This window comes from Micromonospora mangrovicola, from assembly GCF_047200535.1.
Lineage (GTDB): Bacteria > Actinomycetota > Actinomycetes > Mycobacteriales > Micromonosporaceae > Micromonospora.
Window position 1 is genome coordinate 55,439 of sequence record NZ_JBJZOG010000011.1, and the last position, 50,185, is coordinate 105,623.

Annotated in this window: 46 protein-coding genes, 1 pseudogene and 1 riboswitch (1 of these 48 only partly in view); of the genes and pseudogenes, 25 read left to right on the plus strand and 22 right to left on the minus strand. The window is 74.0% G+C overall.

From position 1 onward, the window contains the following. The 5 genes from ACL02O_RS07280 to eccB all read right to left on the minus strand — a co-directional run. Positions 1–198: the start of an ABC transporter ATP-binding protein gene (locus ACL02O_RS07280; RefSeq protein WP_412817195.1), read on the minus strand. 486 nt of this gene lie to the left of the window's left edge; only the first 198 of its 684 coding nucleotides appear in the window; it begins with the start codon at positions 196–198; its stop codon lies off the left edge, out of view. Continuing rightward, entirely contained in the window at positions 195–719 is a 525-nt protein-coding gene (locus ACL02O_RS07285; RefSeq protein ID WP_412817196.1) for a PadR family transcriptional regulator, read from the minus strand. The genes ACL02O_RS07280 and ACL02O_RS07285 overlap by 4 nt, the downstream gene beginning before the upstream one ends. 111 nt (positions 720–830) lie before the next feature. Then, positions 831–2,063: a WXG100 family type VII secretion target gene (locus ACL02O_RS07290; RefSeq protein WP_412817197.1), complete on the minus strand. Its 1,233-nt coding sequence runs from the start codon at positions 2,061–2,063 to the stop codon at positions 831–833. Continuing rightward, positions 2,056–2,430 carry a hypothetical protein gene (locus ACL02O_RS07295; RefSeq protein WP_412817198.1) on the minus strand — a complete coding sequence of 125 codons (375 nt, stop codon included), beginning with the start codon at positions 2,428–2,430 and terminating at the stop codon, positions 2,056–2,058. The genes ACL02O_RS07290 and ACL02O_RS07295 overlap by 8 nt, the downstream gene beginning before the upstream one ends. Before the next feature lie 115 nt (positions 2,431–2,545). Beyond that, positions 2,546–4,036, minus strand: a complete 1,491-nt coding sequence (eccB, locus tag ACL02O_RS07300) for a type VII secretion protein EccB (RefSeq protein ID WP_412817199.1) — start codon at positions 4,034–4,036, stop codon at positions 2,546–2,548. A 163-nt stretch (positions 4,037–4,199) separates the two neighbouring features. Here eccB and ACL02O_RS07305 point away from each other — a divergent pair, with 163 nt between their 5' ends. After that, positions 4,200–5,372 (plus strand): type VII secretion protein EccE, encoded by a 1,173-nt coding sequence (locus ACL02O_RS07305; protein WP_412817200.1) that lies wholly within the window; start codon positions 4,200–4,202, stop codon positions 5,370–5,372. Here the strand turns inward: ACL02O_RS07305 and eccD are convergent. Continuing rightward, on the minus strand, positions 5,356–6,753 hold the full coding sequence (gene eccD, locus ACL02O_RS07310; protein WP_412817201.1) for a type VII secretion integral membrane protein EccD: 1,398 nt from the start codon (positions 6,751–6,753) through the stop codon (positions 5,356–5,358). The genes ACL02O_RS07305 and eccD overlap by 17 nt on opposite strands. Before the next feature lie 172 nt (positions 6,754–6,925). Here eccD and eccCa point away from each other — a divergent pair, with 172 nt between their 5' ends. The 3 genes from eccCa to ACL02O_RS07325 all read left to right on the plus strand — a co-directional run bounded on the left by eccCa (position 6,926) and on the right by ACL02O_RS07325 (position 11,809). Next, complete coding sequence (gene eccCa / locus ACL02O_RS07315) at positions 6,926–10,891, plus strand: type VII secretion protein EccCa (protein WP_412817202.1); 3,966 nt, start codon at positions 6,926–6,928, stop codon at positions 10,889–10,891. A gap of 299 nt (positions 10,892–11,190) precedes the next feature. Beyond that, on the plus strand, positions 11,191–11,499 hold the full coding sequence (locus ACL02O_RS07320) for a WXG100 family type VII secretion target (protein WP_412817203.1): 309 nt from the start codon (positions 11,191–11,193) through the stop codon (positions 11,497–11,499). A gap of 28 nt (positions 11,500–11,527) precedes the next feature. Next, positions 11,528–11,809, plus strand: coding sequence for a WXG100 family type VII secretion target (locus ACL02O_RS07325; RefSeq protein WP_412817204.1), 282 nt, complete (start codon positions 11,528–11,530; stop codon positions 11,807–11,809). Positions 11,810–12,077: 268 nt separating this feature from the next. Here the strand turns inward: ACL02O_RS07325 and mycP are convergent, their stop codons facing one another. Further along, a complete protein-coding gene (gene mycP, locus ACL02O_RS07330; protein WP_412817205.1) occupies positions 12,078–13,316 on the minus strand; it encodes a type VII secretion-associated serine protease mycosin in 1,239 nt (412 codons plus the stop codon). 57 nt (positions 13,317–13,373) lie between these two features. Continuing rightward, positions 13,374–13,712, minus strand: coding sequence for a helix-turn-helix transcriptional regulator (locus ACL02O_RS07335; protein WP_412817206.1), 339 nt, complete (start codon positions 13,710–13,712; stop codon positions 13,374–13,376). A gap of 283 nt (positions 13,713–13,995) precedes the next feature. Here ACL02O_RS07335 and ACL02O_RS07340 point away from each other — a divergent pair, with 283 nt between their 5' ends. Further along, positions 13,996–14,679 carry a carbonic anhydrase gene (locus tag ACL02O_RS07340; protein ID WP_412817207.1) on the plus strand — a complete coding sequence of 228 codons (684 nt, stop codon included), beginning with the start codon at positions 13,996–13,998 and terminating at the stop codon, positions 14,677–14,679. A gap of 66 nt (positions 14,680–14,745) precedes the next feature. On the opposite strand, the gene ACL02O_RS07345 is transcribed toward ACL02O_RS07340, so the two are convergent. From ACL02O_RS07345 to ACL02O_RS07355, 3 genes are all read right to left on the minus strand, one after another. Continuing rightward, positions 14,746–15,762: a coiled-coil domain-containing protein gene (locus ACL02O_RS07345; RefSeq protein ID WP_412817208.1), complete on the minus strand. Its 1,017-nt coding sequence runs from the start codon at positions 15,760–15,762 to the stop codon at positions 14,746–14,748. 4 nt (positions 15,763–15,766) lie between these two features. After that, positions 15,767–15,897: riboswitch (cyclic di-AMP (ydaO/yuaA leader) on the minus strand. Between the two features lie 291 nt (positions 15,898–16,188). Beyond that, positions 16,189–16,476 carry an SHOCT domain-containing protein gene (locus ACL02O_RS07350; RefSeq protein ID WP_412817209.1) on the minus strand — a complete coding sequence of 96 codons (288 nt, stop codon included), beginning with the start codon at positions 16,474–16,476 and terminating at the stop codon, positions 16,189–16,191. A gap of 74 nt (positions 16,477–16,550) precedes the next feature. Next, positions 16,551–16,850 carry a metal-sensitive transcriptional regulator gene (locus ACL02O_RS07355; protein WP_412817210.1) on the minus strand — a complete coding sequence of 100 codons (300 nt, stop codon included), beginning with the start codon at positions 16,848–16,850 and terminating at the stop codon, positions 16,551–16,553. A 153-nt stretch (positions 16,851–17,003) separates the two neighbouring features. Between ACL02O_RS07355 and ACL02O_RS07360 the strand changes: the two genes are divergently transcribed. The 5 genes from ACL02O_RS07360 to ACL02O_RS07380 all read left to right on the plus strand — a co-directional run bounded on the left by ACL02O_RS07360 (position 17,004) and on the right by ACL02O_RS07380 (position 21,439). Beyond that, a complete protein-coding gene (locus ACL02O_RS07360) occupies positions 17,004–17,213 on the plus strand; it encodes a heavy-metal-associated domain-containing protein (RefSeq protein ID WP_412817211.1) in 210 nt (69 codons plus the stop codon). A 35-nt stretch (positions 17,214–17,248) separates the two neighbouring features. Then, positions 17,249–18,208, plus strand: a complete 960-nt coding sequence (locus tag ACL02O_RS07365; protein ID WP_412817212.1) for a hypothetical protein — start codon at positions 17,249–17,251, stop codon at positions 18,206–18,208. 14 nt (positions 18,209–18,222) lie between these two features. Next, positions 18,223–20,478 carry a heavy metal translocating P-type ATPase gene (locus ACL02O_RS07370; protein WP_412817213.1) on the plus strand — a complete coding sequence of 752 codons (2,256 nt, stop codon included), beginning with the start codon at positions 18,223–18,225 and terminating at the stop codon, positions 20,476–20,478. Positions 20,479–20,576: 98 nt separating this feature from the next. Beyond that, positions 20,577–20,750: a CsbD family protein gene (locus ACL02O_RS07375; protein ID WP_412817214.1), complete on the plus strand. Its 174-nt coding sequence runs from the start codon at positions 20,577–20,579 to the stop codon at positions 20,748–20,750. A gap of 203 nt (positions 20,751–20,953) precedes the next feature. Beyond that, on the plus strand, positions 20,954–21,439 hold the full coding sequence (locus ACL02O_RS07380) for a hypothetical protein (RefSeq protein WP_412817215.1): 486 nt from the start codon (positions 20,954–20,956) through the stop codon (positions 21,437–21,439). Between the two features lie 171 nt (positions 21,440–21,610). On the opposite strand, the gene ACL02O_RS07385 is transcribed toward ACL02O_RS07380, so the two are convergent. The 3 genes from ACL02O_RS07385 to ACL02O_RS07395 form a co-directional block, all read right to left on the minus strand. Further along, the gene (locus tag ACL02O_RS07385; RefSeq protein ID WP_412817216.1) at positions 21,611–22,855 is read right to left on the minus strand and encodes an RNA polymerase sigma factor; all 1,245 of its coding nucleotides are present in this window, start codon (positions 22,853–22,855) and stop codon (positions 21,611–21,613) included. Continuing rightward, positions 22,852–23,211, minus strand: coding sequence for a YciI family protein (locus ACL02O_RS07390; RefSeq protein ID WP_412817242.1), 360 nt, complete (start codon positions 23,209–23,211; stop codon positions 22,852–22,854). The genes ACL02O_RS07385 and ACL02O_RS07390 overlap by 4 nt, the downstream gene beginning before the upstream one ends. Before the next feature lie 102 nt (positions 23,212–23,313). Then, a complete protein-coding gene (locus ACL02O_RS07395) occupies positions 23,314–24,519 on the minus strand; it encodes a DUF2786 domain-containing protein (RefSeq protein ID WP_412817217.1) in 1,206 nt (401 codons plus the stop codon). Positions 24,520–24,870: 351 nt separating this feature from the next. On the opposite strand from ACL02O_RS07395, the gene ACL02O_RS07400 reads away from it, so the two are divergent. The 4 genes from ACL02O_RS07400 to ACL02O_RS07415 all read left to right on the plus strand — a co-directional run bounded on the left by ACL02O_RS07400 (position 24,871) and on the right by ACL02O_RS07415 (position 28,406). Further along, positions 24,871–25,536, plus strand: a complete 666-nt coding sequence (locus tag ACL02O_RS07400; protein WP_412817218.1) for a response regulator transcription factor — start codon at positions 24,871–24,873, stop codon at positions 25,534–25,536. A 13-nt stretch (positions 25,537–25,549) separates the two neighbouring features. Next, the gene (locus ACL02O_RS07405; RefSeq protein ID WP_412817219.1) at positions 25,550–26,740 is read left to right on the plus strand and encodes a sensor histidine kinase; all 1,191 of its coding nucleotides are present in this window, start codon (positions 25,550–25,552) and stop codon (positions 26,738–26,740) included. A gap of 90 nt (positions 26,741–26,830) precedes the next feature. After that, on the plus strand, positions 26,831–27,349 hold the full coding sequence (locus ACL02O_RS07410) for a DUF2231 domain-containing protein (RefSeq protein ID WP_412817220.1): 519 nt from the start codon (positions 26,831–26,833) through the stop codon (positions 27,347–27,349). A gap of 79 nt (positions 27,350–27,428) precedes the next feature. Continuing rightward, entirely contained in the window at positions 27,429–28,406 is a 978-nt protein-coding gene (locus tag ACL02O_RS07415) for an aldo/keto reductase (protein WP_412817221.1), read from the plus strand. Positions 28,407–28,417: 11 nt separating this feature from the next. On the opposite strand, the gene ACL02O_RS07420 is transcribed toward ACL02O_RS07415, so the two are convergent. The 3 genes from ACL02O_RS07420 to ACL02O_RS07430 all read right to left on the minus strand — a co-directional run bounded on the left by ACL02O_RS07420 (position 28,418) and on the right by ACL02O_RS07430 (position 31,034). Then, positions 28,418–29,653 (minus strand): PP2C family protein-serine/threonine phosphatase, encoded by a 1,236-nt coding sequence (locus ACL02O_RS07420; RefSeq protein ID WP_412817222.1) that lies wholly within the window; start codon positions 29,651–29,653, stop codon positions 28,418–28,420. A gap of 98 nt (positions 29,654–29,751) precedes the next feature. Further along, the gene (locus ACL02O_RS07425; RefSeq protein ID WP_412817223.1) at positions 29,752–30,177 is read right to left on the minus strand and encodes an ATP-binding protein; all 426 of its coding nucleotides are present in this window, start codon (positions 30,175–30,177) and stop codon (positions 29,752–29,754) included. Positions 30,178–30,278: 101 nt separating this feature from the next. Then, positions 30,279–31,034, minus strand: coding sequence for an SAM-dependent methyltransferase (locus ACL02O_RS07430; protein ID WP_412817224.1), 756 nt, complete (start codon positions 31,032–31,034; stop codon positions 30,279–30,281). A 330-nt stretch (positions 31,035–31,364) separates the two neighbouring features. Between ACL02O_RS07430 and ACL02O_RS07435 the strand changes: the two genes are divergently transcribed. Both ACL02O_RS07435 and ACL02O_RS07440 read left to right on the plus strand, forming a co-directional pair. After that, positions 31,365–31,619, plus strand: coding sequence for a hypothetical protein (locus ACL02O_RS07435; protein ID WP_412817225.1), 255 nt, complete (start codon positions 31,365–31,367; stop codon positions 31,617–31,619). Continuing rightward, positions 31,619–33,814, plus strand: coding sequence for a bifunctional polysaccharide deacetylase/glycosyltransferase family 2 protein (locus ACL02O_RS07440; protein WP_412817226.1), 2,196 nt, complete (start codon positions 31,619–31,621; stop codon positions 33,812–33,814). Before ACL02O_RS07435 ends, ACL02O_RS07440 begins: the two co-directional genes overlap by 1 nt. Here the strand turns inward: ACL02O_RS07440 and ACL02O_RS07445 are convergent. Then, a complete protein-coding gene (locus ACL02O_RS07445; protein WP_412817227.1) occupies positions 33,807–34,787 on the minus strand; it encodes a glycoside hydrolase family 6 protein in 981 nt (326 codons plus the stop codon). The two genes, ACL02O_RS07440 and ACL02O_RS07445, sit on opposite strands and share 8 nt — an antisense overlap. An 87-nt stretch (positions 34,788–34,874) precedes the next feature. On the opposite strand from ACL02O_RS07445, the gene ACL02O_RS07450 reads away from it, so the two are divergent. Together ACL02O_RS07450 and ACL02O_RS07455 are read left to right on the plus strand one after the other, a co-directional pair. Further along, positions 34,875–35,483: an FIMAH domain-containing protein gene (locus ACL02O_RS07450; RefSeq protein WP_412817228.1), complete on the plus strand. Its 609-nt coding sequence runs from the start codon at positions 34,875–34,877 to the stop codon at positions 35,481–35,483. 157 nt (positions 35,484–35,640) lie between these two features. Then, positions 35,641–36,675, plus strand: coding sequence for an extracellular catalytic domain type 2 short-chain-length polyhydroxyalkanoate depolymerase (locus ACL02O_RS07455; protein WP_412817229.1), 1,035 nt, complete (start codon positions 35,641–35,643; stop codon positions 36,673–36,675). Between the two features lie 91 nt (positions 36,676–36,766). Here the strand turns inward: ACL02O_RS07455 and ACL02O_RS07460 are convergent, their stop codons facing one another. Further along, complete coding sequence (locus ACL02O_RS07460; RefSeq protein ID WP_412817230.1) at positions 36,767–37,984, minus strand: MFS transporter; 1,218 nt, start codon at positions 37,982–37,984, stop codon at positions 36,767–36,769. 315 nt (positions 37,985–38,299) lie between these two features. Between ACL02O_RS07460 and ACL02O_RS07465 the strand changes: the two genes are divergently transcribed. From ACL02O_RS07465 to ACL02O_RS07485, 5 genes are all read left to right on the plus strand, one after another. Further along, positions 38,300–40,984 (plus strand): cation-translocating P-type ATPase, encoded by a 2,685-nt coding sequence (locus tag ACL02O_RS07465; RefSeq protein ID WP_412817231.1) that lies wholly within the window; start codon positions 38,300–38,302, stop codon positions 40,982–40,984. A 72-nt stretch (positions 40,985–41,056) separates the two neighbouring features. Next, entirely contained in the window at positions 41,057–41,488 is a 432-nt protein-coding gene (locus ACL02O_RS07470) for a MauE/DoxX family redox-associated membrane protein (protein ID WP_412817232.1), read from the plus strand. Between the two features lie 67 nt (positions 41,489–41,555). Then, a complete protein-coding gene (locus ACL02O_RS07475; protein WP_412817233.1) occupies positions 41,556–43,184 on the plus strand; it encodes a radical SAM protein in 1,629 nt (542 codons plus the stop codon). Beyond that, positions 43,181–43,987 carry a class I SAM-dependent methyltransferase gene (locus ACL02O_RS07480; RefSeq protein ID WP_412817234.1) on the plus strand — a complete coding sequence of 269 codons (807 nt, stop codon included), beginning with the start codon at positions 43,181–43,183 and terminating at the stop codon, positions 43,985–43,987. The genes ACL02O_RS07475 and ACL02O_RS07480 overlap by 4 nt, the downstream gene beginning before the upstream one ends. Then, positions 43,984–45,354 (plus strand): dihydrolipoyl dehydrogenase family protein, encoded by a 1,371-nt coding sequence (locus tag ACL02O_RS07485; protein ID WP_412817235.1) that lies wholly within the window; start codon positions 43,984–43,986, stop codon positions 45,352–45,354. The genes ACL02O_RS07480 and ACL02O_RS07485 overlap by 4 nt, the downstream gene beginning before the upstream one ends. 24 nt (positions 45,355–45,378) lie before the next feature. Here ACL02O_RS07485 and ACL02O_RS07490 read toward each other — a convergent pair whose 3' ends face one another. The 3 genes and pseudogenes from ACL02O_RS07490 to ACL02O_RS07500 all read right to left on the minus strand — a co-directional run bounded on the left by ACL02O_RS07490 (position 45,379) and on the right by ACL02O_RS07500 (position 48,242). Further along, entirely contained in the window at positions 45,379–46,560 is a 1,182-nt protein-coding gene (locus ACL02O_RS07490; protein WP_412817243.1) for a phytoene desaturase family protein, read from the minus strand. 83 nt (positions 46,561–46,643) lie between these two features. Further along, positions 46,644–47,015: pseudogene (locus ACL02O_RS07495) on the minus strand (FAD-dependent oxidoreductase); the annotation flags it as partial. A 141-nt stretch (positions 47,016–47,156) separates the two neighbouring features. After that, on the minus strand, positions 47,157–48,242 hold the full coding sequence (locus ACL02O_RS07500) for an FUSC family protein (RefSeq protein ID WP_412817236.1): 1,086 nt from the start codon (positions 48,240–48,242) through the stop codon (positions 47,157–47,159). Positions 48,243–48,444: 202 nt separating this feature from the next. On the opposite strand from ACL02O_RS07500, the gene ACL02O_RS07505 reads away from it, so the two are divergent. Together ACL02O_RS07505 and ACL02O_RS07510 are read left to right on the plus strand one after the other, a co-directional pair. Then, positions 48,445–49,002, plus strand: a complete 558-nt coding sequence (locus ACL02O_RS07505) for an RNA polymerase sigma factor (protein WP_412817237.1) — start codon at positions 48,445–48,447, stop codon at positions 49,000–49,002. Continuing rightward, entirely contained in the window at positions 48,999–50,174 is a 1,176-nt protein-coding gene (locus ACL02O_RS07510) for a CU044_5270 family protein (RefSeq protein WP_412817238.1), read from the plus strand. The genes ACL02O_RS07505 and ACL02O_RS07510 overlap by 4 nt, the downstream gene beginning before the upstream one ends. Positions 50,175–50,185: the final 11 nt, after the last annotated feature.

Below are 50,185 nucleotides of genomic sequence, written 5' to 3' on the forward strand. Positions count from 1 at the left end.
CCGGTAGCGGACCCGGCCCTGGTCGGGGCGGACGATGCCGGCCAGGCAGTGCAGCAGGGTGGACTTGCCCGACCCGGACGGGCCCATCACCGCGACCACCTCACCGGCCCGTACGGAGACCGAGGCCCCGGCGAGCGCCGGGGTGGGGCCGAAGGAGCGGTGCAGCTCCTCGCCGACCAGCAGCGGCTCGGCGCTCATCGCCGCACCTCCTTGGCCAGCTCGTCGAGGCGGGCCGCGGTGAGTTCCAGCCAGCGCAGGTCCGCCTCGAGGTGGAAGAGCGCGTGGTCGCAGATGAGCTGCTCGGCGAGGTCGCCGTAGGTCTTGCGGCGGGTCAGCTCGCGCATCAGCCGCAGGTGCTCGGCGCGCTGGGTGTCCAGCAGGTCGGCGGCGGGCCGGCCGGTGAGCAGAGCGAGCACCACCTTGGTGTAGAGGACGCTCTGCAGGTACGGCTCCGGCTTCTCCGGCTGGGACAGCCAGCGCTGGACGTCGGTCACCCCCGCCTCGGTGATCGCGTACCGCTTGCGCTCGGGACCCTCACCGGGTTCGACCGAGTCCACCGCGACCAGGTTGTTGCGCAGCAGCCGGGACAGGGTGGAGTAGACCTGGCCGAAGTGGAGCGGCCGGGTGTGCCCGAACCGCTCGTCGTACGCCCGCTTGAGGTCGTAGCCGTGCCGGGGGCTGGACTCCAGCAACCCGAGGAACGTGTGACCGATCGACATGGCGCGACTATACACATCAGGTATACGTCGTAGGTATACCTGGCCGGCCGAAACGACGAACGGCGCGGCAACCCCGTCGAAGGGGCTGCCGCGCCGTCGGTCAGCGTGCGATCAGTCGGTGCCGAGGACCGAGGGCGGGGCCGACCGGCCGTCGCCCCAGACCATCTCGTCCTCGGTCAACCACGTGAGGTGCTCGTCCGACTCGTCCTCGTCGGGCCGGCCGTTCCTGCCCAGCACGCCGTTGCGCCCGGGCATCGCGGAACGGGCACCGGCGCCCTTGCCGCCGCTGGAGCGGCCCTCGGCGTCGACCACGGCGCCCCGGCCACCGGCGAGTCGACCGGTGCCGGCCGCCGACCGGCTCGCCAGCCCGCCCGGACGACCGGTCACCCCGCCGGTGGAGCCGGCCAGCGAGCCGGTACCGACGCCGGGCATCCCGAAGAGCCCGCCGCCGCCCCCGCCGGTCGGGACGGTGGACGTGGCGCCCGCGATCCCGGTGCTGGTGAGGCCGGTCATCGGGCCGGTGCCGGTGAGCGGGGCCGCGCCGGCGAGCGAGGTGCCGGCCGGGTCGGTGACACCGACCGAGCCGCCGGTGCCCGGGTGGCCCGTGCCGGGGGCGCCGGCGTCGGCACCCGCCGGGCCGCTGGTCGGCCCAACGTGGTGGACGCCGGAGGTGGTCGCGGTGGCGCCGGTGGTCTGGCCGAACGTGCCGGAGGCCGGCCCGGCGGAGGGCGTGCCGACCGAGGGGCCGCTGCCCAGCGTCGGACCGGACGTGTCGGTGTGGCCGGGCAGGCGATTGTCGGGCTCCTCCGGCACGACGATCCGCCCGTACGCGGAGAAGTCGTACCCCTCGGCGAGGTTGGCGACGACCTGCACCATCCGCTGGTGCGCCTTCTCCTGCTCGGCCTCGTCCTGCTGGTGCCCGACGAACCCGCCGATCACCGCGCCGGCCGCGCCGCCCATCAGGAAGCCCTTGACCGCCCCGTCGACCAGCTTGTCGTTGTCGTCGGTCTCCTCCGGGCTCTCCGCCTTCGACTGGGCGGTACGCAGCTCGGTGGCCATCATGCCGAGCGCCTGCTTGATGCCGGCCATGCCCTCCGCCAGGTTGCCGGAGTAGTCGACGACCAGGTTCAGCCGCTGGTGGAACTCGCGGGCCGCGTCGCCCGTCCAGGTCTTGGCGAGCGCGTCCAGATCCTTGGTGAGGTCCCGGCCGAGGCCCTCCAGGGTGTCCTTCAGCGAACTCCACTGGGCGCTGAGCCCGTCGATCTGCTTCGGGTCGCCCGCGGTGACGCCCTGGTAGAGCTCCTTGTGGCTGACGTGCTCGTAGCGCTGGGTGTACTCAGACACGCGGATCATCTCCCCTCGCCGGCTTCATCGCCTCGGTGACCGCGGAGAGGGCGGCGATGATGTCGGCCGCGGCGGCCGCGTTGCGCGCCTCGGCGGTCCGATAGTTGGTCATGATCGTTTTGGTCGCCTGCTGGGCGGCCACGATCGCCCGGCGCAGCTGTTCGGCGTGGTTGACAAAGCTCGCGTGTGTCTCGGAGTAGCGGCGGGCGTTGTCGGTCGCGTCGGTGAAGGTGCCCAGCGCCGGCGGGTGGCACTGCATCTCGGTGTTGAGTTTCTTCAGCACCGACTCGGCCTCGCTCAGCCGCTGCTCGAGCAGTTGGTGGAAGTCCTCCAAGGACAGTACGTCCACTGTCGTGCGCCCGGTCATGGCTGCATCCCCGTAGTCATCGTCGAGAGCCGTTGGCCACGCTCAGGTTAGTCGACCCGGGCCAGCCGGGGCGACCCACGTATCGGCCCCTTCCACATCGGACCGACGGGCCGGATCAGCCGCCCGGTGCCGCGGACGACCCGGACGACGTGGCGCTGTCCGGCTGGTCCGGCTTGTCCGCCGCGGTGGTGCGCGGCCGGGCCCCGGGGTCGAAGTAGCTCATCGCGTCCTGCCGCTCCAACGCTGGCCCGGTCGGTACCAGGGCCAGCAGCGACGCGGGCACCGCCAGCGGCGTCACGCCGCCATACCCGAGGGCGGCCCGGGCGTCCCCGGAGGCGGTGCCGAGCGGGTAGCGGACCCCCTGAGCGGTGATCAGGTAGACCGTGGACCCGGCCGCCGCCTTGCCGGTGTCTCCGGCCGCGGCCTGCACCAGCACGCCCTTGCCCCCGGGCAGCAGCACGCTCTCGGCGGTCCGCACCGCGTCCCGGGCGGTCTGCCGGGTGGCGACCCCGGTCGCCGCGGTCAGCTCGGCCGGAGGCTGGTCGAAGACCTCCAGCGTGGTGGTGGGCGGCTGGCCCGGTCCGGCGGAGCGGTAGCTGGCGCAGAGCACCGTGCGTCCGGCCCGGACCTCGTGCAGCGCGGGCAGCTTCTGCGGCAGGCCCTCGGCGTCCAGCCGCTGGTCGGTGAGGAGCTCGCCGGCCTGGGACGGGGTGATGTCGGTGACCTGACCGCCGTCCCCGAGCAGCAGCAGCGCGGTCATCTCCGTGACCGCCACCAGCCCCTGCCGGGTGAGCACGTAGTACTGGCCGGCGGCCCGGTACACCTGGCCGATCCGGGCCGGCCGGTCGGCCACCGCCACGCCGCTGGAGCCGCCGTACCCGTCGATGTTCGGCTTGCGCAGCGCCGGCCCGACCGGCACCGCGTTGAGCAGCTGCTGCCCGACGGTGAGGGTGGGCGCACCGGCCATCTTCAGCGCGACCAGGGCCTGCTCGTCACCGACCACGCGCAGCTGCGCGCCCCCGGTGAGCAGGTACCGCGACCCGTCCACCCGGACCAGCACCGCCTGGTCGGTGAGCGGGGTGCCGCCCGGCAGTGGCCGGTCGATCACCAGCCGGATGGTCGAGCGCTGCGGGTCGACCGGGTCGGGCACGTCGCAGACCGACCAGGGGAGCCCGACCAGCGACTTCGGATCCGGCAGGGCGCCCGGCGCGCCCACGATGCCGGCGGTCCGGCCGCGCGGACGGTCCTTGATGGAGGCCCGCGACATGGTGCGCACCGACGGGTCCGCCTCGTTGAGGATGAGCCGGGCGGAGGCGTAGTTGAGCGTCGGGTGCAGCAGCCCGTCGTCGGTGAAGACGTAGGTGGCCCCGGTCTCCCGCTCGATGACCAGCGTGTTCGGCTCCAACGGCGCGGCGTTGCCGGTGAACTGGCCGTACGCGCCCGCGCCGCCGAGCACGACGGCGGCGGCGATGACGCTGCCGAACACCGCCATGCCGAGCCGTCGCATCGGCAGGTCGTTGGTCTCCGGGTCGCCGGAGAGCAGTGCGGAGACGATGCGGCGGGTGACGAAGCGGTACGCCTGCACCTGATCGCGGCGGGTCCGCATGACTAACCTCCGGCGGGGGTGGATCCCACGGCGATCAGGTCCGAACTCCGCCGCGGGCTTCCCTACGATAAGGGGCCGTCGGGGGTCCACCGGGACCCCGCCCGTCCCCCGGCACCGCACCGGTCCGGCGGATGCCCAGGATGTCCAGAAGGGACGCTCACCGATGACGCAGGTCCAGGCGCCACCCGGTCATACGGCCACCGCCCCCGCCGCCCCGGACGACCGTACGGTCACCCCGGCCGACCGGCGCCGGCGCGGCCGGCTCGGTCCGGTGGTCGTGGGTCAGCTGGTGGTGTTGGAGTGCGCCGCGCTCGCCGTGTGGTTCGCCACCGGTGGACCCGCCTGGCTGCTGCCGGTCGTCGGCGCGCTGGCGCTGCTTGCGGTGGTGGCCGCCTTCGCCCGGCGCGGCGGCCGCTGGTGGTACGAGGACCTGATGCTCCGCCGCCGGCTGCTGCGCCGCCGGGACCGGGCGAAGCGGGCGGTGCCCGCCGGCGACCCGCGGCTGGTCGCCCTCGCCCCGGAGCTGACCGTCGTCGAGCTGACCGACCGCGGCACCCGGATCGGCGTCGGGCAGGACGAGCGGGGCTGGTTCGCGGCGGTCGCGCTGACCGGCCGGCCGGGCACGCCCGCCGGCTCCATCGAGGCGGCCGTGGTGGACCGGGCGCTCGCGGTGCTCGCCGACTTCGCCGGCCCGATCACCCAGACCCAGGTCGTGTCGCACACCCTGGTCTGGTACCCGGCGCCGGGCGCGCCGCCGGCGGCGCACCGGACGGTCTGGGTGGCGCTGCGCCTCTCCGTCGCCGACGCCCGCGCCGAGACGGTGAGCCGGGGCGGCGGCATGCGCGGCGTGCACCGTACCGTCGCCGCCGGCGTGGGCCGGCTCGGCAAGGCGCTGAACGCCGCCGGCCTCGGCCACCGGGTCCTCGGCCGGGACGAACTGCACGCGGCGGTGGTCTCCGGCGCCGGGCTCGACCTGGCGCCGCAGGCGCCGGTGGAGAGCTGGACCAGCCTGAGCGGCGGCGGCTGGACGCAGCGCTGCCTGGCCCTGCGGGTCCGCCCCAACGGTTCGTTGGGGGCGCTGGTGAACGCGGTGACCGCGACCTCCGCGCCGTCGCACACGGTCGCCGCGGTGGTGCTCCCCGGCGGTCGCCGGGTGCCCCCGCTGCTGCGGGTGGCGGCGATGGACGGGCACGCCGCCGCGTTGGTGAAGGTCGTCCGGGACGTGGCGAAGCGCTCCGGGGTGCCGGCCCGCCCGCTGGACGGGCAGCACGGCCCCGGCGTCTACGCCACCGCGCCGGTGGCCACCGTGATGGGCACGGTCACGGTCGAAGGTTGACGATCCAGCCGTAGAGACCGCAGACCCAGACGGCCAGCGGCACCAGGGCGACGATCAGCAGGATCTCGACGATGTCCAGGGTGCGTCCCCAGACCGGCGAGATCCGCTTCCCGGCCACGGTCAGCCCGTAGATCAGGCTGATCAGCGCGGCGAGCAGCAGGCCGCCCAGGATCAGCCCGAGCCGGACCGGGAGCGAGCCGGCGCCGAAGGTCGCCGCCGCGGCCAGCCCCAGACCGACGGTGCCGGTCAGCAGGACCGGGGTGCGCTGGGCACGGCCGATGAACGGGCGGGCCCGCAGCAGCGAGAGCAGGGCAAGGACCAGACAGAGCAGCACCGACGGCAGCCGGCCGTTGCCGGCGAGTACGAGCTGGCCGCCGAGGACCAGCACCGAGACCGTCCACAGCAGACCGGTCAGGAACGCGTCGGCGCGCTCGCTGTTGCGCAGCACCTGCGGGCCGTCCACCGACTCGGTGTCGCTCTTCAGGTCGTCCGGCCCGGTCGGGATCGACGGCACCGGCAGCCGGGCCAGCCGGTAGGAGATCATCGGCAGCGCCGGCAGGGCACCGAACGCGATCGTCGCGACCACCGCCGCGGCGGCCGCCGCGCCGATCCCGAAGGCCAGGCAGAGCAGCGCGCCGACACCGACGGCCACCCCCACCGCGACCGCGCCCAGGAAGAGCGGCAGCCGGTCGCCGACGGCGAGCGCGGCCACCGCGCCGAAGAGCACCACCGCGGTCGCGGCCATCAGCAGGTGCGGACTGGCCAGGTCGGCCACCTTCCGGTCCCCGGCGAGCACCAGCAGTCCGCCGATCGCCGCGTAGCCGAGACCGGCCACGGCCAGCACCGCACCGGTGCGGCTGTCGCCGGCCGCCCGCGACAGCACCGCGGCGGTCACCAGCAGGGCGAGGGCGACCACCAGCGCGGCCAGCGCGCCCGGCAGTTGCGGCGGGCCGGCGAAGAGCGCCGCCACTGCGCCGGCCGCGAGCGCCGCTCCGGCGAAGAGCACCGCGAACGAGCGGGTCGTGCCGACCTGCCAGGTGCCGGGGCGCTGATGGGTGGCGGTGGCGACGGCGTCTACCACGTCGTCGAAGACGATCTCGGGCGCGGCCGAGGCCCGGGGGTTGAAGTAGAGCACCTCGCCGTCGCGGACGCCGAGCTGCGCGGCGGTACGGCCGCCGTCCAGCGGCGGCCCGCCGAGCCGCGACAGGCTCCACCCGCCGTGCCGCACGCCCTCGTCGGCGAGATCCTCGCCGGCGTAGCGCAGCAGGGTGGGCAGCAGATCGGCCAGTGGAACATCCGACGGCAACGCCAGATCCATCCTGGTCCGGGGCGCCACGATGGTGATCCGGCTCAGCCCGCCGGTCGCCGTCTTCGTCGCCACAGTGGCCTCCTCGTGCTCGCCTACGATCCACCTCGGCCGGTGGCGTCGCCCCCCGTGGGTCCACGACGCCTCCGGGAGATTACCTACGATGGCGGTCGCACAGGTTGCCCACCCGACGTCTCGGGGGAGTTGGCAGACCACGATCAGGGCAGCTTCTGGGAAGGAGACAGCCGTGAGCACGGTGGTGTTCCGTCGGCTTCCGCGTCAACCGGGGCCCGCGCTGCCGCGCGGCGAGGTGTTGCTGGAGTCTCCGCCCGAGCTGCCCGAGCAGCAGCCCCGGGGCATGGGCCAGGTGTTGATGATCCTGCCGATGCTCTGCGGTGTCGGCGCGATGGCCTTCCTCTACGCCGGCCGTGGTGGCGGCATGATGACGTACGTCGCCGGTGGCCTGTTCGGCGTGTCGATGCTCGGCATGGCGATCGGCACCCTGGGCAACGGCGGCAACGACAAGGCCGAGCTGAACGCCCAGCGGCGCGACTACATGCGCTACCTGGCCCAGATGCGCAAGCGCACCCGGCGGGCCGCCGAGCAGCAGCGCGCGGCGATGACCTGGCGCCACCCGGAGCCGGACGCGCTCTGGTCGATCGCCGCCTCCCGCCGGCTCTGGGAACGGCGGATCACCGAGGACGACTTCGGCGAGACCCGGATCGCACTCGGCCCGCAGCGGCTGGCCGTGGAGATCGTGCCGCCGGAGACCAAGCCGGTGGACGACCTGGAGCCGATGAGCGCGATCGCGCTGCGCCGGTTCGTCCGGGCGCACTCCAGCGTGCCGGATCTGCCCACCGCGCTGTCGCTGCGCGCGTTCAGTCGGATCGCGCTGCGCGGCGAGCGGGAGGCCGTGCTCGACCTGGCCCGGGCCGCGGTGGGTCAGCTGGTCACCTTCCACGCCCCGGACGACCTGATCGTCGCGGTGGTGGCCGCCCACGACCGGCAGCCGGTGTGGGACTGGGTGAAGTGGCTGCCGCACGCCCAGCACCCGGGGCGTACGGACGCCGCGGGCGCCCGCCGGATGGTCTTCGCCAGCCTCGCCGAGGCCGAGACGGCGCTCGCCAACGAGCTGGGCGGCCGCCCGCGGTTCGCCCCGGAGGCGAAGCCGCTCACCACCGCCCCGCACCTGGTGGTGGTGCTCGACGGCGGGGAGGTCTCGCCGACCTGCGCGCTGATGGGGCCGGGCCTGCTCGGCGCCACGGTCATCGACCTCTCCGGCACGGTGCCCCGGGACGCGGGCCGCTGGCTGCTCTGCCTGGACGCCGGCGACGGCACCGGGCTGGACCTGGTCCGTGGCACGACCGCGTCCCGGCTCGGCAGGCCGGACCGGCTCAGCCTGGCGGGCGCCGAGGGCCTGGCCCGGCAGATCGCCCCGTACCGGCTCTCCCAGCAGCAGGGCGCCAGCACCGAGGAGCCGCTGGCCCGCAGCATGGAGCTGCCGGACCTGCTCGGCGTCGGGGACGCCGCCACCGTGGACACCCGGCAGACCTGGCGGCCGCGCAGCCAGCGCGACCGGCTGCGCATCCCGCTCGGCCTGGGGCCGGACGGCAACGTGGTCGAGCTGGACTTCAAGGAGTCCGCGCACGAGGGCATGGGCCCGCACGGCCTGGTCATCGGCGCGACCGGCTCCGGGAAGAGCGAGCTGCTGCGGACGGTGGTGGCGGCGCTGGCCGTGACCCACTCGTCCGAGGAGCTCAACTTCGTCCTGGTCGACTTCAAGGGCGGCGCCACCTTCGCCTCGCTGGACGCGCTGCCGCACACCAGCGCCGTGATCACCAACCTCTCCGACGAGCTGCCGCTGGTCGACCGGATGCGCGACGCCCTGGCCGGCGAGATGAACCGTCGCCAGGAGGTGCTGCGGGCGGCCGGCAACTACGTCTCCCGGTACGACTACGAGAAGGCCCGGGCGGCCGGCGAGCCGCTCGAGCCGATGCCCAGCCTGCTCATCATCTGTGACGAGTTCAGCGAGCTGCTCGCGGCCAAGCCGGACTTCATCGACCTCTTCGTCATGATCGGCCGGCTCGGCCGGTCGCTCGGCGTGCACCTGCTGCTGGCCTCCCAGCGGCTCGAGGAGGGCAAGCTGCGCGGCCTGGACACCCACCTGTCGTACCGGATCGGTCTGCGGACGTTCTCGGCGGTGGAGAGCCGGATCGTGCTGGGCGTGCCCGACGCGTACGAGCTGCCGAGCGCGCCCGGCCATGGATATCTCAAGACCGACACCAGCACGATGCTCCGGTTCCGGGCGGCGTACGTCTCCGGGCCGTACCGGGCGCCGGGGCAGGTGCAGCGGTCCACCCGGGCGCAGGTGCAGCGCCGGATCGTCCCCTACGGCATCGACTACGTGCCGGTGCCGGCCGCGCCGGCCCCGGTGGAGACCGCGCCCGAGCCGGAGCAGACCGGCGACGGCAAGGCCGTGGCGATGCTGGACGTGCTGATCGACCGGCTCAAGGGGCAGGGGCACCCGGCACACCAGGTCTGGCTGCCGCCGCTGGCCGACCCGCCGGGTCTGGGCGAGCTGCTGCCGCCGTTGAAGGTGCATCCGACGTACGGCCTGACCACCGCCGACTGGCCCGGCCGCGGCCGGCTCACCGTGCCGGTCGGCATCGTCGACCGCCCGTACGAGCAGCGGCGCGACCCGATGATGGTCGACCTGTCCGGCGCGGGCGGCAACGTGGTCATCGTCGGCGCCTCGCTCAGCGGCAAGAGCACCATGCTGCGCTCGATGCTCGCCTCGCTGGCGCTCACCCACACCCCGCGCGAGGTGCAGTTCTTCTGTCTCGACTTCGGCGGCGGCGCGCTGCGCAGCCTGGACGGGCTGCCGCACATGTCCGGGGTGGCCGGGCGCCGGGACGCCGAGGCGGTCCGGCGGACCATCGCCGAGGTGGTCGCGATCATCGACGAGCGGGAGCTGCGCTTCACCCAGCACGGCATCGACTCGGTGGCCAGCTACCGGCGGCGCCGGGCGGCCGGTGAGTTCGCCGACGACCCGTTCGGTGACATCTTCCTCGTGGTGGACGGGTGGAACACGCTGCGCCAGGAGTACGAGGAGCTGGAGCAGACCATCACCAACCTGGCCAACCGGGGGCTCGGTTTCGGCGTACACGTGGTGGTCACCGCCGTGCGGTGGGCGGAGATCCGGATCAACATGCGCGACCTGCTCGGCACGAAGCTGGAGCTGCGGCTCGGTGACCCGGCCGAGTCGGAGATCGACCGGCGGGCGGCGCAGAACGTGCCGGTCGGCTCGCCCGGCCGTGGTCTCACCCGCGACAAGCTGCACTTCCTCACCGCGGTCTCGCGGATCGACGGCAAGCGCGAGATCGAGGACCTGGCCGAGGCATCCGTGGCCCTGGCCGGTCATGTGGCGGCCAACTGGCCGGGCCGCCCGGCGCCGAAGGTCCGGTTGCTGCCGCGCAAGCTGCCGGTCGCCGAGCTGGCAAAGGTGATCGACCGGTCGGCCCCGGGCATCCCGATCGGCGTCAACGAGTCGGCGCTCGCCCCGGTCCACCTGGACCTGGCGAGCGAGCCGCACCTGACGGTGTTCGGCGACGCGGAGTGCGGCAAGACCAACCTGCTGCGGCTGATCGCCCGGGGCATCGCCGAGCGGTACACCCCGGCCCAGGCCCGGCTGGTCATCGCCGACTACCGGCGGGGTCTGCTCGGCGCGGTGGAGGGTGACCACCTGCTCGACTACGCGCCGTCCAACCAGGTGTTCAGTCAGGGCCTCGGGTCGATCCGCAGCGCCCTGCAGAACCGGCTGCCGGGACCGGACGTGACCACCGCCCAGCTGCGTGACCGGAGCTGGTGGAAGGGGCCGGACCTCTACATCCTGGTCGACGACTACGACCTGGTCGCCTCCGGCGGCAACAACCCGCTCAGCGCGCTGCACGAGCTGCTGCCGCAGGCCCGGGACATCGGCCTGCACCTGATCATCACGCGGCGGGTCGGCGGTGTGGCGCGGGCCCTCTACGAGCCGGTGCTGCAACGCCTGCGTGAGCTGGACTCGCCGGGCCTGCTGATGTCCGGCAGCCGGGAGGAGGGCGCGGTCTTCGGCAACCTGCGGCCGAGTCCCCAGCCGCCGGGCCGGGGCACCCTGGTCCGTCGCCGGGACGGGCAGCAGCTGATCCAGACGGCGTGGACGGAGCCCGCCTGAGAGACCGGCAGCGGCCGCGAACCGGGCCGCGGGTGCCGGTCGGGGGCTGGTTCCTGCCGGCTGCTGTCCCGAGGGGTGGACGCTGCACGGGGGCGTCCGTCCATCTCGTACTGTCGTCGGCTTGATCCGTTGCTGCTCTTGACGTGCGGCATCAGCACGGTCCGAATGCAGGGCTGCGCGGGCTGGATGTCGTCCGCTACGGTTCGATTGAAGTGTCCGTCGGTGGGGTGTGCACGCCTTGCCGCGGGGGAGGGGCGCGGCGGATCCGCCGCCACGAAGATGACGGAAGGGTGTGAAGCATGGCGTTCGAGGTCAGTGCAGCGACTCTGCACACCGCCGCGAGTGACGTGCGGTCCACGCGCAGCGATGTCGACGGCGAGCTCAAGAAGCTGTGGAACGTCGTGGACGATCTGGCGATCGCCTGGAAGGGTCAGGCGTCGACCGGTTTCCAGTCGCTCATGAACCGCTGGAACGAGGACACGGTCAAGCTGCTGACGGCGATGGACAACATCGCCGACCTGCTCGACAAGTCGGGTACGACGCACCAGGTCAACGACGAGGAGCAGCAGCAGATGCTGGACAAGTTCCACGCTGCTCTCAACCCGTGATCCGCGACGACAGGCAAAGGAGGAACAGATGAGCATCAAGGTTGACTACGCCGTCCTCGAGAGCAGCAACCAGCAGATGCAGGCCATCTCGCGGACCATCGACGAGAAGCTGGACACGCTGCGGTCGATGCTGACCAAGCTGGAGTGGGAGGGCCAGGACCGCGTCGCCTACGAGCAGCACCAGGCCCAGTGGGACGCCGCCGTCCGGGACATCAACAAGGTCCTGAACGACATCGGCCACGCGGTCGGTATCGCACGCGAGAACTACATGACCACCGAGATGAGCAACTCCAAGGTCTGGGGGAGCTGATCCGGTTTCCTGCGGCTCCGCCCCGGCTCTGCCGGGACGGAGCTGTAGTGCTTTCCGGGGGCGGTCGGCGGCGTCGCCGAGGCCCCACGGCAGGCTGACGCGCCCGGCGGAGCGCCCTGTGGCCTTTTTCACAGGGGGGCCGGGCGCGGACGACGACCGGCGGCGTTGTCGGTCCGCCCGGCTGCCACCGCGGTATCCGGCCGGGCCTCTGCCTTGCCGGTCGCCCGCTGTGCCTCGGCTCGCTCGGGCGAGCCGCAGGACACAGACCCTAGGCGTCCAACGGTGTGGAGCGGCGTCCCGGGCGCCAGCCGCGCCGGCGGCCGTGGCTGAGGATGGGCCGCAGGGTCAGCAGTGCGCCGGCCAGCACCGCGCCGACGGCGGCCACCCAGATCGCCACGGTCCGCTGCCGGGCCAGCGGGTCGGCCGGTGGCTCGGGCTTCGGCATCGCACCGAGCGGCGGGTTGGCCCGCGTGCCCAGCAGGCTGGTCACTGCCCGGTACGGGTCGACCACGCCGTACCCGATCTCGGCGTTGTGCCCGTCGACGGGGTTGTCGGCGGTCCGGGTCAGCCGGTACGCGACCTGTTCGGGGGTGAGGTCCGGATGCGCGGACCGGATCAGGGCGGCCACCCCGGAGACGTACGCGGCGGCGAAGCTGGTGCCGCCCTGCGGTTCGTAGAGGTAACCCGATCCGCCGGGGGCCGGGCCGACGATGTTCAGGCCGGGCGCGGCGATGTCCACGTAGTCGCCGGTGACCGAGCTGCCGACGTGCTCGCCCTTCTCGTCGATCCCGGCGACGGCGATCACCCCGTCGTACGCGGCCGGGTAGGCCGGCTGGTCCTGCTGGTTCTCCTGCCGGTTGCCGGCAGCGGCCACCAGGACCACGTCCTTGCCGAGGGCGTAGTCCACGGCGTCCTTGAGCGCCTTGTCCTCAAGGGTCACGAGGGACAGGTTGATGACGTCGGCGCCGTGGTCGACGGCCCACCTGATCGCCCGGCCGATCTCGGCGGGGATCGACTCGTCGAAGGTCCGCTGGTTGTCGGCCAGCACGCGCACCGGCAGGATCTTCGCCTCGGGTGCGATCCCGCTGTACGGCACGCCGGTGCCCTCCCGGCCGGCGATGATGCCCGCGACCAGGGTGCCGTGGCCGACGAGGTCGCACTGCCCCTGGCGGTGGACGAGGTGGTTGAAGTCGTTGCCCGACAGCACCTTGCCGCGCAGCAGGGGGTGGCTGGGCGAGACGCCGGAGTCGATCACCGCCACGGTGACCCCGCGGCCCCGGGTGACCCGCCAGGCCGAGTCCGGGGCGAGCCGGTCCAGTGCCCAGGTCGGCTGGGTCGGGGCGGGGTTGCCGGGCGGGCCGCACGGGGGCGGGGCCGCCACGGCCGGGGTGGGCGCCATCAGGACGGTGCCGAGCAGCGCCGCGACGGCTCCACTGAGGAGGGACCGGAACCGGTGTCCGGTGCCGGTGTTCGCCGTCGTACCGTCCGACCGCAAGCTGTCGCGCACGCGGCTGAGACTACCGTCGCGGCGCCCGCCGCGCGGTGACGGGCGCGGCGGGCCGGGTCAGCGTTCGGCGGGCGCGGTGGCCGGCCCGGTGGTGAAGAGCGCCAGCAGGGCGCCGACCTGCTGGTCGGCCTCGGCGGGGTGGCGGAAGTGGCCGCTCGGGTTGATCGTGTACTCGTTGCGCCGGCCCACCCGGGTGCGCCGGAGGTACCCGCCCGCCTCCAGGTCGGCGACGATCGCCTGGGCGGCTCGTTCGGTCACCCCCACCTCCCCGGCCACGTCCCGCAGCCGCGCCGTCGGGTTGCGCGCGATGGCCAGCAGCACGTGCCCGTGGTTGGTGAGGAAGGTCCAGTTCCGGGGGCTCCCGTTCCCGCCCGCTGTCGTCGCCATGATGGTCATGGTATGGCCCGCTGGGGCGTCGGCCGGTCCTGGCCCGGTCCGGGGTCGCGCCGGTGGGCCGCGGGGGTGAGCGCCGGGCAAGGTCCGGGTGTGGCTCAACGCACGAAATGCGTATCAGGTAAATCTTGACGTGCCTTGTGCTGCGTGTGACGGTGGTCGGCGGGGCCGCCTCCGCCGCCGACCGGGCTGACCAGGTCGTTTCGCGCGAGGACGAGGTGACTGCCGTGACCGGTCGCGCCGAGCCCAGCGAGGGCCGTCAGGGCATGACGAGGAGGGCACTGCATTGACGCCGCCGAACATTCCGGAACAGGCGCTCGCGGAGCTGTACGCCGGTAACCGCCGGTTCGTCAGCGGCGCCCCACGCCATCCCAATCAGGATGCCGGTCACCGGGCCGCCGTCGCCGACGGCCAGCACCCGTTCGCGGTGATCGTCGGCTGCTCCGACTCCCGGCTCGCCGCCGAGATCATCTTTGACCGGGGCCTCGGCGACCTCTTCGTGGTACGCACCGCCGGCCACACCGTCGGCCCCGAGGTGCTCGGCAGCGTCGAGTACGCGGTCACCGTGCTCGGCACCCCGCTGGTCGTGGTGCTCGGGCACGACTCCTGCGGCGCGGTGCAGGCCGCCCGCGAGTCGGTGAGCACCGGCACGTCCCCGGCCGGGCACCTCGGCGCGGTGGTGGATGCCGTCGCCCCCAGCCTGCTGCGGGCCGCGCGGGAGGGCGTCGAGGACGTCGACGGGATCGTCGACATCCACATCGCGCAGACCGTGGAGGCCATGCTGGCCCGCTCCGCCGTGCTCGCCGAGCGGGTGTCCGCCGGGCGGTGCGGGGTGGTGGGCATGTCGTACCGGCTCAGCGCGGGCGAGGTGCGGACGGTGGCCGAGGCGCCGGCCCGCAAGCCGAGCGGCGCGCTGCCCGGTCCGGCCGCCGGGGCCGCGGACCAGGCGCCCGCCGCCCTCGCCGGCTGACCGAACCCCGAACGCGACCAGGGCCGCCCCGCGTTCGCGGGACGGCCCTGGTCGGGGGTGCCGGAGCTACAGCAGCGACATGTGCACGTGGTCGGTGTGGTTGGACGGTCCGCTGTACGACTTCCAGCCGGTCGCCGGGAACCAGATCTGCCGGTTCCAGATCACGTAGTAGATGCCCAGCCGGTCGGCGTTGCGGATGAGGAATGCGGCGACGTTGTTGCCGTACATCCGCATGTCGTTGTTGTGCCAGGGGGAGAAGCCGCTCTTCTGCAGCGACCAGTCGCAGGCCCGGCCCTTGGGGTGCTCCCACGGCCCGCCGGAGCGGTAGCAGCCCACGAACCGGTTGAAGCCGGCCTTCTTCACCTCCTTGTACGCGTGCAGGGTGCGCGGGGTGACGCAGCCCGAGGTGGTGGGGTCGTCCTCGCTGCACGACTCGGGCTTCCAGTCGCCGTCGGCGGTGCGGCCGGGGCCGATCGCGGCCACCTTCGAGGTGGCCGAGACCAGGCCGCCGGTGAAGCCGAGGCCGCCGACCAGCTTCAGCGCCTTCTCCGTCTCGGCCTTCTCCCGGGCCATCACGTTGGCCTGCTTCTGCTGCTCGCGAACCTCGGCGTCGAGGGCCAGCTTGGCCTGCTCGGCGCGGGTCTTCGCGGCGTTGATGTCGGCGAGCTTCTGCGCGTGCACCATGTTCAGCTCGTCCAGCGCGACAGCCCGGTGGACGAACGAGTCCGGCGAGTTGCTCTCCAGCAGCATGGTCATCGCGCCGAGCCGGCCGGTCCGGTAGGACTGCGCCGCGATCGCGGTGATCTGCGGGCTCAGCGCGTCGAGCTGCTCCTCCGCCGCCTTCACCTCCTGGGCGAGCTGGAGCTGGCGCTTCTTGGACTTCTCCAGCTTGGTCTTGGCCTGGAGGTAGTTCCGGTTCGCCTGGGCGATGGCGTCGGTGATGAGCAGGTCACCGTCCTCCTCGTGCTCGGAGGGGGTGGGGGTGCTCGGGGCGGCCGGCGCCGGGGCGGGCCCGACGACGATGGCGCACGCGGCGAACACGGCTACCACGGGTGTCAACCAGCGGCGCAGGGGTGCCGTCACAATTTTCCCTTCCGTCGACCGCCGACCGGGTTAGCTGTCGGGTTCGGGACGGAAGTGGCCCCTACCGCTCGCGCGGACTCACCCCAGGTACCTGGTTCCCCGGCTCGCCTGCCGGCGATTGGGCGGTGGTACCGCTGGCGCCGCTGCGCGCCTTTGGCGGTGACCGGCAGCGAGGTTACCCGAGAGCCCGGGCGGGATCTACGTCCGGAAGCCGACCAGAAGCCCCAATTCGTCGTGGCCCTGCGTGACCGGCGTCGCGTTTGAGATCGATGGTCACGCTGCGGAGTGTCACCATGCGACCTCCGTGGTCCCGTCCGGCCCGGGCCGCCCGCCGAGGGCCGCCAGGGCGGCACCACCGTGGCGACGCGGCAGCGGGCCGGCGCACGGCCCGGCCGGTCACATCGCCGGGCACTCGGCGCCGGCCGCTCAGGCGAGGCCGGCGCGACGGCGGCGGTACTCCTCCTCGTCGATCTCGCCGCGGGCGTACCGCTCGTCGAGGATGCGCCGGGCCGACAAGGTGTGGTCCCCGGTGCGGTCCCGCTCGGTGAGCCGGAACACCAGCCACACCAGCCCTACCAGCACCACCAGCCCCAGCAGGGACCAGATCCACATCCAGCCCATCATCGGGCCGTCCCACATCATCTGGCCGCCCTCCTCTCCGTACCCGAGGGTCGGCCGGTCCGGCGCGAGGAGGGCGCCGGCCCCGGTCGCCACCCCGAACGTACGACGGCTGCGGCCCGCCCGGGCCGGGTCGGGCGGGCCGGGTCGGGCGGGCCGGAAGTCCCGGGTCAGCCCCGCTTCATCAGCCGGCCGATGGCGGCCATCATCTCGGTCGCCATCTCGTCGGCGCGCCCCTCGGCGGCGCCCTCGTGCATGCAGTGCCGGGCGTGCCCGTCGAGCAGCCCGAGGCCGACCTTGTCCAGGGCTGCCTGGATCGCGGAGATCTGGGTCAACACGTCGATGCAGTAGCGGTCGTCCTCGACCATCTTCTCGATGCCGCGGACCTGGCCCTCGATACGGCGGAGCCGCGCGAGCAGTTGGTCCTTGCTGGCGGTGTAGCCCCGGGTCGGGGTCGACGGTGCGGTCATGAGATCGAGGATAGCGTACCCCTCGGGGGTATGGTACGGTCCGGTGAGTGGCAATACCCCCACGGGGTATTGGCATCGGACCGAAATGGCAGCCGGCTCTCTTCCAGCTACCCCTGGGGGGTATAGGATGGGGCGGCGGGAAGGGGAGTAGCGATGGTTACCACCACGTACCAGGTGCAGGGCATGACCTGCGGGCACTGCGTCAACTCGGTCAGCACCGAGGTGAGCGCCCTCCCGGGCGTCACCGATGTGCAGGTGGACCTGGCCTCCGGCCAGATCACCGTCACCAGCGAGAGCCCGTTGGACACGGGCGCCGTGCGCGCCGCCGTGGACGAGGCCGGATACGACCTCGTCGGGGCGTGACGGGTCCGCCGACCCGAGGAAACCGAGGTGCCACGATGAACACGGCGACGAAGCTGAGCGGCTTTGCACTCGGCCTCGCGGCGGTGTTCGGCGCGGCGTACGGGGCCGGCCACCTGGTCGGCCCCGTCGCCCCCGCCGCCGAGAGCCGCCACGACACCGCCGGACCCGGCCACGACTCCGCCGAAGCCGGCCACGCCGGCGGAGACGCCGCCGGCCACCTGCCCGGCGGGCTGCTCGTCTCCGACCGCGGCTACACCCTGCAACCGACGGCCGCCCCGGGCGGCGAGTTCGCCTTCCGGATCACCGGACCGGACGGCCGGGCGGTCACCCGCTTCGACGTGGCGCACGACAAGCGGATGCATCTGATCGTCGCCCGGCGCGACCTCTCCGGTTTCCGGCACGTCCATCCGGAGTTGGCCGCCGACGGCGTCTGGCAGGTCGCCTCGCCGCTCACCGGGCCCGGGGTCTGGCGGGTTTTCGCCGACTTCACCCCGGCCGGCGGCGATCCGCTGACCCTCGGGGTGGACGTCACCGTCCCCGGCGCGCTGGAATCCCGGCCGCTGCCGGCACCCGCCACCAGCACCACCGTCGACGGCTACACCGTCACCCTGGCCGGGTCCCCACAGCCCGGCCGCACCAGCCGGCTCACCCTGACCGTCAGCCGGGACGGGCGACCGGTCACCGACCTCCAGCCCTATCTCGGGGCGTACGGGCACCTGGTGGCGCTGCGCCAGGGCGACCTTGCGTACCTGCACGTGCACCCGGAGGGCACGCCCGATGACGGGCGGACCCCGGCCGGCCCGGCGGTCACCTTCGCCGCCGAGGTGCCCTCAACCGGGACGTACCGCCTCTACCTGGACTTCCGGCACGGCGACGCGGTGCACACCGCGGAGTTCACCGTGGTGGCGGGCGACGTCCCGCCGCCCGCCGCGCCGACCACCACCGCACCCGGCCCGGACGCCGACCACGGCACCCCGGGCCACGGACACAGCTGACAGGAGGTGCCGCGATGACCTCGACCGCCAAGGCGTTGCCGGTCGCGCCGAACCGGATCGAACTCGCGATCGGCGGCATGACCTGCGCGTCCTGCGCCGCCCGGATCGAGAAGAAGCTCAACCGGATGGACGGCGTCGAGGCGACGGTCAACTACGCCACCGAGAAGGCAACCGTCCGGTACGCCGACGACGTCACCCCGGACGACCTGATCGCCACGGTGGAGAAGACCGGCTACACGGCCGCCGTACCGCCGCCGCCCGCGCAGGCCGCCACCGAGGCGACCGCCGAGCCGGTGGACGAGCTGCGCGCGCTGCGTACCCGGCTGTGGGTGTCGGTGGTGCTGACCGTCCCGGTGATCCTGCTGGCCATGGTGCCGGCCTGGCAGTTCGACTACTGGCAGTGGCTGTCACTGACGCTCGCCGCCCCGGTCGTGGCCTACGGTGGCCTGCCGTTCCACCGGGCGGCCTGGATCAACCTGCGGCACGGTGCCGCCACCATGGACACCCTGGTGTCGCTCGGCACGCTCGCCGCCTTCGGCTGGTCGCTCTGGGCGCTCTTCCTCGGCGACGCCGGGATGCCCGGGATGACCCACCCGTTCCGCTTCGACATCACCCGCACCGACGGCGCCGGCAACATCTACCTCGAGGCGGCGGCAGGGGTGACCGTCTTCATCCTCGCCGGCCGCTACTTCGAGGCCCGATCCAAGCGGACCGCCGGCGCCGCCCTGCGGGCCCTGCTGGAACTGGGCGCCAAGGACGTCGCGGTGCTGCGCGACGACCGGGAGACCCGGATCCCGGTGGACCAGCTCGTCGTCGGGGACCGGTTCGTGGTCCGGCCCGGCGAGAAGGTCGCCACCGACGGCGTGGTCGAGGACGGCACCTCGGCGGTTGATGCCAGCATGCTCACCGGCGAGTCCGTGCCGGTCGAGGTCGGGCCGGGGGACACCGTGGTCGGCGCGACCGTCAACGCCGGGGGCCGGTTGGTCGTCCGGGCCACCCGGATCGGCGGGGACACCCAGCTCGCCCAGATGGCGAAGCTGGTGGAGCAGGCGCAGACCGGCAAGGCCGCCGTGCAGCGGCTCGCCGACCGGATCTCCGGGGTCTTCGTGCCCATCGTGATCGCCCTGGCCGCCGGCACACTGGGCTGGTGGCTCGGCACCGGGGCCGGGACGACCGCCGCGTTCACCGCCGCGGTGGCCGTGCTGATCATCGCCTGCCCCTGCGCCCTCGGCCTGGCCACGCCGACCGCGCTCCTGGTCGGCACCGGCCGGGGGGCCCAGCTCGGCATCCTGATCAAGGGCCCGGAGGTGCTGGAGTCGACCCGGCAGGTGGACACGGTGGTGCTGGACAAGACCGGCACCGTCACCACCGGGAAGATGACCCTGGTCGACGTGCTCCCCGCCGCCGGCCAGGACGCCGACGAACTGCTCCGGCTGGCCGGCGCGCTGGAGGCCGCGTCCGAGCACCCGATCGCCCGGGCGATCGCCGACGGCGCCGCCGAGCGCGGCCCGCTGCCGGCCGTCAGCGGCTTCGCCAACGCCGAAGGGCTCGGCGTGACCGGATCGGTCGACGGCCGGGACCTGGTCGTCGGGCGGCTCCGGCTGCTGCGGGAGCGCGGTCTCGACGTACCCGAGGAGGTCGCGCGAACGGCGACCGACGCGGAGGCCGCCGGTCGGACGGCGGTGCTGGCCGGCTGGGACGGCCAGGCCCGGGGCATCCTCGCGGTGGCCGACGTGGTCAAGCCGACCAGCCGGGCGGCCGTCGCCCGGCTGCTCGAACTGGGCCTGACCCCGGTGCTGCTCACCGGCGACAACGCCACCGTCGCGCAGGCGGTGGCCGCCGAGGTCGGCATCGACCAGGTGGTCGCCGAGGTGCTGCCCGCCGACAAGGTCGACGTGGTAAGCCGGCTGCAGGGCGACGGCCGGACGGTGGCCATGGTCGGTGACGGGATCAACGACGCCGCCGCGCTGGCCCAGGCCGACCTCGGGCTGGCCATGGGCACCGGCACCGACGTCGCGATCGAGGCGTCCGACCTGACCCTGGTCCGGGGTGACCTGATGGCGGCGGTGGACGCCATCCGGCTCTCCCGCCGCACCCTGCGCATCATCAAGGGCAACCTGTTCTGGGCCTTCGCCTACAACGTCGCCGCCCTGCCGTTGGCCGCCGCCGGCCTGCTCAACCCGATGATCGCCGGGGCCGCGATGGCCTTCTCCTCGGTCTTCGTGGTGGCGAACAGCCTCCGGCTCCGGAGCTTCCGCCCGGTCGGCTGAGCCGCGCCCGGGTGCACTCTGGGTGATTCATGTGGGTTGAGCCGCCGGCCGGCGGGGTACCTCCACATCGTCAGGACAGCTGCTCTGTGGAGGTTCCGATGGGTTTCGACGAGAAGATCGGCAACGCGACCGAGAACACCGCCGGCAAGGTCAAGGAGGGCGTCGGCCGGGCGACCGACAACGAGCGCCTCGAGGCCGAGGGCCGCAACGACCAGGCCGAGGCCAACCTGAAGCAGGCCGGCGAGAACGTCAAGGACGCCTTCAAGAGCTGAACAACATTTCGTACCCGACGCCGGGCCGGCACCTCGCCGGCCCGGCGTGCTGCGCGCGGACCGGGGGTCCGGCGGTGCACGCCGCGTGCCCGGCACACTTGATCCGACGCCGCCCGATCCGTCCGGGGCGCGGGCGGCGGCACCGCGAGGAAGCCCCGGCAGACCACCGGCCGCCACCGGCCGACGACCGTACGGGGAGACCGATGCCCGTCGCCACCGCGATCCGCGCCGCCGCCCTGGTGACCATGACAGCGCTCGCCGGGGCCTGCCAGTCACCAGGGGAGGACGCCGCGGCCCCGACCGCCGCTCCAAGCGTCTCCGCCGCCGAACCCGCGCCGACCACCGTCGCACCGTCCCCGCCGACCGCGGCGAACACGGCTGCGGTCTGCGCCGCGGTGGACAAGCTGATCATCGCCAAGAGCAAGGAGATCGCCGCCGACTCGGCGGCGGCCACCAGGAAGCAGCTCACCCCCGAGCAGATCAACGCGGAGGTCAGGACCGACCTCGCCGACCTGGCCGACGACGTACGCGGCCAGGCTGCCAAGGCCGAGGACCCGGAGATCAAGACACTGGTCACCGAGACCGCGCAGAAGATCGACGCCGGCGCGAAGTCGGCGAGCCCGGTGAAGTGGCTCAGCTCGACGTTCGTGCAGATCCCGCAGCGTCTGGCCCGGGAGTGCCGGGCCTGACCCGGTAGCGCCAGCTCCCGGTGGCGAAGAGCCACTCGTGCAACCGCAGGCCGCCCCGGCCCAGCGGATCCGTCCTGCTCTGCCCCGGCGCCGCGACGTACCCGTCGAGCGAGACCGAGATCTGACTGGTCACCTGTGCCATGTGAGATGGACTCCCGGGATCGGTGGCACTCATCGGTCGGTGGTCAGTCGTGCGGCCCGTACCTCCAGGTAGCGCCGCTCGGGAAGGCTGGTGGTGGCTCGGGCGGCGGCCAGGTACGCCGTCCGCGCCGCGCCCCGCTCGCCAGCCAGCTCCAGCAGGTGGGCGCGGACGGCGGCGAGCCGGTGGTGCCCGGCGATGCGCCGGTCGCCGTCCAGCGGGGCCAGCAGGGCGAGCCCGGCCCGGGGGCCGTCCACCATGGCCACGGCGGCGGCCCGGTTGAGGGTGACCATCGGGTTCGGCGCGATCCGGGCGAGCACCCGGTAGAGCGCGACGATCTGCGGCCAGTCCGTCTGCGCCGCCGACGGCGCCTCGGCGTGCACCGCCGCGATCGCCGCCTGCACCTGGTAGGGGCCCGGTGGCGACCAGGTCAGCGCCGCGGTCACCAGGGCCACGCCCTCCTCGATCTCCGCCCGGTCCCACCGGGCGCGATCCTGTTCGGAGAGCGGGATCAGCTCCCCGTCCGGGCCGGTCCGGGCGGCCCGGTGCGCGTCGGTGAGCAGCATCAGCGCCAGCAACCCGACCACCTCGCCGTCGTCCGGGAGCAGCCGGTGCAGCTCCCGGGCCAGTCGGATCGCCTCCCGGGTCAGCTCCGCGCGGCGCAGCTGCCCGCCACTGGAGGCGGTGTAGCCCTCGTTGAAGATCAGGTAGAGGACGTGCCGAACGGCGCGCAGCCGTTCGTCCCGGTCGGCGGGCGCGGGCATGACGAACCGGGCACCGGCCCCCTCGATCCGCTGCTTCGCCCGGCGGATCCGCTGGCTCATCGTCGCCTCCGGCACCAGGTACGCCCGGGCGATCTCCGCCGTGCTCAGGCCGCCCACCGCGCGCAGGGTCAGCGCGACCTGGGCGGAGACGCCGAGCGCCGGGTGGCAGCAGAGGAAGAGCAACTTCAGCGTGTCGTCCGCGGCCGGCCGCTCCTCGTCGGCGGGCGGGGCGACCGCCGCGTACGCCGGCTCGCGGACCGCCACCGCGACCTCGCGGTCCCGGCGGGCCCGCTCACTGCGCCACTCGTCGGTGAGGCGACGGGTCGCCACGGTGACCAGCCACGAGCGGGGATGGTCCGGGACACCCTGCTCCGGCCACTGGGTGGCGGCGGCGAGCAGCGCCTCCTGGACGGCGTCCTCGCAGGCGTAGAACTGGCCGTGCCGGCGGACCAGCACGCCGAGGACCTGCGGCGCGAGGGTGCGCAACAGGTCCTCGACGATCGGCGACGTCACATCTCCGTCCCGGCCTGGTCCATCACCGGCCGCACCTCCAGCACCCCGACGCCGTGCCGCACGTCCGGCCAGCTGGCGGCGATCTCCGCGGCCCGTTCCGGGGTCTCGCAGTCCACCGTCAGGTAACCCGCGAACTGCTCTTTGCTCTCGACGAACGGCCCGTCGGTGATCTGGGCGCCGCCGGCCGCGTGCCGGACCGTACGGGTCTGCGACGGGTGGGCCAACGCCTCGCCGCCGACCAGCTCCCCGGACTCGGTCAACTCCTTCATGATCTCGTCGACCTCGCCGAAGATCGAGTTCCGCTCCTCCTCGGACAGCTCCTCGACGAAGCCGGGCCGGTTCCAGATCAGCAGCATGTACTTCACGGTCCACTCCTCGGGTACGGGCCACCGGCGGTGGCGCCTCTCGCAGACGGGTCGGAGCCGGGACGTCCGATCCGACATCCTCCCCGAGAAAAATCAGCGGGCGTGGCGTACCGCGCGGCGCGCCGGCGCGCCGACGTCGAGCGAGGCCCGATCGGCGGCCGAGGTGCCCGAGGTCCAGCCCTCGGCGTCGCGTACCTGGAGGCGGTGCCGGGTCGTGCCGGGGAAGAGTTGGTCGACGCGTTCCCGGACGGCGTCCGAGCGGGCGGCGAGCACCGGGAGCAGCCGGTCGTCGTCGCGCTCCTCGGCCGCAGCACGTTCCTCCGCCGCGGTGGCCGCCCGCAGCCGCTCCCCGATCCGCAGCGCGAACGCGTTGAGGAACGACTCGTCGTAGCCCTTGGTCCGCCGGCCGCTGCCCTTGCGGCGCTTGCCCCGCCCGCGCAGCATCGCGGCGGTGGCCTGCACCAGCAGCGAGGTGTGCAGCAGCTCGACCGCGGCCAGGTCGGCGGGGAAGCCGAGCACGGTGGCGAAGCCCAGGTCGTCGGACCAGACCGACTCGCAGCGGTTCGCCCCCGCCACCTCCTGGATGAGCAGCGCCTTGGCCGCCGCGTACGGGGCGTCGGTGCCCAGCCGTACCCCGCTCGGCTGGTCGGGTCGCTCGGCGGTCGCGTCGAGCAGCGCCGCGTCGATGCTGTGCCGGGCCATCAGCTCCTGGGCCTTCCCGGTGAGCGCCTCGGCCTCCGCCGCGAAGGTGGTCGACTCGGCCTTGGCGAGCAGCGCGCGTACCCGGTCCAACATCCGTGAGCCGGCGGCCGGCGCGGCGGCGCGCGGGGTGGCCGTCGTGGCGCCGGGTGGTGGGCGGAGCGTGGCGATCGGGGGCAGCCCCTCGACCAGCCCGAGCGCGTCCACCGCGTCCCGGAGGGTGGTGATCCGGTCGCCCTCGGCCCGGCGGTCCAGCCAGCCCGCGTCCGCGTCCCATGCCGCGCCCAATTCGGCCAACTGGTCGTCGAACCACCGCGGGACCGGGCCGGGCTGCTCCCGACGCTGGGCGGCCAGCACGTCCCGGAGCAGCCGCGTGCCCCGGGGCGCCAGCCGCCGGGTCGCGATCCGGTCCAGGTCGACCGGCTGCCAGCCGCGCGGCCAGAGGCGCCCGACGCCGCGCGCCAGCCGGGCCAGCAGCGCCGTGTCCACCGCCGGGCCGTCGCCGACGACCAGCCGGTCCAGCGCCCGCTCGGCCGCCCGTACGTCGGTGCCGCGGGCCGCCGTGAGGGCGTCGGCGAGCAGCCGTTCGGCGTCCGACACCAGTGGCCCCCTCTCCGGCGGGTGGGCGGGTCGCGCACCCGAGCAGGAACGGTACCGGCGGGCCGGACCGGCTGCCCGTGAGCGCCCTCACCACCGCGGTCGACCGCCGCCCGGCGCCGGGCATGAACCCGTGCCTGCGGGCCGCGGCCCTCGGCCCGGCCCGACAAACGTGCCGTGCGGGGGAGAGTCACCGCTCCGCGGGGGATATGGCTCCCCGGCATGAACATGACCCAGCGGCATATCGCTATCGGGACCGCAGATCTCGTGCGTCGCCGGGCAGGCGGCGCGGTCGCGGCGCGGCGGCAGACGCGGCGAGCGGGAGCCGCTGCGGCAGGGGTGAATACTGGGCGGGTGGAGAGCACCCGGCCCCGCCTGCTGCTGGTCGAGGACGACCGCGCCCTCACCGGTCTGCTCGCCGACCTGCTCACCGAGGAGGGGTACGCGGTCGACGTGGTCGGTGACGGGCACACCGGGCTGCACCACGCCCTCACCCGCGACTACCAGGTCATGGTGGTCGACCGGGGACTGCCGGCGCTGGACGGGCTGGAACTGGTCACCCGGCTGCGGGCCCGGGGCGTGACCTGTCCGGTGCTGCTGCTCACCGCCCGCGGCTCGGTCGACGACCGGGTGGAGGGGCTGGACGCGGGCGCGGAGGACTACCTGGTCAAGCCGTTCGAGGTGGCCGAGCTGCTGGCCCGGCTCCGGGCGCTGCGCCGCCGGCACCCGGAGACGGCCGGCTGGCTGCCGCTCGGCCGGCGCCGGCTGGACGTGGGCAATCGGCGGGTGCTCGACGGCACCCAGGAGATCCCGCTCTCGGCCCGGGAGTTCGCCGTGCTGCACGCCCTGGCCGGCCGGCCGAGCAAGGTCTTCACCCGGGCCGAGCTGCTCAGCGCCGCCTTCGACCACGCCGACGCCCCGGGCACCGTCGACGCCTGCGTCCACCACCTGCGCCGCAAGCTGGGCCGCGACGCCGTGCGTACGGTGCACGGGCTGGGCTACCGGCTCGGCCCGGGCTGAGCCGGGCGGCGCGATGGACGAGGCCCGGCTGATTCGTGCCCGGCGGCGGAGCGTGGCCCAGACCGCCGGGACGATCGGGCTGGTCCTGCTGCTGGTCGGCGCGCTGATGTACGTGCTGACCATCGGACAGCAGTCCCGGGCGCTGAACGCGGGGCTGACCAGGGTGCTGGCGATGGCCGAGGACGTGGACGACCCGCCGCCCGGCCAGTTCCTCGCCCGGCAGGGCACGGACGCGAGCCCGGTCGAGGTGACCCCGAGCGCGCCGCGGGAGCTGGACCGCGTCCTGCACGACGCGGTGGTCCGGCAGCCGGGCCGGTACGACACGAACGTCGACGACGACGACCCGCTGCGGGTGCTGGTCGCCCGCCGGGCGGACGGCAGCCGCTGGGCCGTCGTGGCCGACCTGGCGCCGCTGCGCCGGCAGCAGGAGCAGCTCGCCCTCGCGCTGCTGGTGGCCGAGCTGGCCGGCCTGGCCGGCGCGCTGGTCGCCGCCACGTTGCTGGCCCGGCGGGCGGTCGCGCCGCTGGCCACCGCGCTCGTCCTGCAACGCCGGTTCGTCGCTGACGCCTCGCACGAGCTGCGCACCCCGCTCACCGTGCTGCACACCCGGGCCCAGCTGCTGGCCCGGCGGGCCCGCACCCGGTCACCGGAGGGGCTCACCGAGCAGCTCGACCAGCTCGTCGCGGACACCCGGGCGCTCGGGGAGGTGGTGGAGGATCTGCTCGTGTCCGCCGCCGCCGAGCACCAGCCGCTGCCGGACACTCAGGTCGACCTGGCCGAGGTGGCCCGCGAGGTGGTGGCGAGCATGTCCGCGTACGCCCTGGGGCGCGAGGTCGACCTGCGGGTGGAGGCGTCCGCGCCGGCCCCGGTCCGGGGTGCCCGTACCGCCCTGCGGCGGGCGCTCACCGCGCTGGTCGACAACGCCGTCGGGCACGTGCCGCCCGGCGGGCACGTCACCGTGACGGTGCGGCACCGGGACGGGCAGGTGGCCGCCGAGGTCGCCGACGACGGGGTGGGGCTGGACCCCGCCGAGTCGGACCGCCTTTTCGACCGGTTCGCGCACGGCACCTCGGGGACCGGGCGGCGGTTCGGGCTGGGCCTGGCGCTGGTGCAGCACGTGGCCGGGGCGCACCGGGGCACGGTCGAGGTGGCCGGCGCGCCGGGCCGGGGGGCCACCTTCACGCTCCTGCTGCCCCCGGCCTGAGCGCCGGCCCGGTGGCGGGCAAGAACTTTCCAAGATTCGGTGGGCACTGTGGGGCCGCAAGGTTGCGTTCCCCGATCTTGAGGAGAGATCGTGCCCGACAACATCAACGGACTGCCCCTGCACCCGCTCGTGGTGCACGCCGTCGTGGTCCTCCTGCCGCTGGCCGCGCTCGGGGTGGTCGCGCTGGCCGTCCGCCCCTCCTGGCGGGGCCGCTTCGGCCTGCCCGTCGTGGTGATCGCCGCGCTGGCCACCGCCGCCGTCCCGCTGGCCACCGAGAGCGGCGAGAGCCTGGAGCACCGGGTCGGCGACCCGGGCCGGCACGCCGAGCTGGGGGACCAGCTGATCTGGTTCGCGCTGCCGCTGCTGCTCGCCGCGGTCGTGCTGGTCTGGCTGCATCGCCGGGCCGCCGCCAGCGGGACCGAGGGCGCGAGCGAGCCCCGGCGCACCTCCGGCCAGGGCGCGGTCGGCATGGTGGTCGCGGTGCTGGCCGTGGTCGTCGCGGCCGCGAACCTGGTGCAGGTCTACCGGGTCGGGGACTCCGGGGCGAAGGCGGTCTGGGGGGACACCCCGGCCGCGACCGCCAGGCACGGCGGGGGCGACGGGGACTGATCCTCCGGCCTGCGCCGCGCGTCCGCCGGTGGTGAGATGGACGACGGACGCGCGGCGCCGGCGCTGAGGGGGACGACCGATGGAGTACGTGAAGTTCGGGTCCACGGGCCTGGAGGTGTCCCGGCTCTGCCTGGGTTGCATGAGCTACGGCGAGCCGAGCCGTGGCCCGCACCCGTGGTCGCTGCCGGAGGAGGCGAGCCGGCCGTTCATCAAGCAGGCGTTGGAGCTGGGCGTCAACTTCTTCGACACCGCGAACGTCTACTCGGACGGCACCAGCGAGGAGATCGTCGGCCGGGCGCTGAAGGACTTCGCCCGCCGCGACGACGTGGTGATCGCGACCAAGGTGCACGGCCGGATGGGTCCGGGGCCGAACCGGGGCGGGTTGTCCCGCAAGCACATCATGAGCGAGATCGACGCGAGCCTGCGCCGGCTCGGCACCGACTACGTGGACCTCTACCAGATCCACCGCCTCGACCCGACCACGCCGATCGAGGAGACCCTGGAGGCGCTGCACGACCTGGTCCGCGCCGGCAAGGTCCGCTATCTCGGCGCCTCCTCGATGTACGCCTGGCAGTTCGCGAAGGCGCTCTGGGCGGCCGAGCGGCACGGTTGGACGCGGTTCGTCTCCATGCAGAACCACTACAACCTGCTCTACCGGGAGGAGGAGCGGGAGATGCTGCCGCTCTGCCTGGACCAGGGGATCGCGGTGATCCCGTGGAGCCCGCTGGCGCGGGGCCGGCTGACCCGGGACTGGGGCGAGCGCACCGAGCGGACCGACAGCGACGAGTTCGGCCGCACCCTCTACGCGCGGACGGAGGAGCCCGACCGGGCGGTGGTCGCGGCGGTGGCCCGGATCGCCGAGGCGCGGGGTGTCCCCCGGGCGCAGGTGGCGCTGGCGTGGGTGGCCCGCAATCCGGCGGTGACCGCGCCGATCGTCGGCGCGACGAAACCGCACCACCTGACCGACGCGGTGGCCGCGCTGGAACTGGAGTTGACCGACGAGGAGGTGGCGGCGCTGGAGGCGCCGTACGTCCCGCACCCGGTCGCGGGCTTCTAGCCGAGCGGGGCCTACACCGGTTCCGGGCCGGCCGGCGGTTCCGGCCCGGGGCCCGGCGGGCCCACCCAGCGGACCAGCAGCACGGTCGCGTCGTCGGAGAGCTTCTCGTCCTGGTACGCGAGGATCGCGTGCACCAGGCGGCGGGTCGTCTCCGGCAGCGGCAGGTCGTCGGCGAGGGCCCGGACGGTGAAGTCCACCAGCCGTTCCATCCCGAACGGCTCGCCCGCCGTGGATCGCGCCTCGATGATCCCGTCGGTGTAGAAGAGCAGGTCGTCGCCGGGCTCCAGGGCCTCCTCGACGACCACCGGCGGGCGCCGGTCGCCGAGGGTGACCGGCAGCGCGGTGGGGGTGGGCAGCACCGTGGCGACCTTGCCCCGGCGGATCACCAGCCCGCTGGGATGCCCGGCGGAGATCACCCGCAGCCGGCCGTCGCGCTGGTCCAGCTCCGCGAGGATGCCGGTGATCAGCCCGCGCCGGTCGTGCTCGCGGACCGTCCGGTCGATGTGGTGATAGGTCTCGGTGAGGTCGTGGCCGGCCCGGCGGGCGTTGCGGTAGGCGGCCAGGGCCAGGCTGGCCAGCGTCACCGCCCGCATGCCGCCCTGGGAACCATGACCGACGGCGTCGAAGAGGGCGAGGTGGGCGATGTCGCCGTTGACCGCGTAGTCGAACGCGTCGCCGCCGACGTCGTAGCTGGGTTCCAGGATGCCGCTGACGATGATGCTGCCGTTGGAGAACGTCAGCGGCGGAAGCTGGGCGCGCAGCATCTCGGCGGGTAGCCGCATCGGCGCCCGCCGCCGGACCCGCTCCACGGTGTCGCTGTAGAGCGAGCGGGTGACCAGCAGGTCGGCGAGGAGCGCGGCGGCGGCCTCGTACTCCGGGAACCGCTCCGGTGGCACCGGCGCCGCCGCGAGCACCTCGGCGACGCCCATGCGTTCCATGCCGCCCAGCAGCGGCACCCAGAGCCGGGTGGCCACGGTGCCGTCGTCGGTGCCGCCCTCGCTCGGGTACGGCCGCACCATGCTGAACGCCCGCCCGGCCAGCGTTCCGTCCACCGGCACCACCGCACGGGCCGGCGAATCCGTGGTGCGCATCGGCAGCAGCTCCCGCTGCTCGTGATCGACCAGGTAGAGGATAATGTCGGTCGCCCCGAGCCGTTCGGCGGCCCGGCGGGCCAGGATCGGCAGGTCCTCGGGCCGGGCGTGGTGGGAGCGCCGCAGCAGGTCGTGCAGGGCTTCCCCCTCGCTCATCCCGTACCTCCCGTGCCGTCGTTCCGTCCGGTCCCTCCGGCATACCCCGTCGCCGGCACCGGCAAAGGCGGGGCGAGCTGCGTCACCCCGGGGCGCGGTCAGCGGGGGAAGGAGGCCCAGATGTTCTTGGTGTCCCCGGTCGCGTACCAGCCGACGGCCAGCGAGACCGACTCGGCCAGGAAGAGCCCGCGACCACCCGAGTCGAGCGGGCGGATGTCGGTCAACTCGGGCACCGCGCTCACGTCGTGGTCGGCCACGTCGAGGAGGAAGCAGTCGTTGGCGCCGAGCAGGGTGACGATGGTCGGTGGGCGACCGTGCCGCAGCGCGTTGCTCGCCAGCTCGGTGGCGACGAGTAGGACGAGAAGCGGCACCTCGTCGAGTTCCTCGCCCTGGACCAGGCCGTGCCGGTTCAGCGCGTCGCGCAGCGAGGCCCGCAGTTCGCGCAGCTCGAAGGGCTCGTCGAGCACCCACCGCTCCAGCTCGGTGGCCTGCGGCGGCGGTGGCGAGGTGCGCAACGATCCCATGATTCTGCTTTACCCTGCGTAGCCGTCCGCTAAGCGGGTCCGGCTGTCGGAAACCGGCGGGCCGGCCCCCGCACGACGGCGCGGGAGCCGGCCCCGGACGGTCAGCGCCGGAGCAGGGCGAAGACGCCCCAGCCGAGGTACTCCCGCTGGTAGCGGACGTAACGCAGCGGGTCCTCGGTCAGCTCCCGGCGCAGTTCCCCGGCCAGCTCGTCGTCCGGGTTGGCGTCCAGCCAGCGGCGCAGGTTGAGCCAGTGCGCGGCGGCGTACCGGTCCCAGCTGTCCTGGTCGGCGAGGACCATCTCGACCAGGTCCCAGCCGCACTCGCCGAAGAGCTCGACCAGTCCCGGCAGGTCCCGGAACTCGTCCCGGGACCGGGCGTGGGAGCCGATCACCGCCGCCTCGTCGGGCGGGTCGAGCCGCCAGTACGGCTCCCCGACCAGGACCATCCCGCCGGGGCGCAGACTGCGCCGGAGGAGCTCCAGGGTGCCGGGCACGCCGTCGCCGATCCAGGTGGCGCCGACGCAGGCGGCCAGGTCGACGGGTTCCGCCGCGACGTACGTCGCCGCGTCGCCGTGCACGAACTGGACCCGGTCGGCGACGCCCAGCTCGGCGGCGCGCTCCCGGGCGGCGGCGGTGTTGACGGTGCTGATGTCGACCCCGGTGCCGGTCACGCCGTGGTCCCGGGCCCAGGTGCAGAGCAGCTCGCCCTTGCCGCTGCACAGGTCGAGGATCGACGTGCCGGGTTCAAGCTTGATCGCCCCGCCCAGCGTGGCCAGCTTGCCGGCGTCGAACGGGTTGAGGATCCGGAGGTCACCCTCGCGGATGGTGAAGCTACGTGGCAGATCCAATGTGGTCACTCCTGAGGTGCGGTGTCGGTGTCGAAACGGGCTGGCGCAGGTCGGTTCGGTTCAGCGCGGTCGGCACGGGCACCAAGACACCCTCTTCGCGGTCTCGGAGTGACGTCGCGGCGACGCTAGTGGCGGTCCGCCGTATCGCCAACCGGATTTTCGTCGGCGATCACCCGTGCCCGTTTAGGAGACGGGGCGGATGTGGTTCCGCGCTCGTGTCTGGGTATTGCACTTCAGGTGGAGAAGATGACCGATCGTTACGTTGGGCAGGTGTCGATTGCGCCACCACGGGTTGCGGCCCGTGCCGATCCGAGGGCTCCAGCTGGCCGGGAGCATGCGGTGTCCCAGGTAGAGCCGCCCGTCGCGCGCGGGGTGGCCACCCCGACGCGGCACGTCGGGCGCGCGCAGCCCACCCCCGCGGAGACGGCGATGTTCCAGCTGCCGGACGTCACCGCGGCGATCTTCGTGGATCGCTCGGGCCGCCGCGCCCGGCACCTGCGCCGGGTCGCGTACACCCTGGTCGCGGTCGTGCTGGCGCTGCTGTCGGCGTTCTGGCTGCTGCAGGGTCTGGACGTGCTCGGGGCGCTGTCCTGATGGGCGTCTGGCGCGCCGGGCGCCGGCTGGGCGGGACCGGCGACGTACCCGCCCCGTCGGTCCCGGCTCCGTCCGAGCGACGCCAACGGCGGCGTAACCGCCGGCGCTGGCTGCTCGCCGCGGTGGCGACGTTCGTCCTGCTGAACCTGCTGGCGGTCGGCGCGTACGCGAACGCCCGCTTCACCCCCGACCACCGGGCCGGTGGCCGGACGGGCGCCACCTCCGTGCCGAAGGCGGTGCGGGACGGCGGAACGGTGGTGGAGTTCCGGGGCAGCCGGGTCGACGCCCGGCGGATGCCGCCGAAGACCATCGCTCTGACGTTCGACGACGGTCCGGATCCGCGGTGGACGCCGGTGGTGCTCGACGTGCTCGCCCGGCACCACGCCCCGGCGACGTTCTTCGTGGTGGGCTCGCAGGTGGCCCGGCACCCGGAGCTGGCCGAACGGATGGCCCGCGAGGGGCACGAGCTGGGCATCCACACCTTCACCCACCCGGAGATGACGGACCTGCCGTCCTGGCGCCGGAAGCTGGAGTACTCCCAGACCCAGGCCGCGATCGCGTACACGACCGGTGTCGACACCTCGCTGGCCCGGCTGCCGTACTCCAGCGGGGTGGACGCGCTCGACGACACGAGCTGGCCGGTGGTGCGGGAGACCGGGCAGTGGGGGTACGCGTCGGTGTTCAACGACACCGACAGCCAGGACTGGGCCCGGCCGGGAGTGGCACCGATCATCCGGAACGCCACCCCGAAGGGGGATCGGGGCGCCGTCGTCCTGATGCACGACAGCGGTGGGGACCGGTCGCAGACCGTCGCCGCCCTGGACCGGTTCATCCCGGAGATGCAGGCCCGCGGCTACCGGTTCACCACCGTCTCGCAGGGACTCGGCCGGCCCGGCGCGGGCGCCGCCCGGTTGGGCGCCGTCGACCAGGCCCGCGGCGCGCTGCTGGTCTGGGCGGTGCGGGCGGCGGACGGGACGATCCGGCTGCTGTGGCTGCTGCTGATCGTCGTCGGCCTGCTGACCCTGGCCCGTACGCTGCTGCTCTTCGGCTACGCGCTGGCCCACGCCCGCCGTCGCCGGGCACCGACCTGGTCGTGGGGCAGCGAGGTGAACGACCCGGTGACGATCATCGTCCCGGCGTACAACGAACGGACCACGATCGCCGCGGCCGTACGTTCCCTGGCCACCGGCACCCACCCCGGCATCGAGGTGCTGGTGGTGGACGACGACTCCGACGACGGCACCGCCGAGGAGGTGGCGCGGCTCGGCCTGCCGAACGTGCGGGTGGCCCGGGTGCCCGGGGGTGGGAAGGCCGCCGCGCTCAACGCCGGGGTGGCGCTGGCCCGCCACGACCTGCTGGTGATGGTCGACGCGGACACGGTGGTCGAGCCCGACGCCATCCACCGCCTGGTGCAGCCCTTCGCCGACCCCCGGGTCGGCGCGGTCGCCGGCAACGTGAAGGTGGGCAACCGGCGCCGGCTGCTGGGCCGCTGGCAGCACATCGAGTACGTGATCGGGTTCAGCCTCGACCGGCGGCTCTACGACACGCTGCACTGCATGCCGACCATCCCGGGGGCGCTCGGCGCGTTCCGGCGGGAGGCGGTGCTCGCGGCCGGCGGACTCAGCCGGGCCACCCTGGCGGAGGACACCGACCTGACCATGGGCATCCACCGGGCCGGCTGGCGGGTGGTGTACGAGGAAACCGCGATCGCCCGTACCGAGGCGCCGAGCACGCTGCCGCAGCTCTGGCGGCAGCGCTACCGCTGGAGCTACGGCACCATGCAGGCGCTCTGGCGGCACCGCCGGGCTCCGTTGGAGCGCGGTGCGTCCGGCCGGTTCGGCCGCCGGGGCCTGCCGTTCATCGCGCTCTTCTCGGTGCTGCTGCCGCTGCTCGCCCCGGTGGTGGACATCTTCGCCGTGTACGGCTTGTTCTTCCTGGACCGCTACGAGACCGTCATCGCCTGGCTGGCGGTGCTGGCGATCCAGGTCGTCACCGCGGTGCTGGCGTTCCGGCTGGACCGGGAGCCGCTCCGTCCGCTGTGGGCCCTGCCGCTGCAGCAGTTCCTCTATCGACAGGTGATGTACCTGGTGCTGGTCCACTCGGTGATCACCGCGCTGAGCGGCGGACGCCTGAAGTGGCAGAAGCTGCGCCGGACCGGCGAGGTGGCGGCGGTGCAGGCACAGCCGGTCAGCTGACCGGCACCGTGGCGCGGGCCGCCGCCGCGCGGGCGGCGGCCGGCAGCCGGGGCGTGGCCGCGACCAGGGCGCGGGCCTGCGCCGGCCAGAAGACCCCGGCCGGCGGCTCGTCCCGGCCGCACGGTCCGTCCGACTCGCCCGGGTTCTTGATCCACAGCAGCGCGGCCACCCGGGCCAGTTGCGGCTCGGTGGTCGGCGGCGGGCCGAGGGCCTGCCGGGGCGGGTTGCACCACTGGTCGTCCGAGGTGTCGAGCAGGCCGTTGCGGGAGGTGTCGATGACCATCTCCCGGTCCCCGACCAGCGCCGACAGGCGCAGCCCCCAGCGATGGCTGTCGGCCGTCGACTGCCGGTTGGCCACGTTCACCGCGAACCCCTCCGCCCGGGCGATGCCGGCGCGGCGCAGCCGCTCGGCGGCCTCGTGCGGGGTACGCCAGCTCGGATTGCCCGCGTCGAGGTAGACGTACTGCCCGGCGTCGCTGAGCCGGCGGGTGGCGTCGGTCAGCAGCGCGGCCCGGGCGTCGTCGAAGCATTCGTCGGCCACCGCGTCCGGCTCCAGGATCACCGCCGCCCCGCTGTCGCCGAGCGTCTCCACGGTCCGGTCGATGAACCGGGCGTACGCCGCGGCGTCGGCGGCGCCGCCCGCCTCCCGGCCCGCGCAGTCGCGGTTCGGCACGTGGTAGATGACGACGACGGGCCGCGCGCGGCGGTCCCGGGCGGCGTCGAGGTACCCGCCCAGGTCCACGAGGTCGGCCGGGCCGGTCACCCAGCGGGCCTGCGGGGTGTCCGCGATCGGGTCGAGCCAGCCGGCCCGGTGGTCGTCGCGCCAGTGCGCGGCCGGACTGTCGGTGTCCACGAGCAGGGACGCGCCCCGGAACGGGTGGCGCAGTGGCGTGTACTCCGCGCCGATCCGGCAACCGCCGAGCCCGACGGTGAGCGCGACGGCCGCCAGGAAGGGGAGCGGATTCCGGCGCACCGGACCACCGTAGGCCGGGTGCCGGCATCCCGCAGCGGACGGACTGCGGACCCTCCGGCCGGCTCGTCGGGTGGCATGATGTCCGGCGTGTCCAGCCCTCGTGACCTGCCTGGCGCCGACGTGGCCCCGCCCACGACGGTCCTGCCGGCGGTGCGCCCGGGCGGCAGCCGCCACCGGGCCCCGGACGACGGGCACCGGCTCATGTGGCTGGCTGTCGCGGGAGCCGCCGTGGTGGTGCTGGTCGCCGGGTTGACGGTGGCCCTCGGCGGGGGAGACGACGCCCCCCGGGCACCGGTCGCCGTCGACAGCGGCACGCCGGGCGACCTCGAGCCGCCGGCCGAGCCGTCCGTGCCGGACGGGGCCTGGCCGACGCCGACCCCGACGCCGACGTCGCCCCCGCCGGCATCCGCCCGGGCGGCCGATCCGGCGCGCCTGCTGGCGGCGCTGCAAGGCTCGGTGGACGGCCTGGTGCGGCAGGGCAGGCTGCGTCGTAACGACGGTCAGGACCTGCGCAAGCGGCTCCGCGAGGTGGAGCGGCTGCTCGGTGCCGGCGACATCGAGCGGGCCCGGGCGAGGCTGCGCGACTTCACCGCGAGACTGGCCGACCTGCGCCGGCAGGACCGGCTCGCCGGGCAGGGTTACGACGCCCTGGTCGCTGCGACGACCGAACTGGTGCGGGCGCTGCCCGGCCGCTGACCTCCGGTCGCCGTCCGGCGGGGACGGGCCCACCGGTGGGCCGCCCACACCGGCCGGGTCCCCGAGGTGTCGGCCGCGCGGATATCTGCTGTGGTCGATGTCACGTTAGCGTGCCCGCACGCCGGTCGTCCCGCCGGCGCTCCGACGGGAGAACGCCATGAAGACACCGTGGAAAGCCGCCGCCACCCTCGCCGCGGCCCTCCTCCTGGTCCTGCCCGGCGGCACCGCCGCCCGGGCCGCGAGCACGCCGTACACCAAGACCCCGGTCTCCGGCTCGCTCGGCACCTACCACGTCTCCGCCGTGTACGTCGCCGGGGTCTCCTCCGGCGGGTACATGGCCACCCAGCTGCAGGTCGCGTACTCGTCCCGGATCCGGGGCGCGGCCGTCTTCGCCGCCGGCCCGTACTACTGCGCCCAGAACAACGTCTCCCAGGCGCTCTACGGCTGCGGCGACAACATCTACCCGACGTACGTGTCCACCTTGGAGAGCTACACCCGCACCTGGGCGGCCTACGGCTGGGTCGACGGCACCGGCAACCTCTCCGGCCAGCCGGTGTACGTCTACCACGGCGGCAGCGACAGCACCGTGAAGAAGTCCGTCACCGACGACCTGGTCCGCTACTACCAGGACTTCGGCGCCAGCGTGCAGTACAACAGCGGCAGCGCCGCCGGCCACGCCTGGGTCACCCCGTACGGCACGGTGGGCTGCACGGCGACCGCCTCGCCGTACCTCAACGACTGCGGCACCGACCCCGAGGGTTCGTTCCTCGGCAAGCTGCTCGGCTCGGTCTCCGCACCGAACACCGGCCCGCTCGGCGGCACGCTCATCAAGTTCAGCCAGAACACCTTCGCCACCAACGGCTGGGCCAACGGGCTGAGCATGGACTCCAACGGCTTCGCGTACGTGCCGAGCGCCTGCGCCGCCGGGAACACCTGCCGCCTGCTGGTCGCCCTGCACGGCTGCGCGCAGGGGTACGCCAAGATCGGCACCGCCTTCGTCGACCGGGCCAACCTCAACCAGTACGCCGACACCAACAAGCTGATCGTGCTCTACCCGCAGGCCATCGCGACCGGGGTGAACCCGAACGGCTGCTGGGACTGGTGGGGCTACCTCGGCGCCACCAACTATCCGATCAAGGGCGGCTACCAGGTCGAGACCATCATGAACATGGTCCGCCGCCTGGACGGCTGACCCGGGCCCCGACCGCGCCCCGGAGCCGGTTTCCCGCCCGCTCCGGGGCGTGGCACCGTGCCGATCCCGCCGCCGGCGCGGCCCGCGCGCCTCACGCCGAGGCCGGTTGACCAGGGGACGCCGGTTCCCCGACGGTCCGGCCGTGGTCGCGCCGGTCGCGCGCCGACACGCCCGCCAGCACCAGCGTCCCGAGCAGGGCCGCGACCGGCGCCACCGCCAGCCCGTACCGCAGGGCCACCGACACCAGCGGACCGGCGAGCGCCGAACCGGCGGCGCTGCCGATCACGAACGCGGTGGCCACCCAGGCGAACGCCTCGGCCACCGTCCCCGGCTCCGCCAGCCGCTCGGCGGTGAGGAAGATGGCGGTCAGCACGGGCGGCAGCGCCAAGCCGCTGACCATCAGCAGGCCGGCCATCGGCACCGGGCCCGGGGCGAGCAGCAACGGCAGGTACCCGGCGGCCAGACCGGCGGCCAGCAGCGGCAGCCGGCCCGGGCCGCCCGGCCGGGCCCGCGTGTAGAGCAGCCCGCCGGCCAGCGCGCCGGCCGCCTGCGCCGCGAGCAGCCAGCCGCTCAGCCGCCGGTCGCCGACCGCCTCCGCGTAACCGGTCACCGCCACCGCGATGCTGCCCACGGCCGCGCCGACCCCGATCACCCCGGCCACCATGACCGTGAACCGCGGCACCCGCAGCGGCCCGGCCCAGTGCCGCACCGCCGGCACCCCGCGCCAGGCCCGGGCGGCGGGCGCCGAGGCGTACGCCGCCGTGCCGGCGAGCTGCGCCAACGCGGCGGCGACCAGCCCGGCCGGCGGCCCGCCCACGGTCACCGCGAGCAGGGTGACCAGCGGGCCGACCACGAAGATCACCTCCTGTACGGCGATGTCGAGGGTGTACGCGGTCGGCACGGCGGCGGCCGGGAGCAGGTTGGGCCAGAGCGTCCGCAGGCAGGCCTCCAGCGGAGGCGTACCCAGCCCGGCCACCGCCGCGCCGACCAGCGCGCCGGCCAGGTGCCCGCCGGCCAGCGCCACCGCGCCGAAGCCGAGGCCGGAGAGGACCGCCGACCCCCACAGCACCGGTGGCTGCCGCCACCGGTCCACCGCCCGAGCCAGCAGTGGCGTACCCACCGCCATCCCCGCCGTGTACGCGGCCACCAGCAGGCCGGCGGTGGCCAGACTCAGCGACTGCCGGGCGAACAGCAGCAGGGCCAGCGGCCCGCTGGCGGTGGGCAGCCGGCCGACCTGGCTGCTGACGAGGACCCGCAGGACCTGGGGTGCGCGCAGCACCATCCGGATCCCGGAACTGTCGACGGACATGAGGCATCGCTCCCGGTGCGACGTCGGATGAGTAGGCGTTCGGGTCCGGGAGCGGCTCAGGGAGCGAAATCGGCCCGCTCGTGGTCGTTGCCGTACAGCGGCAGTGCGGGGGTGATCCACTGGGCGTACGCGGCCGCGACGGCCTCCACCGGGATCACCCGCCGACGGTAACCCATCGTTCCCGCCTTATCTTGCCGCCCCAGCGGCGATACTCATCACCAACCCTGCACGCTCGGCGAGAAAGGTGGACGGGACATTCGGCGGGAGTCCGGTCACCCGAGCCCCGCCCCGCCCTGGGCGCGGGACCACGGACAGGTGCTGCGCGGGCTCGGGTCCGACGTACAGGCGGGTCTGACCGGGCGGGAGGCGGCCGACCGGCTGGCGGTCCACGGGGCCAATCTGCTGCGGCGGGTGGCCCGTCGCAGCCGGCTCGGCATCCTGGCGGCGCAGTTCCGGGACGTGGTGGTGGCGCTGCTGGCCGTGGCGGCGGTGGTGTCGTTCGCGTTCGGCCAGATCGCCGAGGGGGTGGCGATCGTCGTGGTGCTGCTGCTCAACGCGACCATCGGCTTCGTCACCGAGTTGCGTGCGGCGCGGTCGGTGGAGTCGCTGCGCACCCTCGGACGGGTGACGACGACGGTACGGCGGGACGGTGCCCCCCGACGCGTGCCGGCCGAGGAACTGGTCGTCGGGGACGTGGCCCTGGTGGAGGGCGGCGACGTCGTGACGGCCGACCTGCGGGTGGTGGAGGCGTCCCGGCTGGAGGCGGACGAGTCCGCGCTGACCGGCGAGTCCGTGCCCGTGGGCAAGTCCGTCACCCCCCTGCCGGCGGACACGCCGCTGGCGGACCGGACGAACATGCTGTTCAAGGGGACGGCGATCACCCAGGGCAGCGGAGTCGCCGTCGTGGTGGCCACCGGGATGGACACCGAACTCGGCCGCATCTCCTCGCTGGTCCAGGAGGCTCAGGGCGAGGCGACACCGTTGCAGGTCCGGCTGGACCGGCTGGGTCGGCGACTGGTGTGGGTGACGGCGATCGTGGCCGTGCTGGTGGTCGCCGCGGGACTGGCCGGCGGCCAGGAACTGTCACTGACGCTGCGCACCGCGATCGCGCTCGCGGTGGCCGCCATCCCGGAGGGCCTGCCGGTCGTGGCCACCCTGGCCCTCGCCAGGGGCGTGCTGCGCATGGCACGTCACCAGGCCCTGGTCGAGCGGCTGTCGGCCGTGGAGACGCTGGGCTCGACCAACGTCATCCTCACCGACAAGACCGGCACGCTGACCGAGAACCGGATGACGGTGCAGACCATCGAGTTGCCCACCGGCCCGGTCGCCGCCTCGACGTGGCGACGACCGGACGAAGCGCACCGCCCCGGACTGCTGCGCGCACTCAGGGTCGGCGCGCTGTGCAACGATGCCACCCTCGGCGGTCCGCCCGCCGAGGACGGTGGCCCGGGCGCTGCCCACGGGCCGACGGGGGACCCGATGGAGGTGGCCCTGCTGGAGGCCGCCGACGCGGCCGGCCTGACCCGGACAGCCCTGACGGAGGAGTACCCGAGGACGCGGATCGAGGCGTTCGACCCGGCGAAAAAGATGATGGCGACCGTCCACCGGCACGACGAGGCGTTCCTGGTGGCCGTGAAGGGCGCGCCCGAGGCCGTCCTGAACGCGTGCAGCCAGGTGACCACCGAGACGGGTGTGGCGGGGCTCGACCACGCCGCCCGGGAACGCTGGCACCTCCGCGTCGACCGGCTGGCCGCCGAGGGGATGCGCATGCTCGCCCTCGCCGAGCGCACCGCCGACCGTGCCGACGAGGATCCGTACCAGGCGCTGACCCTGATCGGCCTGGTCGGGCTGCTCGATCCACCCCGCCGGGGAGTCGACGCGGCCGTGCGCGCCTGCCGGGAGGCCGGGATACGTGTCGTCATGGTCACCGGCGACCATCTCCGCACCGGTGAGGCCATCGCCCACCGCATCGACCTCATCCGGCCGGGCGACACGGTCGTCACCGGCAGCGACCTGCGCCCGGCGGGGGAATTCGGACCCGACGGGCGGGACCGGCTGCACCGTGCCGCGGTCGTCGCCCGCGCGTCTCCCGAGCAGAAGATCGACCTGCTGGCCCTGCACCAGGAGGCCGGGGACGTCGTCGCGATGATCGGCGACGGGGTCAACGACGCGCCGGCCCTGAGCCGGGCCGACATCGGCGTGGCCATGGGGCGGCGAGGCACCGACGTCGCGCGCGAGGCGGCCGACATGATCCTGCGCGACGATCGCTTCGCCACCATCGTCACCGCAGTCGAGCAGGGCCGCACCATCTTCGACAACATCCGCCGGTTCGTCGTCTACCTGATCACCTGCAACCTCAGCGAGATCCTCGTCGTCGGCATCGCCGCCCTCGCCGGCGGCCCGCTGCCGCTGTCGCCGATCCAGATCCTCTTCCTCAACCTGGTCACCGACGTGTTTCCCGCCCTCGCCCTGGGACTGGGCTCGAGCAGCAGCGACGTGCTGCGCCGGCCGCCCCGGCCCACCGCCGAGCCGGTGCTCACCGGCGCGCACTGGCGGGGCATCACGGGGTACGCGGCGATCATCAGCGGCGCCACCCTCGCGGCTCTGGCCCTGGCCCTCAACCCGCTGGACATGCCCGGACCCCAGGCCGTCACGGTCTCCTTCCTCACCCTGGGCTTCGCGCAACTCTGGTACGTGCTCAACACCGCCGACGTCACCTCGGGCACGCTGGTCAACGAGGTCAGCCGCAACCGGTGGATCTGGGCCGCCTTCGCGCTGTGCACCGTCCTGCTGCTGGCCGGCGTCTACCTGCCCGTGCTGTCCGACGTGCTGTCCGCCGTCGATCCGGGGCCCCGCGGGTGGGCGGTCATCGTCGTCATGAGTCTCGTGCCGCTGGCCGTCGGCAGGGCGATGCACCGGCTGCGCCGCCGTGGCGCGCCCGGCGGCCCGGGGGCGGGCAGACGGTCTGAGCCGGCAAGCGCCCGACCCGGCGGGCGGTGACGCGGGAGTGGTTCGTGCTTCGTAATGACCACGCACGGCTGCCGGGGCCCGGCTCGCCGGTAGCGTCTGATTGTGTGGTTGAGAGCCGTCCTGGGTGCCGTCTACACGGCGATGGCGCTCGGCCAGGCCGTCTCGTGGTCGGCGATGCCGGGCATTCTCGCCGCGTACCAGTTGTTGCCCGCCGGAGGGCTGCCGCTGCTGGCCGCGACGCTGATCCTCGCGGAGCTGACGGGTGGGATCTGGCTGCTGGCCAGGCCACGGTCGACCGCGTTCACCCCGGTGTGGATCTACACCGGGGTGTCGGTGGTGTGGGCCGGCCTGGGGACACAGGCGTTCGCGCGCGGACTGACGGTCGACAACTGTGGCTGTTTCGGGGTCCACCTCACCCAGCGGCTCGGCTGGTTCGTGCTGGCCCAGGACGCGTTGCTGCTGTTCTACGCGGTGCTGATGCTGCGCGCCACCCGGCGGGCGCGGCGGCGACCGGCGACCGGAGCGGCACGCTGAGCAGCGGCGAGCCGATGCCTGCTGTCGGCCTGGAACGTCCGCGAACCGCCCGACCACGAGGAGCGTCATGACCGCCGCCGAACCCACCGCCGCCGCGGCCGCTCCCGCCAAGCGGGACCGCGACGAGATCTTCGTCGAGTACACGAAGTCGATCTGCCCGCTGTGCAAGGTGGTGGTGGACGGTCAGGTGAACATCCGCGACGGCGGGGTCTACCTGCGCAAACGCTGCCGGGAGCACGGCGTCTTCGAGGCGCTGGTGTACGGCGACGCGCAGATGTACCTGGACTCGGCCCGCTTCAACAAGCCGGGCACCATCCCGCTCACGTTCCAGACGGAGGTCCGGGACGGCTGCCCGGCCGACTGCGGGCTGTGCCCGGAGCACAAGCAGCATGCCTGCCTCGGCATCATCGAGGTCAACACCGGCTGCAACCTGGACTGCCCGATCTGCTTCGCCGACTCCGGCCACCAACCCGACGGCTATTCGATCAGCCTCGAGGAGTGCGAGCGGATGCTCGACACGTTCGTCGCGTCCGAGGGCGAGGCGGAGGTGGTGATGTTCTCCGGTGGAGAGCCGACCATCCACCGGCAGATCCTGCCGTTCATCGACGCGGCCCAGGCCCGGCCCATCAAGGCCGTCAACCTCAACACCAACGGCATCCGGCTGGCCACCGACCGCGGTTTCGTCGCCGCCCTCGGCGAGCGGAATCGCCCCGGCCGGGCGGTCAACATCTACCTGCAGTTCGACGGCTTCGACGAACGCACCCACCGGGAGATCCGTGGCCGCGACCTCCGGGCGGTCAAGCAGCGGGCGCTGGACAACTGCGCCGAGGCCGGGTTGACGGTCACGCTGGTCGCGGCCGTCGAACGCGGCCTCAACGACCACGAACTCGGCGCGATCATCGAATACGGCCTGACCCACCCGGCGGTGCGCAGCGTGGCGTTCCAACCGGTCACCCACGCCGGCCGGCACGTCGAGTTCGACCCACTCACCCGGCTGACCAACTCCGACATCATCCATGGCATCGCGGCGCAGCGTCCCGACTGGTTCAGCGCGTCGGACTTCTTCCCCGTGCCGTGCTGCTTCCCGACCTGCCGATCGGTCACCTACCTGCTCACCGAGGGCACCCCCGGCACCCCCGGCTTCGGTCTGGTGTCGATCCCCCGGCTGCTCGACGTCGCCGAACACCTCGACTACGTCGCCAACCGGGTGATCCCGGACGATGCCATCCGCGCGGCACTGGAAAAGCTCTGGTCCGCCTCGGCGTTCATGGGCACCGACACCACGCACGAGAAACTCGCCGTCGCGGCGGCGGCGTTGGACTGTGCCGACGCCTGCGGCGTCAACCTGCCGGAGGCGATCCGCGACCTCACCGACCGGGCTTTCATGATCGTTATACAGGACTTCCAGGACCCGTACACGCTCAACGTCAAGCAGCTGATGAAGTGCTGCGTCGAAGAGATCACCCCCGACGGCCGCATGATCCCGTTCTGCGCCTACAACTCCGTCGGCTACCGGGAGCAGGTCCGGGAACAGATGTCCGGCGTCCCGGTCGCCGACGTCGTCCCGAACGCGCTGCCCCTGCGGCCGGCGCTGGCCGACTCCCCGTACGGGTCGAAGAACGCCCGCACCGGCGCGGGGCCGGCGCGGGGCCCGATCGCGCCGGACACCACCAACGTCGGCCGAGGGCTGCGATGAACCGCCCGGACCCGTCCGTCGCCCCCGCCGAGGCCAAGGCGTGCTGCGCGGCGGTGTACGGCTCCGACCTGGTCGCGCTGCTGCTCGGCGACTCCTACCACCCCGGCGGGCTCGCGCTGACCCGCCGGATGGCCGACCGGCTCGCGCTGCGCGCCGGTGCGACAGTGCTGGACGTGGCCAGCGGCAGGGGCGCCACCGCGCTGCTGCTGTCCGGCGAATACCGCACCGACGTCACCGGGATCGACCTGTCCGCCGCCAACGTCGCCGCCGCCGTCGAGGCCGCCGAACGCGCCGGTCTCGCCGGCCGGATCCGCTTCCGGCTCGGTGACGCCGAGCGGCTGCCGGTGCCCGACGCGGCGTTCGACGCGGCCGTCTGCGAATGCGCGTTCTGCACCTTCCCCGACAAGGGCACCGCCGCTGCCGAACTCGCCCGCGTCCTCAGGCCCGGCGGGCGGTTGGGCCTCACCGACGTCACCGTCGACCCGCGCCGGCTACCGGCGGAACTGGCCGGGCTCGGCGGCTGGATCGCCTGCGTCGCCGACGCCCGACCGCTGGACGGGTACGCCGAAATCCTGGCCGGCGCCGGGCTGCGCGTCATCGCACGCGAACGGCACGACACCGCGGTCGCGACCATGCTGGACCGGATCGACGCCCGGCTGGCCCTGATCCGGCTGACCGCGCGGGACCGGGCCGAGGCGGCCGGCCTGGACTTCAACCGGGCCCCGGCCCTGCTCGCCGCCGCCCGGGCCGCCGTGGGTGACGGCGCGATCGGCTACGGGCTGCTCGTGGCGGCCCGGCCGTGACCGGCGGCCACGACCTCATCGTCATCGGCGGCGGGGCCGCCGGGCTGGCCGCCGCCCGCGCCGCCGCCGGGCTGGCCGCCCGGGTGCTGATGGTCACCGACGGCCCGCCCGGCGGCGACTGCACGTTCACCGGCTGCGTGCCGTCCAAGACGCTGATCGAGGCCGCCTCCCGCGGCCTGCCGTTTCGCGACGCCATGGGCAGGGTGCGTGACGCCGTCGCCACCATCGCGGCCACGGAGGACGAGGCAGCGCTGCGGGCGGAGGGTATCGAGGTACGGCGCGGCCGGGCCCGGTTCCTCGCACCCGGCCGCGTCGACGTCGACGGCACCGTCCTGTCGGCCCGCCGGTGCGTCGTCGCCACCGGCGCCGCCCCGACCGTGCCGCCGATGGACGGGCTCGACGGCGTGCCGTACCTGACCCACGAGACCGTCTTCGACCTCACCGCGCCGCCCCGGTCCGTCGCTGTCCTCGGCGGCGGATCCATCGGCTGCGAGCTGGCCCAGGCGCTCGCCCGGCTCGGTGTCCGGGTCACCCTCGTCGAGGCCGCGGACCGGCTCCTGCCGGCGGAGGAGCCGGCCGCGTCCCGGGTGCTCGCCGACGCGTTCACCCGCGACGGCATCCGGCTCGAGCTCGGTGTTCGTGCCGTCAGGGCCCGTACCGCCGACCGCGCCGTCCGGCTGTGGCTGGACGACGGCACCGAACTCACCGTCGACCGGCTGCTCGTCGCGATCGGCCGCCGCCCCGTCACCGACGGCCTCGACCTGCCGGCCGCCGGCGGGGTCGCCGTCGACGACCACGGGTACGTGGTCACCGACGACCGGCTGGCCACCACGGCACCCGGCGTCTACGCCGCCGGGGACGTGACCGGCCGGCTGCCGTTCACCCACGCCGCGTACGCCATGGGTCGCCTCGCCGCCGGCAACGCCCTGGCCCGTCGGCGGCGCCGCTACGACCCGTCCGCCACGCCGTGGGTGACCTTCACCGCGCCCGAGGTCGCCCGCGTCGGGCTCACCGAGGCCGAGGCCGTCGACCACGGGGGCAGGGTGGCGTACCTGCCGATGACCGAGATGGACCGGGCGGTCACCGCCGATGACACCGACGGGTTCATCAAACTCGTCGCCGGGCCCCGTCGCCTCCTGCGCGGCCTCGGCGGCGGACGCGTGATCGGCGCGACCGTCGTGGCCGCTCGCGCCGGCGAGATGATCCACGAACCGGCCCTCGCGATGGCCACGAACATGTTCACCGGCCGCCTCGCCCAGGCCACCCACGCCTACCCCACCTGGTCCTACGGGATGCAACTGGCCGCGGCCCAGTTCTTCACCACCGTCGGCGGCCGCCGTGCCCGCCCCGCGACACGGGCCGGCTGAGGACCGGACGTCCAGCCCGGCCGGTCAGCGGCGGGCGGCCCGGATCAGGGCGAGCGCTGCGGCGCGCCCCGGCGTGCCGGCGATGCCGCCGACCGGTGCCGTGCCCGCGCCGGAGACGACCAGACCGCGAACCGGAGTGATGTGTCCGGCCAGGGCCGGGGTCGGCCGCCAGACGGCCAGCTGGTCGAGGCTGATGTCCAGGTGCATCGGATGCGCGCCCGGCCACCGGAGCTGCCGGGCCATCTCCTCCGGCGTGCGGATCACCCGGTCGACGACGGTGGCGGCGAACCCGGGCACGCGAGCCTCGACGGTGGCCATCATCCGATCGGCGAACTCCTCCTTCGCCGCGTCCCAGCCGCCGCGCAACCGGTACGGGGAGCAAGGGCAGGCCAGGTAGACGGTGTGGTGCCCGGGCGGCGCCAGGCTGCCGTCCAGAGCGGTGGGCGTGAAGGCATAGGTCGGCACCGGGTCGTCCGGCAGATGGCCCGCATTGGCCTGGGCGAAGCCGCCGGCCAGTGAGGCGACGCTGTCGACGTATGACTGCAGACCGTTCCAGTCGCCCGCCCGGCCCCGCGGATAGCCGGGCAGCGCGGTGGTGGCCAGCAGCACCAGGGCCTGCACCGCGTTGCCGCGCCGGGCCGCGGACAGCCGGGCGGCCTCCGCTCCGGTCAGTGGCGGGTCGAGCAGGTCCAGCAGCGCCACCTGCGGATCGATCGCGGTGAGCACCGCGTCGGCGGCGACGCGTTCGCCGCTTTCGAGCTCGACTCCGGTGACCCGGTCCGTGGGTGCCGTGGTCCGCAGGATCCTGGCCACCGGCGCGTCCAGCCGCCAGGCCCCGCCGTAGGCGGCCAGGCGCGCGGCGAGGGCGTCGGCCAGCGCCTGCGACCCGCCCACCGGGTGCCACTGACCGACCTGGTGGTAGAACGCCTGCCACAGGGCGAAGACGGCGCCACCGACCTCGTCGGGGGAGGCGGAGGCGTGCGCGGCGAAGGCGGCCACCGGCGCCCGCACCAGCTCGGTCGCGAACCGTTCCCGCAGGGTGCGCCCGTACGGCGAGAGCAGCGTGCGGGCGAGCCCGAGCGGCCCGCCGTTGCGGGACAGTGCCGGCCCGGCGGCGAGCAGGTGCCGCAGCCGGGTGGGGGGCCCGCACCGGGATCCATGCCGGCCCGCATCGCGGTGACGATCGGCATCGCCTGGCGCAGCCAGGTCGCGTAGTGACGGACCTCGGCCCGGTCGAGCTGCGCGATCGAGTCGACGGTGGCCGCCACGTCGCGGTGGAACCGGACGATCGTCCCGTCCGCGAAGACCGCCGTGGCGAACGGGTCCATCTCCCGGTAGGTCAGACCCGCCTCGCGCAGCCGCAGGTCCTCGACGATGTCGGTGGCGTTGATGAGGTTGTGCGCCGCCGCGTGCGTGTTGAAGCGGTACCCGGGTACCAGCTCGTCGGTACGCGACCCGCCACCCAACCTGTCGGACTGTTCGAGCAGCAGGACGCGCCAGCCGGCGCGAGCCAGGTAACAGGCCGCGACCAGCCCGTTGTGGCCACCACCGACCACCACGACGCGGTGCGCCCGCCGGCGTCGAGGTCCTCGAACCACGAACGCCTCCCATCGGCTCGGCCGTTCCCGCCTTCTCCCCGTCGTACGGTCGTTGAAACCCACGGCCCCATCGCCGGCGCGGGGGTGACCGACGGCCGCCCGTTCGGCGGCGTCCCGTGCAGTGGTCCGCCTCGTCGCGGCTGTTCCGAGCGCGCCCGGCCGCTGCGGTTCGTGATCCGTCTCCGCCCGGCACCACGACCCGGATCAGATGCCGGCCATCCGGTCCGCCGCCTCCTTGTCCAGCCCGGACGCCTGGAGCAGTTCACTGACGATGATGCAGAGCTGCGAGACGACAATCGTGCCGGAGAAGCCGAGTTCCCGCTGCCGCGCCTCGCGCGCCTCTGCGGCCGCGTCGAGGGCCCGGGCCCGGGCGATCTCCGGCGTGCGCCCGGCGAGGAAATCCCGGTGCAACAGCCGCAGGGCCTGCCCGAAATGCTCGATGGCGACGGGCAGCACGGCCGGGACCGGCTCGTGGGCATCCAGCAGCGCCACCGTCCGGCGGACCATGTTCCGGCTGTTGGTGAAGGCCAGCTCGAGGTGGTTCGCGGCATGCTCGTAGCGGCGCAGCAACGCCCGCCGTCGCCACCGCCAGGGGGAGAGCGCCGCCACCTCGAGGGCCGCGGCCACGATCTCCGTGGTCTCGCGGCGTTCCGCCTCGGCCTCCTGCAGCCGCTGCAACGCCGCGGCGGCCCGCGCCCGGTCGAGGTCCCGCAGCGCCGCCGCGGTGACCGTCAACTGGTTGGCGAAAAGGTCCAGCGTCGGCCCGGCGGCCCGGTGCACCGTGCGGACCGGGTTGAGCGGCAGCAGCAGCAACGCCACCGCGACGGCCATACTGCTGCCGACGAGGGCGTTCGCGGTCCGTGGCACGGCGAGGTCCGGCCCGGTTGGGGAGACGGTGCTCAACAGCACGGCGGTGCTGCCGGCCTGCACCATCACCGCGCCGCTGCCGCGGAACAGCACCGCCGCTGAGATCGCCAGCGCGACCACCACGCCGGTCTGCACCGGTCCCGCGCCGATCACCTGGATGATCAAATCTCCGGCGAGCACCCCGAGGACCACCCCGACCAGCAGTTCCACGGTCCGGCGTATCCGATTGCCGAGAGCGGCGGCGATCGTCCCGACCGCCGCCGCCGGCGCGAAGAGGGGCTGCGGATTGTGCAGCAGCGTGCTGGCGATGTACCAGGACAATCCGGCGGCCACCCCGGCCTGCACGGCCACGATGAAGTACGTGCGCAGCCGCTCGTACGCCTCGCGAAGGGGCCGTGTCGCGGCGGTCACGACCGCGTGCACGACGTGTCCTCGCGGCCGGAACACACCGACGGAACATCCCCCGGCACGGTCACGGTCCTCTCTACCCGCCGGGGGACCGGGTAGTCCCGCCCGCACCCCGCTGTCGGCTCCGTCCCTGGACGAGTGCGGCGGTAAGAAGTCGGCCCCTACGTGCATTTCCTGGTGACGGCGTACCTTCCCCGTACCGAAGGAGCAGCAGCCAGTGACAGAAGCTGAAGCTGAAGCCGAGGCGAGCAGGCGATTCGTCGCGTTGTACGACGCGCACCATGCGCAGGTGTACGCCTACGCGGTGAGCCGGGCCGGACGTCGCCTCGCCGACGACGTGGCCAGCGAGACCTTCCTCGTGGCGTGGCGCAAGCTGGCCACGGTGCCGGCGACCCCGCTGCCGTGGCTGCTCACCGTGGCCCGCAACGTGCTGCGCGAGCGCTACCGCGACGAGGTCCGGCAGGCCAGCCTGGCTGAAGAGTTGCGCGCCTGGGCCGACGAGGCGGCAGCGGACGTGGCGGACGAGGTGATCGAGCGTGGCGCGGTGCTCTCCGCGCTCGCGGGGCTCAGCGAGAACGACCGCGAACTGCTGACCCTGGTGGCCTGGCACGGCCTGTCGACCAGGGCGGCCGCACGGGTCGTGGGCTGCTCAACGGCCACCTTTTTCGTACGGCTGCACCGGGCCAGAAAGCGACTGCACGAGGCCCTGACCGGGGCGGACCAGGTCACCCGTCGTAATCCGATCGCCCTTCCTGTCGAGGAGTACAGCAGATGAGTCCCCGCGGAGATGTGATGAAGGTGCTGGCCGACGCCCGCCCCGCCCGACTCGACCCCGAGGCCGGCAACCGCCCTGACCCGTACGCGATCATGGCGCACCCGCAGCCGGTCACTGCGCGAGCCGTGCCGCGGCCGACCCGCCGCCTGGTTCTGGCGGGCGCGCTGCCCACCGTGGCCGTGCTGGCGGCCGGAGCTGTCTTCCTGACGGTCGGCGCAGGTGGAACCGGGCCGGCGGGTACGCCGGGCGCCGACGGCCCGGCGGCCGGCACCACCGCCCCGGCCCCGCGCACGGCGCGCGACCTGCTGCTGGTCGCCGCCGAGCGGAGCGCGGCGGATCCCACGACCGGTGGTCGCTACTGGGTTCGCGAGCTGGAGAACGGCGAACCGCGCGAGGTCGGCCCCGCAAAGCGGCGCTACCAGGTCATGGCCCGGCACGGCCTGCGGCTGTGGGAGGCGATGACACCCGGCGGCCGGAGCGTGACCCTCTCCCGCGATCTCGGTGCCGTGCCGTGCACCGCCGAGGACCGGGAAGCGTGGCAGGCCGACGGCTCACCGACGCAGTGGATCCTGCCCGCCCCCACGGACATCCCCGACGCGGAGCCGGTCATCATCAGCGGCACGCCCGGGCCGGAGACCGTCCGGTGGGACTCCGCCAGGCCGACGCCGAGGGGTGTGAAGGCGGGCAAGGCCGCCTACGACCTTGCCGGCGGTCCCATCTCGCTGGCCGAACTGGCGGCGGTGCCCACCGAGCCGGCCGCGTTGAAGGCGTGGTTGGTCAAGCGGCTGAAGGCCAGCGAGGTTCAGGAGGCCACGAACTACTCCCTCCTCTGGAGCGCCAACACCCTGCTCTTCGACCTGCCGGTGTCGCCGCAGGTGCGGGCGGCCGCGTACCGGATGCTCGCCGACGTGCCCGGCGTGACCTCGCTGGGTGAGGTCACCGACCAGCGCGGGCGGGTCGGCATGGCGGTGGGGTTCGCGCGGAAGGGTGACGGCGGGCACTGGAGCCAGCTGCGTCTGATCATCGACCCGCGCACCGGCCAGGCGCTCGCCAGCGAGTCCTGGGACCTGGGCTCCGGCGGGGCCCCCACGGCCACCGGGACGTTGCAGAGCTACGCCCTTGTGACGAGGGCGGGCTTCACCAACGACAACCCGCCCACTCGGTCGAAGTAACACTCCCCGGT

Bases quoted from the DNA above. Each gene is read 5' to 3' on its own strand.
- ACL02O_RS07415 (WP_412817221.1), top strand. From the start codon at position 27,429: ATGGAGTACGTGAAGTTCGGGTCCACGGGCCTGGAGGTGTCCCGGCTC.
- ACL02O_RS07335 (WP_412817206.1), bottom strand. From the start codon at position 13,712: ATGACCATCATGGCGACGACAGCGGGCGGGAACGGGAGCCCCCGGAAC.
- ACL02O_RS07320 (WP_412817203.1), top strand. From the start codon at position 11,191: ATGGCGTTCGAGGTCAGTGCAGCGACTCTGCACACCGCCGCGAGTGAC.
- ACL02O_RS07325 (WP_412817204.1), top strand. From the start codon at position 11,528: ATGAGCATCAAGGTTGACTACGCCGTCCTCGAGAGCAGCAACCAGCAG.
- ACL02O_RS07425 (WP_412817223.1), bottom strand. From the start codon at position 30,177: ATGGGATCGTTGCGCACCTCGCCACCGCCGCCGCAGGCCACCGAGCTG.
- ACL02O_RS07365 (WP_412817212.1), top strand. From the start codon at position 17,249: ATGAACACGGCGACGAAGCTGAGCGGCTTTGCACTCGGCCTCGCGGCG.
- ACL02O_RS07355 (WP_412817210.1), bottom strand. From the start codon at position 16,850: ATGACCGCACCGTCGACCCCGACCCGGGGCTACACCGCCAGCAAGGAC.
- ACL02O_RS07480 (WP_412817234.1), top strand. From the start codon at position 43,181: ATGAACCGCCCGGACCCGTCCGTCGCCCCCGCCGAGGCCAAGGCGTGC.
- ACL02O_RS07390 (WP_412817242.1), bottom strand. From the start codon at position 23,211: ATGCTGCTGATCTGGAACCGGCCCGGCTTCGTCGAGGAGCTGTCCGAG.
- eccB (WP_412817199.1), bottom strand. From the start codon at position 4,036: ATGCGGACCCGCCGCGATCAGGTGCAGGCGTACCGCTTCGTCACCCGC.
- ACL02O_RS07510 (WP_412817238.1), top strand. From the start codon at position 48,999: ATGAGTCCCCGCGGAGATGTGATGAAGGTGCTGGCCGACGCCCGCCCC.
- ACL02O_RS07370 (WP_412817213.1), top strand. From the start codon at position 18,223: ATGACCTCGACCGCCAAGGCGTTGCCGGTCGCGCCGAACCGGATCGAA.
- ACL02O_RS07285 (WP_412817196.1), bottom strand. From the start codon at position 719: ATGTCGATCGGTCACACGTTCCTCGGGTTGCTGGAGTCCAGCCCCCGG.
- ACL02O_RS07305 (WP_412817200.1), top strand. From the start codon at position 4,200: ATGACGCAGGTCCAGGCGCCACCCGGTCATACGGCCACCGCCCCCGCC.
- ACL02O_RS07380 (WP_412817215.1), top strand. From the start codon at position 20,954: ATGCCCGTCGCCACCGCGATCCGCGCCGCCGCCCTGGTGACCATGACA.
- ACL02O_RS07405 (WP_412817219.1), top strand. From the start codon at position 25,550: ATGGACGAGGCCCGGCTGATTCGTGCCCGGCGGCGGAGCGTGGCCCAG.
- ACL02O_RS07420 (WP_412817222.1), bottom strand. From the start codon at position 29,653: ATGAGCGAGGGGGAAGCCCTGCACGACCTGCTGCGGCGCTCCCACCAC.
- ACL02O_RS07295 (WP_412817198.1), bottom strand. From the start codon at position 2,430: ATGACCGGGCGCACGACAGTGGACGTACTGTCCTTGGAGGACTTCCAC.
- ACL02O_RS07360 (WP_412817211.1), top strand. From the start codon at position 17,004: ATGGTTACCACCACGTACCAGGTGCAGGGCATGACCTGCGGGCACTGC.
- ACL02O_RS07375 (WP_412817214.1), top strand. From the start codon at position 20,577: ATGGGTTTCGACGAGAAGATCGGCAACGCGACCGAGAACACCGCCGGC.
- ACL02O_RS07455 (WP_412817229.1), top strand. From the start codon at position 35,641: ATGAAGACACCGTGGAAAGCCGCCGCCACCCTCGCCGCGGCCCTCCTC.
- ACL02O_RS07440 (WP_412817226.1), top strand. From the start codon at position 31,619: ATGGGCGTCTGGCGCGCCGGGCGCCGGCTGGGCGGGACCGGCGACGTA.
- ACL02O_RS07460 (WP_412817230.1), bottom strand. From the start codon at position 37,984: ATGTCCGTCGACAGTTCCGGGATCCGGATGGTGCTGCGCGCACCCCAG.
- ACL02O_RS07475 (WP_412817233.1), top strand. From the start codon at position 41,556: ATGACCGCCGCCGAACCCACCGCCGCCGCGGCCGCTCCCGCCAAGCGG.